The 43,447-nt window shown below is 61.2% G+C and carries 39 protein-coding genes; 22 read left to right on the top strand and 17 right to left on the bottom strand.

All coding sequences use genetic code 11. From position 1 onward, the window contains the following. Positions 1-124: 124 nt before the first annotated feature. The 15 genes from HX793_RS17890 to HX793_RS17820 all read left to right on the top strand — a co-directional run bounded on the left by HX793_RS17890 (position 125) and on the right by HX793_RS17820 (position 16,764). Entirely contained in the window at positions 125-2,047 is a 1,923-nt protein-coding gene (locus HX793_RS17890) for a putative nucleotidyltransferase substrate binding domain-containing protein (protein WP_177052748.1), read from the top strand. Next, positions 2,044-2,751 carry a 3'-5' exonuclease gene (locus tag HX793_RS17885; RefSeq protein WP_177094353.1) on the top strand — a complete coding sequence of 236 codons (708 nt, stop codon included), beginning with the start codon at positions 2,044-2,046 and terminating at the stop codon, positions 2,749-2,751. The genes HX793_RS17890 and HX793_RS17885 overlap by 4 nt, the downstream gene beginning before the upstream one ends. 100 nt (positions 2,752-2,851) lie before the next feature. After that, positions 2,852-3,370, top strand: a complete 519-nt coding sequence (locus HX793_RS17880; RefSeq protein WP_016977831.1) for an RNA polymerase sigma factor — start codon at positions 2,852-2,854, stop codon at positions 3,368-3,370. Beyond that, positions 3,367-4,362, top strand: a complete 996-nt coding sequence (locus HX793_RS17875) for a FecR domain-containing protein (protein ID WP_016977830.1) — start codon at positions 3,367-3,369, stop codon at positions 4,360-4,362. Before HX793_RS17880 ends, HX793_RS17875 begins: the two co-directional genes overlap by 4 nt. Positions 4,363-4,471: 109 nt before the next feature. Next, the gene (locus tag HX793_RS17870) at positions 4,472-7,306 is read left to right on the top strand and encodes an acyltransferase domain-containing protein (protein WP_178905528.1); all 2,835 of its coding nucleotides are present in this window, start codon (positions 4,472-4,474) and stop codon (positions 7,304-7,306) included. Positions 7,307-7,452: 146 nt separating this feature from the next. Then, positions 7,453-9,882: a TonB-dependent siderophore receptor gene (locus tag HX793_RS17865; RefSeq protein ID WP_177052744.1), complete on the top strand. Its 2,430-nt coding sequence runs from the start codon at positions 7,453-7,455 to the stop codon at positions 9,880-9,882. 62 nt (positions 9,883-9,944) lie between these two features. Further along, positions 9,945-11,048, top strand: coding sequence for a PepSY-associated TM helix domain-containing protein (locus HX793_RS17860; protein ID WP_177059259.1), 1,104 nt, complete (start codon positions 9,945-9,947; stop codon positions 11,046-11,048). Further along, entirely contained in the window at positions 11,045-11,221 is a 177-nt protein-coding gene (locus HX793_RS17855; RefSeq protein WP_177059258.1) for a hypothetical protein, read from the top strand. Before HX793_RS17860 ends, HX793_RS17855 begins: the two co-directional genes overlap by 4 nt. A gap of 129 nt (positions 11,222-11,350) precedes the next feature. Continuing rightward, positions 11,351-12,316 (top strand): Rossmann-fold NAD(P)-binding domain-containing protein, encoded by a 966-nt coding sequence (locus HX793_RS17850; protein WP_177094349.1) that lies wholly within the window; start codon positions 11,351-11,353, stop codon positions 12,314-12,316. A gap of 52 nt (positions 12,317-12,368) precedes the next feature. Beyond that, complete coding sequence (locus tag HX793_RS17845; RefSeq protein ID WP_177094347.1) at positions 12,369-13,130, top strand: transporter substrate-binding domain-containing protein; 762 nt, start codon at positions 12,369-12,371, stop codon at positions 13,128-13,130. A gap of 15 nt (positions 13,131-13,145) precedes the next feature. Further along, on the top strand, positions 13,146-13,865 hold the full coding sequence (locus HX793_RS17840) for an ABC transporter permease (protein ID WP_177052740.1): 720 nt from the start codon (positions 13,146-13,148) through the stop codon (positions 13,863-13,865). Next, positions 13,862-14,572 carry an ABC transporter permease gene (locus HX793_RS17835; RefSeq protein WP_177052739.1) on the top strand — a complete coding sequence of 237 codons (711 nt, stop codon included), beginning with the start codon at positions 13,862-13,864 and terminating at the stop codon, positions 14,570-14,572. The genes HX793_RS17840 and HX793_RS17835 overlap by 4 nt, the downstream gene beginning before the upstream one ends. Before the next feature lie 42 nt (positions 14,573-14,614). Then, positions 14,615-15,403, top strand: coding sequence for an amino acid ABC transporter ATP-binding protein (locus tag HX793_RS17830; RefSeq protein WP_256348340.1), 789 nt, complete (start codon positions 14,615-14,617; stop codon positions 15,401-15,403). A 79-nt stretch (positions 15,404-15,482) separates the two neighbouring features. After that, complete coding sequence (locus HX793_RS17825; protein WP_122729501.1) at positions 15,483-16,100, top strand: helix-turn-helix transcriptional regulator; 618 nt, start codon at positions 15,483-15,485, stop codon at positions 16,098-16,100. Between the two features lie 34 nt (positions 16,101-16,134). Then, the gene (locus HX793_RS17820; protein ID WP_177052737.1) at positions 16,135-16,764 is read left to right on the top strand and encodes a glutathione S-transferase; all 630 of its coding nucleotides are present in this window, start codon (positions 16,135-16,137) and stop codon (positions 16,762-16,764) included. A 175-nt stretch (positions 16,765-16,939) separates the two neighbouring features. Here HX793_RS17820 and creD read toward each other — a convergent pair whose 3' ends face one another. Genes creD through rloA2 form a run of 4 tightly spaced genes read right to left on the bottom strand, consistent with a single transcriptional unit; the run spans position 16,940 to position 20,981 of the window. Further along, positions 16,940-18,313 (bottom strand): cell envelope integrity protein CreD, encoded by a 1,374-nt coding sequence (gene creD / locus HX793_RS17815; RefSeq protein ID WP_177094344.1) that lies wholly within the window; start codon positions 18,311-18,313, stop codon positions 16,940-16,942. Positions 18,314-18,364: 51 nt separating this feature from the next. Continuing rightward, complete coding sequence (gene creC / locus HX793_RS17810; RefSeq protein ID WP_177052735.1) at positions 18,365-19,804, bottom strand: two-component system sensor histidine kinase CreC; 1,440 nt, start codon at positions 19,802-19,804, stop codon at positions 18,365-18,367. After that, complete coding sequence (gene creB / locus HX793_RS17805) at positions 19,804-20,472, bottom strand: two-component system response regulator CreB (protein WP_016977817.1); 669 nt, start codon at positions 20,470-20,472, stop codon at positions 19,804-19,806. Before creB ends, creC begins: the two co-directional genes overlap by 1 nt. 8 nt (positions 20,473-20,480) lie before the next feature. Then, positions 20,481-20,981 (bottom strand): retropepsin-like aspartic peptidase RloA2, encoded by a 501-nt coding sequence (gene rloA2 / locus HX793_RS17800; protein ID WP_016977816.1) that lies wholly within the window; start codon positions 20,979-20,981, stop codon positions 20,481-20,483. Positions 20,982-21,154: 173 nt separating this feature from the next. On the opposite strand from rloA2, the gene yihG reads away from it, so the two are divergent. Then, positions 21,155-22,042 (top strand): 1-acylglycerol-3-phosphate O-acyltransferase, YihG family, encoded by an 888-nt coding sequence (yihG, locus tag HX793_RS17795; protein ID WP_177094343.1) that lies wholly within the window; start codon positions 21,155-21,157, stop codon positions 22,040-22,042. Here yihG and HX793_RS17790 read toward each other — a convergent pair. Continuing rightward, positions 22,039-22,611: a DUF2780 domain-containing protein gene (locus HX793_RS17790; RefSeq protein ID WP_177094340.1), complete on the bottom strand. Its 573-nt coding sequence runs from the start codon at positions 22,609-22,611 to the stop codon at positions 22,039-22,041. The genes yihG and HX793_RS17790 overlap by 4 nt on opposite strands. Before the next feature lie 152 nt (positions 22,612-22,763). On the opposite strand from HX793_RS17790, the gene HX793_RS17785 reads away from it, so the two are divergent. From HX793_RS17785 to HX793_RS17775, 3 genes are all read left to right on the top strand, one after another. Beyond that, positions 22,764-23,390 carry an RNA polymerase sigma factor gene (locus HX793_RS17785; protein ID WP_256354373.1) on the top strand — a complete coding sequence of 209 codons (627 nt, stop codon included), beginning with the start codon at positions 22,764-22,766 and terminating at the stop codon, positions 23,388-23,390. Next, positions 23,387-24,064, top strand: coding sequence for an anti-sigma factor (locus HX793_RS17780; RefSeq protein ID WP_177094338.1), 678 nt, complete (start codon positions 23,387-23,389; stop codon positions 24,062-24,064). The genes HX793_RS17785 and HX793_RS17780 overlap by 4 nt, the downstream gene beginning before the upstream one ends. A gap of 76 nt (positions 24,065-24,140) precedes the next feature. Next, a complete protein-coding gene (locus HX793_RS17775; protein WP_177052731.1) occupies positions 24,141-24,599 on the top strand; it encodes an anti-sigma factor domain-containing protein in 459 nt (152 codons plus the stop codon). Positions 24,600-24,726: 127 nt separating this feature from the next. Here the strand turns inward: HX793_RS17775 and fdhA are convergent, their stop codons facing one another. The 8 genes from fdhA to HX793_RS17735 all read right to left on the bottom strand — a co-directional run bounded on the left by fdhA (position 24,727) and on the right by HX793_RS17735 (position 34,462). After that, positions 24,727-25,926 (bottom strand): formaldehyde dehydrogenase, glutathione-independent, encoded by a 1,200-nt coding sequence (gene fdhA / locus HX793_RS17770; protein ID WP_016977809.1) that lies wholly within the window; start codon positions 25,924-25,926, stop codon positions 24,727-24,729. Between the two features lie 186 nt (positions 25,927-26,112). After that, positions 26,113-26,970 (bottom strand): formyltetrahydrofolate deformylase, encoded by an 858-nt coding sequence (gene purU / locus HX793_RS17765; protein WP_016977808.1) that lies wholly within the window; start codon positions 26,968-26,970, stop codon positions 26,113-26,115. A 10-nt stretch (positions 26,971-26,980) separates the two neighbouring features. Beyond that, positions 26,981-27,613, bottom strand: coding sequence for a sarcosine oxidase subunit gamma (locus HX793_RS17760; protein ID WP_105697819.1), 633 nt, complete (start codon positions 27,611-27,613; stop codon positions 26,981-26,983). 124 nt (positions 27,614-27,737) lie between these two features. Continuing rightward, positions 27,738-30,755, bottom strand: coding sequence for a sarcosine oxidase subunit alpha (locus HX793_RS17755; protein WP_177094336.1), 3,018 nt, complete (start codon positions 30,753-30,755; stop codon positions 27,738-27,740). Then, on the bottom strand, positions 30,752-31,054 hold the full coding sequence (locus tag HX793_RS17750) for a sarcosine oxidase subunit delta (protein WP_010207083.1): 303 nt from the start codon (positions 31,052-31,054) through the stop codon (positions 30,752-30,754). Before HX793_RS17750 ends, HX793_RS17755 begins: the two co-directional genes overlap by 4 nt. A gap of 15 nt (positions 31,055-31,069) precedes the next feature. Beyond that, on the bottom strand, positions 31,070-32,320 hold the full coding sequence (locus HX793_RS17745) for a sarcosine oxidase subunit beta (protein WP_010207084.1): 1,251 nt from the start codon (positions 32,318-32,320) through the stop codon (positions 31,070-31,072). A 22-nt stretch (positions 32,321-32,342) separates the two neighbouring features. Beyond that, positions 32,343-33,596 (bottom strand): serine hydroxymethyltransferase, encoded by a 1,254-nt coding sequence (gene glyA / locus HX793_RS17740; protein ID WP_010207085.1) that lies wholly within the window; start codon positions 33,594-33,596, stop codon positions 32,343-32,345. Between the two features lie 137 nt (positions 33,597-33,733). Beyond that, the gene (locus tag HX793_RS17735; RefSeq protein ID WP_177094334.1) at positions 33,734-34,462 is read right to left on the bottom strand and encodes a TraX family protein; all 729 of its coding nucleotides are present in this window, start codon (positions 34,460-34,462) and stop codon (positions 33,734-33,736) included. A 90-nt stretch (positions 34,463-34,552) separates the two neighbouring features. Between HX793_RS17735 and HX793_RS17730 the strand changes: the two genes are divergently transcribed. Both HX793_RS17730 and HX793_RS17725 read left to right on the top strand, forming a co-directional pair. After that, positions 34,553-35,593 (top strand): threonine aldolase family protein, encoded by a 1,041-nt coding sequence (locus tag HX793_RS17730; protein WP_016977803.1) that lies wholly within the window; start codon positions 34,553-34,555, stop codon positions 35,591-35,593. 176 nt (positions 35,594-35,769) lie between these two features. Further along, positions 35,770-35,967, top strand: a complete 198-nt coding sequence (locus HX793_RS17725; protein WP_177094332.1) for a hypothetical protein — start codon at positions 35,770-35,772, stop codon at positions 35,965-35,967. Positions 35,968-36,056: 89 nt separating this feature from the next. Here HX793_RS17725 and gbcB read toward each other — a convergent pair whose 3' ends face one another. Next, on the bottom strand, positions 36,057-37,157 hold the full coding sequence (gbcB, locus tag HX793_RS17720) for a glycine betaine monooxygenase reductase subunit (protein ID WP_028618224.1): 1,101 nt from the start codon (positions 37,155-37,157) through the stop codon (positions 36,057-36,059). 282 nt (positions 37,158-37,439) lie between these two features. On the opposite strand from gbcB, the gene gbca reads away from it, so the two are divergent. After that, positions 37,440-38,735, top strand: coding sequence for a glycine betaine monooxygenase oxygenase subunit (gene gbca, locus HX793_RS17715; protein ID WP_038848868.1), 1,296 nt, complete (start codon positions 37,440-37,442; stop codon positions 38,733-38,735). 752 nt (positions 38,736-39,487) lie between these two features. Here the strand turns inward: gbca and etfB are convergent. From etfB to dgcB, 3 genes are read right to left on the bottom strand one after another with little or no spacing between them, the layout of a single operon-like run. Continuing rightward, positions 39,488-40,258 (bottom strand): electron transfer flavoprotein subunit beta, encoded by a 771-nt coding sequence (gene etfB / locus HX793_RS17710; protein ID WP_177094330.1) that lies wholly within the window; start codon positions 40,256-40,258, stop codon positions 39,488-39,490. A 10-nt stretch (positions 40,259-40,268) separates the two neighbouring features. Then, positions 40,269-41,489, bottom strand: a complete 1,221-nt coding sequence (etfA, locus tag HX793_RS17705) for an electron transfer flavoprotein subunit alpha (protein ID WP_177094328.1) — start codon at positions 41,487-41,489, stop codon at positions 40,269-40,271. Beyond that, complete coding sequence (dgcB, locus tag HX793_RS17700) at positions 41,489-43,432, bottom strand: dimethylglycine demethylation protein DgcB (RefSeq protein ID WP_177094325.1); 1,944 nt, start codon at positions 43,430-43,432, stop codon at positions 41,489-41,491. Before dgcB ends, etfA begins: the two co-directional genes overlap by 1 nt. Between the last annotated feature and the right edge of the window lie 15 nt (positions 43,433-43,447).

Here is a 43,447-nt window from a genome sequence, read left to right as displayed (position 1 = left end):
TCTTTTTCAGAGTTTCCCTAGGTGTGTGCCGTTTGTATCGACCTAGACTTACGTCCAATGGGCACCCGCTGCGCAGGAGTCGACCATGAGGGACGATAACGACAAAAAATCTGCGGTCATTGTTATGAGTAAAGCTGATGCCTTCGCCCAGGCGGGGAAAACTGCTGTGTTGCAGAACATCCACGGCACCCTGCAATTCCTGCAACGCTTCCCGCCGTTCAACCAGATGGAAAACGCCCACTTGGCGTTTTTGGTGGAGCAGTGCCAGTTACGCTTCTACGGGCCCGGCGACAGCATCCTCAAACCGTCGGGCGGGCCGGTCGAGCACTTTTATATCGTCAAGCAGGGCCGGGTGGTCGGCGAACGGCCGGACAGCGCCGAAACCACGTTTGAAATCACCACAGGCGAATGCTTCCCCCTCGCCGCGTTATTGGGCGAACGGGCGACGCGCACCGAGCACAAGGCCGCCGAAGACACTTTCTGCCTGCAATTGAACAAACCGGCGTTCATCAAGCTGTTTGCACTCTCCAGCCCGTTTCGCGATTTTGCCCTGCGCGGCGTCAGCAGCCTGTTGGACCAGGTGAATCAGCAGGTTCAGCAAAAAGCGGTGGAAACCCTCGGCACTCAATACTCCCTGAACACCCGGCTCGGCGAGTTGGCCATGCGCCATCCTGTTACGTGCAGCCCCGCCACGCCGCTGCGCGAAGCCGTCACGCTGATGCATGAGCAACAGGTCGGCAGCATCGTGATCGTGGATGAACACAAAGCGCCTCTGGGGATTTTCACCCTGCGCGACCTGCGCCAGGTGGTGGCCGATGGCACAAGCGACTTCAACCAGGGCATCGAAAGTCATATGACCCAGGCGCCCTTCTTCCTGACCCCGGACCACAGCGCCTTCGACGCGGCAATCGCCATGACCGAGCGGCATATCGCCCACGTCTGCCTGGTCAAGGACCAACGCCTGTGCGGCGTGGTGTCCGAGCGCGACCTGTTTTCCCTGCAACGTGTTGACCTGGTGCACCTGGCGCGCACCATCCGCAATGCACCGCGTGTGGACAACCTGGTGGCGATTCGCGGCGAGATCGGCCAGTTGGTGGAGCGCATGCTGGCCCATGGCGCGTCGTCGACCCAGATCACCCACATTATTACGCTGCTCAACGATCACACTGTTTGCCGGGTGATCGAGTTGACGCTCGCTGAAAAAGGCGACCCCGGCGTGCCCTTCAGTTGGTTGTGCTTTGGCAGCGAAGGCCGCCGCGAGCAGACGCTGTACACCGACCAGGACAACGGCATCCTGTTTGACGCCAAGGACGCGGCCGAAGCCGCGGCGATCCGAGGCCGGTTGTTGCCGCTGGCGCAGCAGATCAACCAGAGCCTGGCGCTGTGTGGGTTCAGCCTGTGCAAAGGCAACATCATGGCTGGCAACCCGGAGCTGTGCCTGTCACGGGCGGAATGGGCGCGGCGGTTTGCGGCGTTTATCCGCGAAGCGACGCCAGAGAATCTGTTGGGCTCCAGCATCTATTTCGACCTGCGGGTGGTGTGGGGCGATGAACGTGGCTGCGAGCAGTTGCGCCAAGGCATTCTCGACCAGGTGGCGGACAACCGGTTGTTCCAACGCATGCTGGCCGAAAACGCGTTGCGCCAGCGGCCACCCGTAGGACGTTTCCGCGAATTTGTACTCACGCGTAAAGGCGGCGAAAAAGCCACACTCGACCTCAAGGTGCAGGGCCTGACGCCCTTTGTCGACGGCGCGCGCCTGTTGGCCCTGGCCAATGGTATTCACGCCAACAACACCTTGGAGCGCCTGCGCCAACTGGTGGTCAAGGAGGTGATTGAGCCCCTGGACGGCGCGGCGTATGAGGAGGCCTATCACTTTATCCAGCAGACCCGCATGCAACAGCACCAACTGCAAACCCGCGAGAATCAGCCGTATTCCAACCGTGTCGACCCGGACAGCCTCAACCATCTGGACCGGCGCATCCTGCGCGAATCCCTGCGCCAGGCCCAGCGCCTGCAAAGCAGCCTGACATTGCGGTATCAGCTGTGAGCTTGTTCAACTGGCTGCGTAAGAAAACGCCGGGGCTCGACAGCGCGCAACAGCAGCGCCTGGCGCAACTGCGCAAACCCACGCCGCTGGGCGACGACACCCTGCGCAGCCAGCGCTGGGTGGTGGTGGACCTGGAAACCAGCGGCCTCAACCTCAACCGTGACCAGGTGCTGTCCATCGGTGCTGTGGTGATTGAGGATGGCGCGGTGGATTTCTCGCAACTGTTCGAACGCACCTTGCAACGGGCTGAAACCAAACTCAGCCCCAGCGTGTTGATCCACGGCCTCGGCCCCAGTGCGATTGCCGCTGGCAGCGATCCGGTAGACGCGTTATTGGACTTCATGGACTTTGTAGGCGATAGCCCATTGCTCGCGTTTCATGCGCCATTCGATCAACACATGCTGTGCCGGGCGCTCAAGGACAGCCTGGGTTATCGCCTGGCCCATACGTTTCTGGACGTGGCCGACATCGCCCCGATGGTGTGCCCGGATGCGCACATCCGCGAAGCCGGACTGGACGATTGGATCAACCACTTCCATCTGCACGTGGGCGAGCGCCATCACGCCAGCGCCGATGCCCTGGCCACGGCGGAGCTGATGCTGATCCTGTTCAGCCGCGCGCGCCAGCAGCACATCGACACGCCTCAGGGGCTGCAAGAGCGTTTGAGCCAATGGAAACGGCGTCAACACGCGCCATCGTTTTAATGTCATCTCCCGACAGACGCCAATTGCGCCCACTCCACGGCTCTGACACAATCGCGAATAATTCTCGTTAGTTTAAACATCGCGTTTACCAGGTGATGCCTTGTCGTCGATCCAGAACCCACACAGTGAGCTTGTTGGCGCGTTGTATCGCGACCATCGTGGCTGGCTGCTGGCCTGGCTTCGACGCAACGTGGCCTGCCCGAGCCGCGCCGAAGACCTGAGCCAGGACACCTTCATGCGCCTGCTCGGCCGTGATGAGCTGCGCGAACCCCGCGAACCCCGTGCGTTCCTGGTAGCGATTGCCAAGGGCTTGTTGTTCGATTACTTCCGTCGCGCCGCCCTGGAACAGGCCTACCTCACCGAACTGATGCTGATCCCGGAAAGCGAACACCCTTCGCCGGAAGAACAGCAACTGATTCTCGAAGACCTCAAGGCCATCGACCGCCTGCTCGGCAAGCTGTCGAGCAAGGCCCGCGCCGCCTTCCTCTATAACCGCCTCGACGGCATGGGCCATGCCGAAATCGCCCAGCGCCTCGGCGTGTCGGTGCCTCGCGTGCGCCAGTACCTAGCCCAGGGAATTCGCCAGTGCTACATCGCGCTGTATGGCGAGCCGCTGTGACGGTGATCAGTTCAAAACCAGTGTCAGCACGCGTACTGGATGCGGCGATTGCCTGGCAACTGTCCCTTGATTCGGGTGACGGCAGCGCAATTGAGCGTGAAGAATTCAATAAATGGCTGGCCGGCGACGAAGAACACGCCCGCGCCTGGCGCCAGTTGGGCATGCTCGACCAGCGTTTCAGCGTGGCCTCGGGCCCGGCGCGGGCGGCGTTGCTGCAATCGCGTGAAGGCATTCGCCAACGTGTGCGCAAGCTGGGCAGTGGCCTTGCAAGCATCGCGCTGGTCATCGGCCTGGCGCTGTTTGCCGGTGAGCGCTATGTGCCGATCCACTATTGGCTGGCCGACCAACGCACCGCCACCGGCGAGCAGCGCACGCTGAAACTCGCGGACGGCACGTTGATCAACCTCAATACCCACAGCGCCATCGACGTGCGTTTCGATGAAAAGCGCCGGCTGATCGTGTTGCAGGAAGGCGAAATCCTGGTCGAGACCGGCCACAACGACGCGCGCCCATTCTATGTGCAAACCCGCGACGGCAGCCTGCGGGCGCTGGGCACGCGGTTTATCGTCAAGCGCGAAGACGACGCCACGCGCTTGAGCGTGCTGCAATCGGCCGTGGCCGCCCAGCCCGAGGCGCTGCAGCAGGAACAGATCTTCAAGGAAGGCCAGCAAGTGCTGATGCGCAGCGATGGCCTTGGCCCTGCGCTTGCCGTCACCCCCACCACCGACGCCTGGACCCGCGGCATGCTGGTAGTTGACAACGCCCGCCTGGGCGATGTGGTCGAGGAACTGAGCCGTTACCGCACCGGTTACCTGGGTGTGGACAAAAACGTGGCCGACCTGCGCATCACCGGCAGCTTCCCGTTGCACGACACCACGCTGGCGCTCAATGCGCTGCTCCCCACACTGCCGGTGCAGATCGAGCAGCACACGCCGTGGTGGGTCACGGTGAGCGCCAAGGCGAAAAACACCGAATCACTTAGTGGGAAATGAATAGACCGTCATTTCGAACGTGTCTAAAAAACTGTAATCCCTCACAGGTTTCATCCGTACCGTAACGTCCTTCAATAGACATCCCTAGTTGTTCTATGAGGATGAAACCATGTCGACGCTCCCACACATCACCCGGCACACTTTTGCCTTCTGCTTCCCCGGCCAAGGCAACGACCCCTGCGGTGCCTTGGCTGACCTGCACCAACACGCCGAGGAATTGCGTACCTCGATAGATGCCATACTGGCGCTCATCGAACACGAAGCGGCGCAGCACGAACCCGGCCTGCAGCCCGGCTTGGTCACCCAAGTGTTACTGACCCATCAGCATGCCTTGCCGCTGCCTTCCGGGGTCACGCAACTAGCCCTGTATGCCGCGGCGGTCGTGCTCAACCAGTTGCTGCACGACGCAGGCGTGCGACCGGCACTGATTGTCGCACAGAGTTTTGGTGAGATTGCTGCGCGAGTGTGCGCCGGTGTACTGAGCATTGAGCAGGGCGTGCGTGCGGTCTGCGCCCTCAATGCGGCCTACCGTAGTGAAGAAGGCCGCGGCGGCATGTTGCTGGTCAACTTGTCGCCGGAGATGACGCAAGCGCTGCTCGACAGGTGGCCTGAACTGAAGCTGGAGTTGGGATCGGTCAATGCACCTGAGCAGTGCATCATCAGCGGCGAAATGGACGCATTGCACGCTCTGCTTGAGCGTTACGGCGACAGCACCCCGCCGTTGCGCTGGGTGTCGATCGCCTACGCTTCCCATTACTCGGCGCATCGGCATGTCGCAGAACTCATGAACGCACTGCTGCAACCCCTGGAGCAACAGCCGTTCAGGACCCCCATCTATTCGACCGTTTTGGAGGGCTGTTACCAGCAAGGGGATGACCTGCACAAGCTGTTCACCTTGGGCGTGACCGACCGCACCGACCTGCCCAAGACACTGGCCGCGTTGCCACCCGACAAATGCCGCGTGTTTATCGACATGGGCGTGAACAAAGGCATGTCGATGTGCATCCTCAAAAGCCTGCGCGATGCCAAGACCTACACGCCCCTCGCCGCCCCACCTAGTGAACTTCGCCAACTACTGGCCGACTCACACACCCTCGATACCCTGCGTGATCTGGTCAACGGGCCCGTCACCGCCCAGACCCATGCGCATATGGCTCAGACCCATGCGCATATGGCTCAGATATGCAGCGACCCTGAACTGCATCCCAAATCCAACCTGACCTTCCACGACGGCCACCGCCATACCTATTGGCGCCTGCAGCATCTGCTCAAACGACTGCCCGACGGAATTCATGGGTTCAAACAACCGGAGTGGTTGATGGCCCTGGCCGCTCACGTGGCGATCAATGATCCGTCACTGTTCATGGGGTGCGTGATTCAGCAGGGTTTGTGCATCGGTACACTCCTGGCGTTCGAACAGGACCACCCGCATGCCGCCAGGTGGCGGCGCGAGCTGGAGACGGGCGAAAGTCTGGGGGTCTACGCGCTGACTGAAATCGGCCGCAGCAACTCACACATGGGGCCCTGTCTGGAGGCGGTATTCGACACCGACACGCGTACGTTTGTGTTGAACACACCCAACAACGCTGCGCTGAAATTCGCCAATGTCGGCATCAATAACCTGAATAAGTTAGGCGTGGTGTTTGCCGAATTAAAGGTTCAGGACCAACGCTGCGGTGTCTTCGCCTTTGTCCTGCCATTAAGCGACACACAGGGTCCATGCCCTGGCATTGAAATGTCGTCACCTGCAGAAATTCGCGCCGTGCCGTTGGATTACGGCTTGTTGCGTTTTAATCAGGTCCGCGTCTCTTTTGACGCTTGGCTGTGTGATGGGGCGAGCATTGATCAGTCCAACCGCTTTCACGACCCTCTGGGCAGCACCGACCGCCGACTGATCCGCTCACTGTTCGCCCCCAAGAATGTGTGGGCGATGGTCGGCACCGGCTTGAGCTCCGTCATGCTGGCCTGTGCAACCCTGGCCCTGACTCACGCCAACCGGCGCACCACCCAGGCGAGAATCGGCAACGGCATAGGCTTGCTGGATTTTCGCACCCAGCGCCGTGCACTGTTCGGCTGCCTGGCGACAGCGTACGTCATGAAATGCTTTGCCAATGATTCCGCCCGCCTATGGATCGAAGGCACCGCCAGCCAGGCCTCCCTGCAAACAACCGGCACCGGCGATGTGACATGGACACCCTGGGCCGCCATCAGCCAGACCCTGGCGCTGACCAAAGCCCTGTGCGCGCCCGCCGCTGAGGCCGTGTCCACCGAATGCCGATTGCGCTGCGGCGTGGCTGGGGCACTCAACATCAATCGTTTCGCCGACTATGAAGGCATGGCCAAGATCTACCAGGACGCCGGAGGCAATAACCGTATGATCCTGCTGGATGCCGCCAAGGTGCTGGCCGGCCAACCCTTGAACAAACCCACGCCACCAGACCCGCAGGTTGGGCTGGACGATCCCGAGTACGGGCTGAGCATGGTCCGCACCCTGGAGTACCGTTTGCTCAAGGAGGTGGCCGACCATGTCGCCGCACACCGAGCGCTGGGTGAGGACGACATGCAGGTCTGGAACTCAAAACTGATGGTGGTTGCACGCGCTGGCGAGGCGCATGCCCAGCGCCTCGCCATCGAGAGTGCGGTAAAGGCCGGCAGCTCACTGCCGCCGGGGCTTGCGAAGGATCTGGTGAACGCGTTGTGCAACCTGTACGTACTCGGTTACCTGAACCAACACGCGGCCTGGTACATGAGCGAAGGCCTCATGGACAGCACGCGCTACCGTGCGCTGGAGGAACACCTCAATCAACTGAGCGACTTCCTGGCCGCCCACGTCACGCTGTTGATCGAGGCCTTCGGCCAGGGTGATGCGACACGTGCGGCAATCGCCAGTGCAGAGCCTTACCCGGACGCTTTGGCCGCTAAACTGCAATGGGCGCAGGGCTGAACCTCACAACACACCTGAACCTTCAGGGCCATGCAGTGCGAAGAGTTGTGAACACTCACAGATTTATTTTCATTTGGCCCTATCACTTTTCGATTCTCGTCCGGCACCTAGGCAATTGAGAAATATTTCCATTCAGGAGCCGCCCCATGTCCCGCACGCTAGACACCTTGTTGCGCCCCAGCCTGTTAGCCGTGGCCATTGCCCTCAGTGCCCCGCTGGCCAGCACTACGCTGATCGCCGCGGAGCAGGCATCCAGCGTGCGCACCTACAACCTGCCGGCGGCACCACTGGCAACTACCCTGAACCAGATCGCCAGCCAGGGCGGCCTGGCGCTGACCCTCAGCCCGGCATTGGCGTCGGGCAAGACCTCAGCGCCGGTGAAGGGTCAATTCGATGCGCCGGGTGCGCTGCGTGAGGCGTTGCGGGGGACAGGGCTGCAGCTTGAGCAGAGCACGGCGGGGACTTACACCCTGGTGGCGATTCCAGAAGGCGTCGTGGCGTTGCCGACCACCAATATCACCGGCCAGGACAGCTATGAAAGCGCCTGGGGCCCGGTCGACGGCTACCTGGCCAAACGCACCGCCGCAGGCACCAAGACCGACACCGCACTGGTCGAGGCGCCGCGTTCGATCTCGGTCGCCACCCGCGAGCAGATGCAAGACCGCAACGTGCAGAACCTGGATGACGCGGTGAAATACATGCCGGGCATCGTGTCCGCCAGCTACGGCAGCGACACCCGCTACGACTGGATGCGGGTACGTGGCTTCGAACCCACCCAGTTCCTCGACGGCCTGCCGCTACCACGTGGCGTCTACGCCAACCCGAAGGCCGAGACCTGGAACCTCGACCGCCTCGCCCTGCTGCGCGGCCCGGCCTCCTCGGTGTACGGCCAGACCCCACCGGGCGGCTTGCTGGATATGGTCAGCCGCCGTCCCAGCGAGGAGTCGAGCAACGCTGTCCAGGTGCAATACGGCAGCGATAATTATCGTCAGATCAACTTTGCCAGCACCGGCAAGATCGACGACGACGGCCAGTTTCTCTACGGCCTCAGCGGCGTGGTGCGCGACGCCGGCACCCAGGTCGACCACATCGACAACAAGCGCTACAACCTTGCGCCAAGCCTGACGTGGAACATTGACCCGGATACCAAGCTGACCTTCTTGTCGCAGTTCACACGTGACGATACGGGCACGACCAGCCAGTTCATGCCGATCCAGGGCACCAAGATCAAGTCGCCGCTGGGTGACGTTTCCCACCACAAAAACCTGGGTGACCCGGACTACGAGTTCTACGACCGCACCTACTACGCGCTGGGCTATGCGTTCGAACACCGTTTCAACGACACCTGGCAGTTCAAGCAGAACCTGCGCTACACCAAGTCGGAACTGGACTTCCGGCAGTTGACCGTGGGCTCTTATGCATTTTCCCCGGCAAATGCCGCGGGCGATATCAGCCGCTCGACCACCAACGTCAACGAAAGCATTGGCCAGTTCGCGGTGGATAACAATTTCCAGGCGGATTTCGCCACGGGCGACGTTATCCACACCCTGCTGCTGGGCCTGGATCACCAACGTACCGACACGTCCTACCGTGCGATTTACGGGACCGCATCAAACATCAACATCTTCAACCCGATCAACACCACGCCGACGCTGCGCCCAACCGGCGTGCGGCCTTTCTACGACTACAACCAGAAAACCGTGCAAACCGGCCTCTACGTGCAGGACCAGATGGCCTTGGACAAATGGCGCCTGACCCTGGGCGGGCGTGAAGACTGGGTGCATCAGGGCACCACGTACTTCAACGATAACGACGCGACCAACACCGACCGCATCAAGCATTTCAGCGGCAACGCGGCGCTGAGCTACGTGTTCGACTCGGGCTTCGTACCGTACTTGTCCTACGCCGAGTCCTTCCAGCCGGCGAGCAACGCCGATACCAATGCCACCAAGACCTTCAAACCTACGGAAGGCAAGCAGTGGGAAATGGGCGTCAAGTATCAGCCGCCCGGCTCCAACACTTTGCTGAGCGCAGCGGTGTACGACCTGACCCAGAAAAACGTGCAGGTCACGACGCTCGGCGCAGGGGGCCAGCAAATCAACAGCCAGACCGGCGAAGTGAAGGTCAAGGGCCTGGAACTGGAAGCTGTGTCTGACGTGACCGAAAATCTCAAGGTGATCGCCGCCTACACCTTGGCCAAGTCCGAGGTGCAAAAAGGCATCTACAAAGGCAACCGCCTGACGTTGATGCCCAACCAGCAGGCTTCGCTGTGGACTGACTACACGTGGCATACCGGCCCGCTCGATGGCTTCGGCATCGGCTTCGGCGCGCGCTACACCGGCAACACCTACGGCGACCAGGCCAACACCTGGCTCGGCAAGGCCAACGCCTATACCGTGTTCGACGGTTCGGTGCATTACGACCTGGGCCGCCTGGACAACAGCCTCAAAGGTGCATCGGTCAAGTTGAATGCCACCAACCTGTTCAATAAGGACTACCTGTCGACCTGCGATGGCAACTACTGTTACTTCGGCGACCAACGCAGCGTCGTCGCCAGCGCCACCTACCAGTGGTAATCGGTTGAGTTAACAACCGGGCCGCCCCTGTGGGCGGCCTTGGCATGTCTGAAGGCTGGAAAATGAAAAGCAAAACCATCCGCCGCTGGTCCTTCATCCACACCTGGACCAGCCTGATCTGCACGGTATTCCTGCTGCTGCTCGCCCTCACCGGCCTGCCGTTGGTGTTTCACCATGAGATCGACCATTTGCTGGGCAACGAGCCGGAACTGGCGCAAATGCCTGCCGACACGCCGCAGCTCAACCTGGAGCAACTGGTGGCTAAGGCGCAGGCCCATCGCCCTGGCGAAGCCATGCAGTACCTGGCCTGGGACGAAGATGACAAGAACGGCGTGATCGCGATCATGGCCGCCACCGCCGGCACCGAACCCAACTCATCCCATACCTTCATGCTCGATGCGCGTACCGGTGAAGCGGTGGAAACCCCGGCGGCCAACGGTGGATTCACCTTGTTCCTGCTACGCCTGCACGTGGACATGTTCGCCGGCTTGCCGGGCAAGTTGCTGCTGGCGTTCATGGGTATTCTGTTTGTCGTGGCGATCATCTCGGGCACGGTGCTGTACCTGCCGTTCATGCGTCGCTTAAAGTTCGCCACCGTGCGCCAGGACAAATCCACGCGCCTGCGCTGGCTCGACCTGCATAACCTGATCGGCGTGGTCACCTTGACCTGGGCCTTGGTGGTGGGCGTGACCGGCGTGATCAGCGCCTGCGCCGACCTGATCATCGCTGCCTGGCGCCAGGACAGCCTCAGCGCCATGATCGAACCCTACAAAAATGCCCCTCCGCTGACCCAGCGCGCACCGGCTACCGAGCTGCTAACGATCGCCGCCAAGGCCGCGCCGGGCATGGAGCCGGACTTCATCGCCTTCCCCGGCACACGCTTTTCCAGTGAGCACCATTACGCCGTGTTCATGAAGGGCAGCACCCACCTGGCCTCGCACCTGCTCACGCCGGTGCTGATCGACGCCAGCACCCTGGCCGTCACCGCCATCGCCGAACGGCCGTGGTACATGGACGCCATGGGCATGTCCCAGCCGCTGCACTTCGGCGACTACGGCGGCATGCCGATGAAGGTCCTGTGGGCGGTGCTGGATGTGCTGACCATCATCGTGCTGGTGAGTGGAATTTACTTATGGATCGTGCGGCGCAAGGCGGGCAAGGCATGAAGCCGCGTCAGTCGAACTTCTGGAAAGTGTTTGGGGTTCCGCTGGGGATCGGCTTGCTCAGCGCGGCCGGGTTATTTGCGGCGTTGCTGGGGGATGGGCTATGGGATTCGCTCAGTTGGGTCGGGTTGGGGGTGCCGGCAGTCATTGCGCTATGGGGACTGCTGCACCGCTGAGGCGGGCGCAAGAGATAACCCCACTGCAATAATTAGACATTAATAACAATTTATACACTTTGTTTAAACTCGATTAATCTCTGCCCCAGTCCACACATCCAGTGTCGTCAGCCTACGGGGCAACACCCAATGACGTTTCCCATCTATAGCCTTCCCGATCTGCGCGCAGTGCTAAAGCGCAGTGACATGCTGCGTGTGACACGCGACGCCTGTATTCAACATTCCCAAAACAACATCGTCAGTACCATGCCCGGCGAATTGCTGTTTCAGGCGCCTCCCGGGGATTGCCATGTCAGGCTCGGCTATCTGCGAGGCGGGGAGACCTTCGTGGTCAAACTGGCCATGGGGTTTTACGAGAACCCATCCAGGGGGCTGGAAACCAATAACGGGCTGATGCTGGTCTTCAGCTCACACACCGGCAAGCTCGTCGCCATCCTCAATGACGAGGGCTGGTTGACCAGTTGGAGGACAGCCGCAGCCGGGGCCTTGGCGGCCAAGGCTGGCGCACCCTCACAGGTCACCGCGCTGGGTATTCTCGGTACCGGCCATCAGGCCGAACAACAGGCTCACTGGGCTGCACAGCTCCTCGGGACCCCGCGTGTATTCATCTGGGGGCGGGACCCGAACAAAGCCATCCGCCTGGTTGAGAAGCTGGCGCATCAGGGCTTGACCGCCCAAACGGCCGCAACGGTGGAAGACGTATTCGCACACTGCAATGTCGTGATTACCTGCACACCGTCGACTCAGGCAATCGTTCCAGTGTCCGCTGTAAAACCCGGAACCCATATCGTCGCCATGGGCGCAGACAGCCAGGGAAAACAGGAGCTTGACCCTCAAATACTCGCGTTGGCCCAGGTCATCATGACCGACGACCACCAGCAATGTGCCGAACGCGGAGAACTCGCCCACGCCCTTCGCGCCGGGTTGATCACCCACACCGCCGACATTTCGCTGGGGCACGTACTCGCCGGCAACCTCCCGGGGCGCACAAGCGCTGACGACGTGACCGTCGCGGACTTGACCGGCCTTGCCGCCCAGGACATTGCGATCGCCAGCCTCGCGCTTGGTCTGATCCAGGCCACGCCGTCTCCCTGACCCTCACCCATATGACACCTGAACCAACAATAACAATAAGGTAGGTATTCACATGAAAAAGCTGATGAGCACGATGACCGCAGCCACCGCCTGGCTGCTCTGCACCGCCGCGGGTGTTGCACAGGCAGAAACACTACGCATTGCCAGTGAAGGGGCTTATCCACCGTTCAACTACGTGGACTCAACCAACACACTGCATGGCTTCGATATCGACATTGCCAACGCGTTGTGTGAGCGAATGAAGGTGCAGTGCACCTTTGTCACCCAGGACTGGGAGGGCATGATTCCCGGCCTGTTGGCGAAAAAATACGATGCGATCGTTGCCTCGATGAATGTCACCGAGGAGCGCAAAAAGACGGTCGCCTTCACCGACCGTTATTACCGCACACCGCTGTCGATCGCCGTGCCCAAAGACTCGGACATCAGCAACGCTCAGTCCAATTTCAAAGGCCTGACGGTGGGCACCCAGTCGTATTCGACACAAGGCATCTACGCCGAAGAACACTATGCCGTCGCCGGGGCCACCGTGAAGCTCTACCCCTCCCAGGACGAAGCCGCCAGCGACCTTGCAGCCGGGCGCCTGGACGCTGTCATCGCCGACAAATACCCGCTGCTGGCCTGGATAGAAGGCGCGGGCAAAGCGTGCTGCCGGTTCCTCGGAGACGTCGACGGTACCAATACCGACGCTGCCATCGTGGTACGCCAGGGCGATGTGGCACTGCGTGAGCGACTGAACAATGCGTTGGACGAAATCGTCACCGATGGCACCTATAAAAAGATTTCCAGCCGTTACTTCGCCTTCGATATCTATTGATCTGCGGGGGCTCGCATGCTCGAACAATTGTCACTGTTATCGTTCGCCAGCGGCGGCTGGGGCTGGGCGCTGCTCGCCGGTGCCTTGGTCACCCTCGCGCTGGCCCTCGCCTGCGTGCCGCTCGGCTTACCCTTGGGCCTCGGAGTGGCCTTGGCGGCGCGCTCCAAACGACGCTGGTTGCGTGCGCTAGCCACGGTATTTTCCACGGTATTCCGTGGGCTGCCCGAGCTATTGACACTGCTGCTCATTTATTACGGCTGCCAAATAGCTGCACAACACTTACTCGCCGCCGTGGGCTATCAAGGCGAGGTGATGATAAACACCTTCGTCGCGGCCATGATTGCCTTCAGCCTGGTGTTTGCCGCGTTTTCCAGCGAGATCTGGTTGAGCGCTTTCAAGACCGTGGACAGGGGTCAATTCGAGGCCGCAGCGGTGTTGGGCCTATCCACAGCCACGACCTTTCGCACCGTGGTCCTGCCACAACTGACGCGCACCGCCTTGCCCGGTCTGTCGAACAACTGGCTGTCCCTGCTCAAGGACACTTCGCTGGTGTCGACCATCTCCCTGGTCGACCTGATGCGCCAGACCAGCCTGGCGGTCAGCGTGACCAAAGAGCCCATGCTGTTCTACACGGTGGCCTGCTTGGCATATCTGCTTTTTTCGGCGCTGTCCGGCCGCGTGTTCCATGTTCTGGAGCGACATTTCAACCGCCATCAGCGGAGTACTCTGTCATGACCATAGAGCATTGGCTGAGCAGGCTTCTCAACCTGGAACTGCTTGAGCGTTACGCCCCCCGCTTTCTCGACGGCCTGCTGGTAACCGCAAAACTGGTGGCGATTTCTTTCAGTCTCGGCGCACTGCTGGGCCTGCTGATTGCCTTGGGCCGCTTGTCGAGCCATCGTTGGCTGCGCGGCTTCACGGGCGTCTATGTGTATTGCTTTCGCGGCTCTCCGCTGCTCGCCCAGTTATTCCTGCTGTATTACGGCCTGGGGTCATTCAAGCACTTCTGGCAAGACGTCGGCCTCTGGTGGTTCTTCCGGGACGCCTGGCTGTGCACCCTGCTGGCCTTCACCCTGAACACCGCCGCCTATCAAGCCGAAATCATGCGCGGGGCCCTGACCGCAGTCGCACCGGGCCAGCGCGAAGCCGCGCAAACCCTGGGCCTGTCGCGCTGGACCACCTTGAGAAAAGTCATCCTGCCGCAGTCGCTGCTGGTGGCCATAGGGCCGCTGGGTAACGAATTGATCCTGATGATCAAGGCCAGCGCCATTGCCTCACTGGTCACGCTTTATGACCTGATGGGCGTGACCAAATTGGTGTTCTCACGCAGCTTTGACTTCCAGGTCTACCTGTGGGCAGCGGTGATGTACCTGGCAATCGTCGAACTGGTCAGACGAGCGCTCAAGCACCTTGAGCGGTCACTGAGCAAGCACATCGGGTAATCCGATCTCAACCCCCCAACATTGCGGTCCAGAGGGCAAGCCATGAATTCGTACACCATCGCGCCAGACGGTCTTCACCCTTCAACCAAGGCACCGCCAGAACCCGCGGTGCACATCAGCGGGTTGAACAAGTGGTATGGCAACTTCCAGGTCTTGCACGCCATTGATCTGACCGTCCGCCAGGGTGAGCGCATTGTCCTGTGCGGGCCTTCCGGCTCGGGAAAGTCGACCTTGATTCGCTGCATCAGTCGCCTTGAAGTTGCCCAAAGTGGTGTTATTCGAGCCTTGGGAGCCGACCTCGGCAAACCTACGCCAGCCAGGCATAAAACGCTGCAAGACATTGGGATGGTCTTCCAGAACTTCAACCTGTTTCCCCACATGACCGTCCTGCAGAACTGCACACTGGCCCCCATGTCGGTGCGCGGCCTGGCACGTAGGGCCGCCGAAGAACTCGCCCGGCATTACCTTGGCAAGGTCGGTATCGCCAACCAGGCGGACAAGTATCCCAGCCAACTGTCAGGCGGCCAGCAACAGCGAGTGGCGATTGCCCGGGCATTGTGCATGGAGCCGAAAATCATGCTGTTCGACGAACCCACCTCGGCACTCGACCCGGAAATGGTCAACGAAGTGCTGGAGGTCATCGTCACACTGGCCGGCACCGGCATGACGATGCTGTGCGTCACCCACGAAATGGGCTTTGCCCGCCAAGTGGCCGAGCGGGTGCTATTCCTCGACGCAGGACGTATTGTCGAAGACCTGCCCCCGGAGGAGTTTTTTAACGCCCCCAGGAGCGACAGGGCTCAAGCATTTCTGGCGCAGATCCACCACTGAGAGCCGCGCCAACGCACCTGTCAAAGGTATGGACGACTCCGTACAATCACTCCCTCCACCTACCTGTGCTTGGATCGCCATGGCCAGTATCGCCTTCATGAATGCAGCGGCAGACGGCATCGCTGCTTTGCTTTTCCCCGACCTGGAAGCGGTGGTTCACGATGTCCGCAGCGGTTTGATCGTGCACATTGCCAACGGGTTCTCCAAGCGCAAAGTCGGTGATGCATCGCTGATTTGTGATCTTCCGGACCTGGCCCCTGGGCTGGATGTGCTAGGACCGTATGAGAAGGCAGGCCCCAACAATCGCACGCTACGCTCGATTTCTATCGTTGCCCGCTCGGAGAGCGGCGATATCGTCGCGCTCCTGTGTCTGAACTTCGATGTCACGGCGTTATCGCAGGTGCAGAAGCTGTTGAGTGGTTTTGCCGTGGGCCTGCAACCCCAAGCACGCCCCGCCCCTTTGTTCAGCGCTGACTGGCGGGAAACACTCAACGACATCGTCGAAAAGATATCCGTCGAACACTGCGTGCGGCGAAGTGACTTCGGGCGTACCGAAATCATGCTCGTCCTCGCACAAGCGCAAGCCAATGGGCTGCTGGACATACGCAACTTCGTCGATTATTTCGGCGAGTACTTCGAGATCTCCCGAGCGACGGTTTACAACTACTTGAAAGCCATTGCGCAAGAAAGCAATTGAACACAGGCCCCACTGCCCTTACCGAGGAATGCCCATGTCCACACCCAGCATGACCTTGTTCCACAATCCAGCGTCGCCCTTCGTGCGTAAGGTTCGCGTGTTGCTGGCTGAAACCGGCCAACAGGACCGCGTCGCGCTGCACGGCTGCATGCCGACTCCGGTCAACCCGGATGCGCAGGTGCTGCAAGGCAACCCCGTGGGCAAGATCCCGGCCCTGCGCCTGGCCGATGGCACGGTATTGCACGACAGCCGGGTGATCCTTGATTACTTCGACCACCAGCACGTCGGCAACCCACTGATTCCCCGCGACGGCTCGGCCCGCTGGCGCCGCCTGACCCTGGCCTCGATGGCCGACGGCATCATGGATGCCGCCGTGTTGGTGCGTTACGAAACTGCCCTGCGCCCGGCGGAAAAGCACTGGGACCAGTGGCTCGATGAGCAGCGCAACAAAATCCGCCGCAGCCTCGCGGAGTTGGAGGCTGATGCGATTGCCGAACTGACCAGCCACTTCGACATCGCCGCCATCAGCGTGGCCTGCGCTTTGGGTTACCTCGACTTCCGTCATCCGGACATGCAATGGCGCCTGGATAACCCGCAGCTTGCCGCCTGGTATGCCGAGGTCAGCCAGCGGCCTTCGATGCAACAGACCCAACCCCCGATTTAACGTTCACCACCACTCCCCTGTGGGAGCGGGCTTGCTCGCGAATGCGATCTGCCAGAAAAGGGTTCATTGACTGGCCCACCGCTTTCGCGAGCAAGCCCGCTCCCACATTGCACGGCGGCGTGATTGAGGAATCTGACCAGTCTTTCCTTTACGCGCTGATCCTCCCGTAACCCGATCATTGCACCGCCTCCAGGTCAAACTCCAAAGGCTCAACCGCCTTACGCTTGCCCACACCATACCAATCCAACTTACGCGTCAGCACCATCACCGTGCCCAACAGGCCGAACAGCAGCAACGAGCCCATCAGCAACGCATAATCCTCGGCACTCAGCAGCCCGTACAACAAGCCATACAACGCCGCCAGCCCCGCTGAAAACCCCAGGCCGTGAGCGACGCTGCGCAGCACATGGCACACATAGAAGCCGATCAACAACACGCAGGCGCTGGAGGAAATGAGGTAAGCCAGCGCGAACCCAATGTGCTCGGACAACGACAGCAACAAAAGGTAGAAAAACGCCAGCGCAAACCCCACCAACGCGTACTGCACCGGATGCACCGCCAGGCTCTTGAGCACTTCGAACAGAAAGAAGCCGGCAAAGGTCAGGGCGATGAACAGCAGCGCGTATTTGATCGCACGGTCGCTCTTGAGGTACTGGTCCACCGGGTCGATGAAGTTCACGCCGAAGCTGCGGTTGTTGAAGTCTTCACAGCCCTGCTTGTCCAGACAGGTTTGCAGCGCTTGCTCAAGGTTGGTGGAGAAGAACGAGGTCTGCCAGTTGGCGGTAAAGCCTTTGTCGGTAATCTCGCGTTGTGCCGGCAGGAAATTGCCGATGAAGCTGGGATGTGGCCAGTTGGAAGCGAGTGACACCTGGCTGGTCTTGCCCACCGGCACCACTTGCAGTTGCTCGGTGCCTTGCAGGCGCAGGTCAAAAGCAAAGTCCACGACGTTGGGCTTTTTGCTGTCGTGCTCCGGCAGTGTCACGTGCACGCCTTCGCCCAGCCAGTCCACCTGGGAGCCGGGCTCGAACTCCAATTGCTGGCTGCCCAGCTCCAGCTTCAGCGCGTTTTCGATACCGCGAATATCGCTGATGCCCACCGCCAGAAACGCCGGCTCAAAGCGGTAATCGGCGAAGTCTTCGGTGATACCCAACTGCGCAGGCAATTCGAAACGCCCGCTGATGCGGTTGTCGGCATGGAACAACCGCGCCTGGTAGATGCCCCGTGCGCGCAGTTCGGTCTGCACCTTGCCGTCGAGTTCAAATCGATCCGGCAGGAAATACAGACGACCACGCTCTTCACGGGTGACCTCATAACGTTTATTGAGCTTTTCATTGAGCTTCCACTCACGCACGGTCTTGCGATAGGGCACGACCATCACCGGGCCGGTGAGGCGCTGGCTGTAGCTGGAGCTGCGGGCAATGTCATTCAACACCTGATCACGCGTGAACTGGCGGTCGGCGATGATGCCGTTGATCATCAACAACGGAATCAGCAATAACAGCATCAGCAGCGCAATCGCGCCAAGTTTGAAAAGCAGGCTGCGGTTCATGGGTCTCTCCCTGTTTTGATGGGGAGAGTCTGGGCAGCCTGTGTGGGGGATTTATGTGGGCAATGTGGAGACTGTGTGGAGATGCAGCACCACCTGCACACCGCCGTCGACATTGCCGATCTGCAACGCGCCGCCGTGCAACTTCATCACTTCCTCGACAAAGTTGAGACCCAGGCCTGTGCTTTTGCGCCCACTGGCCGGGCGTGGCAGCGAGTAGAAACGCTCACTCAGGCGCGGCAAGGCATAGTCGGGAATCGGCGAAGCCTGGTTGAACAGGCTGACTTGCACGTCGTTGTGTCGCGTCTGTGCGCTGAACTTCAACAAGCCGCCGGGCGGCGTGAAGTCCAGGGCGTTGTCCAGCAAATTGCCCAGGGCCTGACGCAACAGGAAAGGTTCGCCGTACACCTTCACATCCGCCGCAATAGTCTGCTCGACCTGCAACCCGGCGCCTTCAATCCGCGCGCACTGGGCCTTGAGCACTTCATCGACCATCGCCGCCAACGGGATATGCGCCTGCTCTTCCAGGCCCTGGCGCTGCTCGACCTGCGCCAGGTTCAGCAGGCGCTCGATCAACTGCTGCAGACGCGCGCTTTCGCTGTCGATATTGCCGACGAAGCGCTGCTGTTGTTCACGGGTCATATCACCCTGCAACAACTCCGCCGCGCCGCGAATCGCAGCCAAGGGGCTTTTCAATTCGTGGGTCAGGGTGTGTACGTAATGTTCGACGTAGGCCTTGCCTTCCAGCTGCGTGCGCATGTGCTCGACGGCGGTGGACAGTTGCTTGAGCTCACCGCCACGGTAATGGGGCAGCTCGGCACGCCGCCCCTCGCTGACGGCTTCGGCGTAGGCAGTCAGGCGGCGCAACGCGACGCTCAGCCACCACGACAGCAGCGCGCCCAGCAGCAGGCCCAGGACAACCAAGCCCGCGCCGTACCACAACAGACGGCGCTCGGTGCGGTCGACATAAGGCTGCAATGAACTGTTGGGTTTGGCCACGGTAACCACGCCAATGATCTGGCCGTTGTCACGGATCGGTGCGCCCACGTGCATCACCGACGAGGCAGGGTCATCCAGTTCGCTGCGTGTGGAGCGCGCGCCGTACTCGCCACGCAGGGTCAGGTACACGTCGTTCCACTTGGAATAGTCTTGCCCCACCGCTTCACCCGTGGAGTCGAGCAACACCGTGCCCTTGGCATCGGTCACGTAGATGCGATGATTGACCTGGTTCTTCGGCAAACCCCAGATGGTCGCCCCCGGCTGGCGGTTGCCATACGCCTTGAGCAGCTCCGGCCAGTGGCTTTGGCCGAGGGTGCCGTTCTTCACGTCATTACGCACGATCTCGGCCAGCAGGTTGGCGGTGTCCACCAGGGTTTCTTCGGTGGACTGGCGCACGCCGGGGCGGATTTCCTTCATCACGGTGCTGAGCACAAAGTAGCCGGTCAGGCCGATAAACAGCGCATACACCAGGAAGATCCGCAGCCCCAGGCGCATCAGCTGTTGCTCGGGCTGTAGCTGTAGCCGAGGCCGCGATGGGTCTGGATCGGCTCGGCATCGGCGGCCACGCTGCGCAACTTGCTGCGCAGGCTTTTGATATGGCTGTCGATATTGCGCTCGTAGCCGGCATCCGCCGCCACGCCCACCGCGTCCAACAGTTGCTCGCGGCTGAACACGCGCTCGGGTTGTTCCAGCAGGCTTTGCAGCAGGCGGAACTCGTGTCGTGTGAGGCTCAACGGTTGGCCGCGATAGCTGATCTGCATACGCTCCAGATCAACCTGGAACACCGCGGGCGCAACACCTGGACCAATGCGTTTCAGGATCGCCCGGACCCGCGCCGTCACTTCGCGTGGGCTGAAGGGCTTGACCACATAATCGTCGGCGCCGATCTCCAGGCCGACCACACGGTCGATCTCGCCATCCCGCGCGCTGAGGAACATCACCGGCACTTCACTGAACCGGCGCAGTTGCTTGCAGGTTTCAAAGCCGGTGATATCCGGCAGGCCGATGTCGAGGATGATCAGGTCGGCCGGCGTCTGGCGCTGATGCTCCAGCGCCGCCTGGCCGAGGGTCAGCCAGGTGGTGGTGAAGCCCTCGCCTTGCAGGGCGAAAATCAGCGTGTCGGCAATCGCCGCTTCGTCTTCGACAATCAGGATATGCGCCATGTGGTCCGTCAGCAGTCGGGTTTGTCGGCAGTGTAACGACGGGCCGGGTTTACCGCAGCGCCGAATTCACGCAGGGCCTTGGCGCCGATCAACAGCGGGTAGTTGAAGCTGCTGCGGTCGGTGAGGTTGACCTCGACGGTGCGCTTGACGTCGCCCAGGCACATTTCCAGGTCGATCACCGGGCGCTTGGCCACGGTGGCTTCGTCCTTGTCGTCGTCTTCGTCGGCGCGGCTCTTGATCTTGCTGATGCGCGAGACTTTGTGTTCGTAGACTTTGTTGGAGGCGTCTTTGCCGCCAAGGCGGAAGCGCACCCAATCGTCGCCGTCACGGGTGAAGGTCTGGATGTCGCGGGCCGACAGCGAGGCGGTCAGCGCACCCGTGTCCATCTTGGCCTTGAAGGTTTCGCCGATTTCCGGCAACTGGATGTATTCGTAGCGACCGTAGAGGGTCGGTTCGGCGGCCATGACTGGCAGGGCAACCAAGGCGAGCGAGGCAAATAGCAGTTTCACGAAGTGATTTCCTCGAAAAGAAGTAGGCGGATTCTAGACCGCAAAGGCAGCACTTAGTTAGCTCGCCCCAGCATAGCGGGCACATTGTGAAACATTCGTCCGGCGAATTGGGATTTGGCCTCTAGACTCAAGCTGCTTATCATGGCCCGCCCACAGGATTTCAAGAGTTACTTATGCGCCGCCTGCTCACCGGCTGTTTTGTCTCATTGCTACTGCTGCTCAACACCCTGATCCTGATCGGGCCGTTGATGGTGTTTGCCCTGCTCAAGCTGGTGGCCCCTGGGCGCTCGCGTGACTACATGTCGTGGGCGGTAATGTGGATCGCCGAGACTTGGGCCGAGATCGACAAGTTGATCTTCGCGCTGTGCATCCCGACCCAATGGGATATTCGCGGCGGTGAAGACCTGCGGGGCGATACGTCCTACCTGGTGATCAGCAACCATCAGTCCTGGGTGGATATCCCGGCGCTGATCCAGGCGCTGAACCGCCGCACGCCGTTCTTCAAATTCTTCCTGAAAAAAGAGCTGATCTGGGTACCCTTCCTCGGCCTGGCCTGGTGGGCGCTGGATTACCCCTTCATGAAGCGCTACACCAAGGCCTTCCTGGCCAAGCACCCGGAACTGGCGGGGCAGGATTTAAAAATCACCAAGGAAGCCTGTGAGTTGTTCAAGCGCCAGCCGGTGACGGTGGTCAATTACTTGGAAGGCACGCGCTTCAATGAAACCAAGCGCAAGCAGCAGGATTCGCCCTTCACTCGCTTGCTCAAGCCCAAGGCGGGCGGCGTGGCGTTCGTATTGGCGGCGATGGGTGAACAACTGGATGCCGTGCTCGATGTGACCGTGGTCTATCCGCAGCAGAAGATTCCGGGGTTCTGGGACTTGATCAGCGGCGCGGTGCCCAAGGTGATCATTGATATCCGCACCCGCGAACTGGACCCGGCGTTGTGCCAAGGGGATTACGAGAATGATCCGGCGTTTCGCCAGACCGTCCAGAACTGGGTGAACCAGCTCTGGATGGAGAAGGACGCGCGCATCGAGCAACTGCGCGCGGAGAATCGTTAGCCGCCAGTGCCCCAAGCCGAAGCCAGTTTGCTCAGCACAGACTCATTGGCGCCCTGGCCGCCCAGGTATTTCAGGATCACCGGGGCAAACTGGCCGATCATGCCGCTGTCCATGCCCAGCGCACTGAAGGCAGTGTTCAGGTCGCTGGTGTTCTTGATGTTACCCAGCACGCCGTCCAGGCCACTGGTCTTGCTCCCGCCCGTCTGGCCGAGCATCCCGCTCAAGGCGCCGAGGCTGCCCAAGGCATTATTGCCCGACAACTGGTCGAGGCCCGGCACGCTGTTGCCCAGTTGCGAATAATCGTTGCCGCTCAGTTTGTTCTTGGCCAGGCCCAGCATGGCGCCCGTGCCGCCAACCGCTTGTTCGGGGGTGATGTTCAGTTGCGAGGTCAGAGCGCTTAACAGGCCGGCCGTCTCGGAAGACGGTGCGGCAGCGGCGGCCTTGTTGTTGCCACCCTGCATGCCGGAAATCGCATTGGCTGCGTCGCCAAGGCTGAAGCCTGCGGCGAATACCGGGCCGGCTGCCAGGGTCATCAGGCAGGAAAGGGCGAAACCGCGTGAAATCTTCATCGAAACAACCTCTGGGGTGTAAGAGCTAAAAGCAGGCGTTTGACTGACAGTCCGGAACGATTGTTCCCACACCAAGGTTAGTTCAGATTTTTCTGCATCCGAATGGCCTCGGCCCGCGTATAGCCTGCATTCGCCACTCGGAGTTGGATGGAATGAATGCTCAGGCTGAACTACCCTCCGCTTACCGCGTGCAGTCCCGTCACCCTCGAACGAGGGTCTGGAGAAGCCCTATTACCGCCGAAGATGCTGACCCATTGCGCCCCTTGCTGGCCCAATGTGCCCTAGGTAACCGCCAGGCGTTCGAAACCCTCTACCGCAGCGTTTCGCCGCGCCTGCACGGCGTGGCCCTACGGTTCATGGGCCGCCCGGATCTGGCCGAAGAAGTGCTGCAGGAAGCCTTCGTGCGTATCTGGTACAACGCGTCGCGCTACGAGGCGCATCTGTCTGCGCCGATGACCTGGATGGTCAACATCACCCGCAACCTGGCCATCGACCAGTTGCGCAAACGCCGTGAGCAGCCGCTGGCCGACGGTCAGCAGGACGCCTTGATCGATGACGCCCCCAACGCCCACGACCAACTCGACCATGAACGCCAAGCCCACGCCCTGAACCGCTGCCTGGACACCCTGGATGGCATGCAACGCCGGTCGATCAGCGTGGCGTACTTCCAGGGCCTGTCGTGCTCGGAGCTGGCCACACAGTTGGCAGCGCCCCTCGGTTCGGTCAAATCCTGGATCCGCCGCGGCATGGAACGCCTGCGCAGGTGCCTCGAATCATGAACTACCAGACCACCGCCCTGCGCCGCGCCCTGGCCGCCGACTACGCCATCGGGCTGATGCCCGCCACGGCGCGTCGACGTTTTGATGCGCTGTTGCTGGAGGATGCCGCGCTGCGCGTGGAGCTCGGCCATTGGCAGGATGCGCTCGCCAGCCTCACCGGCACGTTGCCCGAGCGGCCGGTGCCTGCTCACGTATGGAAAGGCATCAAGGCACGTATCGAGCCGCAGGTATTGCATGTGCCGGCGAAGCAACCGTTCTGGAAGAATATCCGCGTACTGGCCGCCGCCTGCGCGATGCTCGTCGCCATTACCGTCGGCGTGCTGTACCAACGTGACACGGGGGCGCAATACAACGCCACCCTGGTCAACGCCAGCCAACAGCCAGCCTTGCAGATCAAGGCGTTTACCGACCATCTGCAAGTGGACCCGGTGACACTGGCCGCGATAGAACCGACGCTGAGCCTGGAATTGTGGGCGATTGAGCCAGGTGGCAAACCGATTTCACTGGGCCTGCTGCCCGCCGCAGGCAAAGGCCGGATTCAACTGAGCGACGCACAGCGAGCCTTGCTCACCGCACCGCTGACCCTGGCCGTAAGCCTGGAGCCGCACGGCGGTTCGCCGACCGGCCAACCCACTGGACCGGTGTTGTACCAGGGCCAATTGGCATCACTTTGAGCTGAACCGAGGCCAGGAACCCATCGCGCATACCAGGGTCCATGGCAGGACTGAAAGCCTTGCCAGGAATAACCCCATGAGCGCAACCCGCCCCAAAGTGATTGAGCCCAAGCCCCCATTCTGGAGCCGTCCACGTGTGTTTATCGGTGTCTGCGTGGCCATCGTCGCCGGCCTCGGCGGCGCGCTCTACACCCAGGACAACGTCAAGTCAGCCGCCACGCTGGTGACCACCGCCCAGCAGCCGGCCGCGCAAATCATGGCGCACAAGGACTACATTGAAGTCGAACCGATCGCCACGGCGGCGCCTGAACCGGACCGCAGCCTGGAGCTTTGGGCGATGCCCGAGGGTAAAGCACCCGTCTCACTGGGGCTGTTGCCGGAAGATGGCAAAGGCATCATTGGCCTCAACCCGCGTCAGCAGAAAAGCATTCGCAAACCGGTGGAGTTGATGGTGAGTTCGGAGACCAAGGGTGGGTCGTTGAGCAAGCAGCCCACGGGGCCGACGGTCTACCAAGGCGCTCTCGCCAACCGCTGACACCACAAAAACCAAGTGGGAGCGGGCTTGCTCGCGAATGCGATAGGTCAGTCAAAGATGCTTTAACTTAACCACCGCTTTCGCGAGCAAGCCCGCTCCCACAGTTGGATCGCTGTATGCCTGCGGTTTAGGCCGCGCTGAACAGCTTGTGCGGATCAATCACAAATTTCTTCGGCACGCCCGCATCGAACTCGCCATACCCACGTGGCGCATCATCCAGGCTGATCACCTGCACACCGACGATCTCGGCAATGTTGATACGGTCCCACATGATCGCCTGCATCAGCGCGCGGTTGTACTTCATCACCGGGGTCTGGCCGGTGTGGAAGCTGTGGGACTTGGCCCAGCCGAGGCCGAAGCGAATGCTCAGGCTGCCCATCTTGGCAGCGGCATCCACCGCACCTGGATCTTCGGTGACGTACAGGCCAGGAATACCGATCTTGCCGGCCACGCGCACCACGCCCATCAGCGAGTTGAGCACGGTGGCCGGGGCTTCGGCTTTCACGCCTTCATGGCCGTGGCCACGGGCTTCGAAACCAACGGCGTCGACGGCGCAATCCACTTCCGGCTCGCCCAGCAGCGCAGCGATCTGTTCGTGCAGCGGGGTATCGGTGGACAGGTCGGCCACTTCAAAGCCCTGGGCCTTGGCGTGGGCCAGGCGGATCGGATTGACGTCGCCGATGATCACCACCGCCGCGCCCAACAAGCGTGCAGAAGCGGCAGCGGCCAGGCCGACCGGGCCAGCGCCCGCGATGTACACGGTGCTGCCTGGGCCAACGCCAGCCGTGACGGCGCCGTGGTAGCCCGTCGGGAGAATGTCGGAGAGACACGTCAGGTCGCGGATTTTCTCCATGGCCTTGTCGCGGTCCGGCAGTTTCAGCAGGTTGAAGTCGGCATACGGCACCAGCACGTATTCAGCCTGGCCGCCGGTCCAGTCGCCCATGTCGACATAGCCGTAGGCACCGCCGGCACGGGCCGGGTTGACGGTCAGGCAGACGCCGGTGTGTTGCTCTTTGCAGGAACGGCAGCGGCCGCAGGCCACGTTGAACGGCACGGAAACCAGGTCGCCGATCTTCAGGTTCTCGACGTCGCTGCCCTTCTCGATCACTTCACCGGTAATTTCATGACCGAGCACCAGGCCGGTCTGGGCAGTGGTGCGGCCGCGCACCATGTGTTGGTCGGAGCCGCAGATGTTGGTGGAGACCACGCGCAGGATGACGCCGTGCTCAATCTTCCTGCCACGGGGGTCCTGCATTTTGGGATAGTCGATTTTCTGTACTTCGACCTTGCCGTTGCCGAGATACACGACACCACGATTACCAGACATGCTTTCACCTCGCTGTTGTTTTTATGGAACTGCGTTGCCCGTTGGGTGGGCAGCGCGTTTAAGTGCTCGGGTACAGATGCTGTTTTTGCGTTGTTTGTTAGGGCCTCATCGGGGGCAAGCCCCCTCCCACATTTGACTGCATTCACCCATCAAAGGTGGGAGGGGGCTTGCCCCCGATGGCGTCAGTCAAAGCACCACAGTTCTATTGGCGTTCAAAAACACCCGCCGCTCAATGTGATACCCCACCGCCCGGGCCAATGTCAGCCCTTCAATATCCCGCCCCTTGGCAATCAAATCCTCGGGATAGTGGCTGTGATCCACCACCTCCACGCCCTGGGCAATGATCGGGCCTTCATCCAGATCGTTGTTGATGTAATGCGCCGTGGCCCCCACCAACTTCACGCCTTTGTTGTAAGCCTGGTGATACGGCTTGGCGCCCTTGAACCCCGGCAACAACGAGTGGTGAATGTTGATGGCCTTGCCATCCAGCTTGCGACACAGCTCCGGCGACAGCACTTGCATGTAGCGCGCAAGGATCACCAATTCCGCGCCGGTGTCTTCCACCACCTGCCACACCTGACGCTCCTGGGACGGTTTGTCGTTGGGGTCGAGGGGGAAATGGTAGTAGGGAATCTGGTGCCAGTCGGCCAAAGGCTTCAAATCAGGGTGGTTGGACACCACCGCGACCACGTCCATCGACAGTTGGCCGATGCGCTGGCGATACAGCAGATCGTTCAGGCAGTGATCGGCCTTGGAGACCATGATCACCACTTTTGGCCGATAGTTCGGCGCCGTCAGTTCGAAGATCATGCCGAAGGCTTCGCCGCGCGTGGCCAGGCCATCGCGGAAACCTTGTTCGTCAAAACCGTCGGGCTGGCGGAACTCCACGCGAATAAAGAACCGGCCCGAAAGCCGGTCATCGAACGAGTGGTGCTCGGTAACGTAGCAACCCTGCTCGAACAGGTAGCGGGTGACCGCGTCCACCGTGCCGAGCACGCTGGGGCAGTCGGCGGTCAAAATCCATGTATCGGGTGCGCGGCTCATGGGGTATTCCTCAGGCTTGGACGCTCAGGCCAAATTCGGCGGATGCATCCTGTAACCACAACCACCAGTAATCCGAGAAGCTGCGGCGAATCAGCAGTTCCCAAGTGTCTTCAGCCGTGTGACGGATCACCAGCTGCGACTTGGCGAACACCGTGCCCACCGCCTTGCCCACCGGGAAGTTGTTGGGGTGCACGTCGTAGCTGGTGGACTTCATCAGCACATCGCGCACGTTCGGGCCGCTCAGTTCAAGGATCTGCTGGCCGCCGCTGACGTTGACGACCTGGATGTGCAAATCACCCAGGGCGGCACGCAGGTTTTGCTCTGCGGCGAACTCTTCACCGCTTGGCACGATCAGCAGCCACTCATCCGGGCCGAGCCATTGCAGGCTGGTTTCGCCCTTGATGATCACTTGCAGGGCGCCAGGCAACTCGATGCCCAGGGCCTTGTGCACGCCGGCGGCGAAAGCTGCGTCATGGCCGTCGCCACGAATAGTCAGGTGGCCCAGGAGTTTCTTTTCACGCACGGTCACGCCGGCGTTCTTGCGACCCTTGCCGACCAGGCTGGCGAGGTCGGCATGGTGCAGCGACGACTCGGCCTTGGCCCCGGTGGTTGGGCGTTGTTGGTACACATTGGCTGCTGTCATAAAGCACCTGTTCTGAATGCTGTGGTGTCTGTTCTGGCCTCATCGCGGGCAAGCCCGGCTCCCACAGGGGAATGCATTCCAAATGTGGGAGCTGGCTCGCCTGCGATGCAGGCGACGCGGTCTATCAGATGTTCTGGCGATCGCCTTTCGGGTCAAAGAACACCGAAGACACAATCTCCGCCTCGATCACGCTGCCATCCGCCTGCGGTGAAAACACCCGCTCGCCGATGCGCTTCAAGCCGCCCTTCACCACCGCCATCGCAAACGAATAACCCAGGGAGTTATGCGCATAGCTCGATGTCACGTGACCGACCATCTTCATCGGAATCGTCTGCTTCGGATCGAACACCAATTGCGCGCCTTCCGGCAGCCATACATTCGGATCGATCGGCTTCAAGCCCACCAGTTGCTTACGCTCTTCGCGCACGCAGTCTTCACGGTTCATGCCGCGCCAGCCGATCCACGAGAACGGCTTGGTGCGACCCACGCACCAGCCCATGTTCAGGTCGTCCGGGGTCATCGAGCCGTCAGTGTCCTGGCCGACGATGATGAAGCCCTTCTCGGCCCGCAGCACGTGCATGGTTTCGGTGCCGTACGGGGTCAGGTTGTACTTCTTGCCGGCGTCGACGATTTTTTCCAGCACGCCCATGGCGTAGTCGGCTTGCACGTTGACTTCGTACGACAGTTCACCGGTAAACGAGATCCGGAACACCCGCGCCGGAACGCCGCCGACCAAGCCTTCCTTCCAGGTCATGAACGGGAAACCGTCCTTGTCCAGGTCGATGTCGGTGACTTCGGCCAGCAGCTTGCGGCTGTTGGGGCCGGACAAGGTCATGGTGGCCCAGTGGTCGGTGACCGAGGTGAAGTACACCTTGAGGTCTGGCCACTCGGTCTGTTGGTAGATTTCCAGCCACTGCAGTACGCGGGCGGCGCCGCCGGTGGTGGTGGTCATCAGGAAGTGGTTGTCAGCGAGACAGGCAGTCACGCCGTCATCGAAGACCATGCCGTCTTCCTTGCACATCAGGCCGTAGCGCGCCTTGCCCACGTCGAGCTTGGTCCAGGCGTTGGAGTAGATACGGTTGAGGAATTCGCGCGCGTCCGGGCCCTGGATGTCGATCTTGCCGAGGGTGGACGCATCCAGCAGGCCGACGCTGTCGCGCACGGCCAGGCATTCGCGCTTCACCGCAGCGTGCAGGTCTTCACCGTTGCGTGGGAAGTACCACGGGCGTTTCCACTGGCCGACGTCTTCAAACTCGGCGCCGTTCTTCACGTGCCAGGCCTGCAGCGCGGTGTAGCGAACCGGTTCGAAGATGTGCCCGCAGTGACGGCCCGCCACCGCGCCGAAAGTCACCGGCGTGTAGTTCGGGCGGAACATGGTGGTGCCCATCTGCGGGATGGTCACGTTCAGCGAACGGGCGGCGATGGCCAGGCCGTTAACGTTGCCCAGCTTGCCCTGGTCGGTGCCGAAGCCCAGCGCGGTGTAGCGTTTGACGTGCTCTACCGACTCGAAACCTTCGCGGGTCGCCAGTTCGATGGCGGCGGCGGTCACGTCGTTTTGCAGGTCGACGAATTGCTTCGGCGCCCGTGCGGTTGGCTTGTCGTGCGGCACCTGGTAGATCGCCAGCGTCGGCTCTTCCAGGCGGCTCAGGGCTTTCGGCAAGGTGCCTTCGACTGGGGCAAAACCGGCTTCACTGGCCGCGCGCACGCCGCCTTCAAAACCGTCAGCCAGGGAATCGCCAAGGCCGTAGACACCGTTGATGCCACCCACGCACACACGTTTCTGCGGTGCTTCGCCCGGCACAAAACCGAGGATGTCTTCTCGCCAGGTCGGCTTGCCGCCCAGGTGCGAAGCCAAGTGGACCACCGGGCTGTAGCCGCCAGAGCTGGCCACCAGGTCGCAGTCCAGCCATTCGCCTGGGCTGGTGACTTTATGCGCTTTCACATCAATCGCAGCCACGCGGGCAGCAGTCACGTGCTTGCTGCCACGGGCCTCGATCACGGCGCTGCCGGTGAGGATACGAATACCTTTGGCACGGGCTTCTTCAACCAGTGCGCCGCGTGGGTTGTGGCGCACATCGGCCACGGCCACCACTTGCAGGCCGGCGTCGAGCCAGTCCAGCGCAACGCGGTAGGCGTGATCGTTGTTGGTCGACAGCACCAGTTTCTTGCCCGGTGCCACGCCGTAGCGACGAACGTAAGTAGAAACCGCACCGGCCAGCATGTTGCCCGGCACGTCGTTGTTGCCGTAAACCAGCGGACGCTCGCACGCACCGGTCGCCAGCACCACACGCTTGGCGCGCACACGGTGAATACGCTGGCGCACCACGCCAATCGGCGCACGGTCACCCAGGTGGTCGGTGAGGCGTTCGTGAATGGTCAGGAAGTTATGGTCGTGGTAGCCGTTGACGGTAGCGCGGGGCAGCAGCACCACGTCCGGCAGGGCTTTCAATTCAGCAATAACGCTGGCAACCCATTCAGCGGCTGGTTTGCCGTCGAGGCTTTCGCGCGAGTCCAGCAGCGAACCACCGAACTCTTCCTGCTCATCGGCGATGATCACGCGGGCACCGCTGCGTGCAGCCGCCAGTGCAGCGGCCAGACCCGCAGGGCCCGCGCCGACGATCAGCACATCGCAGTGACGGTTGAAGTTGTCGTAGGTGTCCGGATCGTTCTCGGTTGGCGAGCGGCCAAGGCCAGCGGCCTTACGAATGTACTTCTCGTACGTCATCCAGAACGATTGCGGGTACATGAAGGTTTTGTAGTAGAAACCTGGCGGCATCAGCTTGCCGCCGACCTTGCCCAGAATACCCATCACGTCAGTGTTGACGTTCGGCCAGCCGTTAGTGCTGGTGGCGACCAGGCCTTGGTACAGCGCCTGTTGGGTGGCGCGCACGTTGGGGATCTGGGTGGCTTCGGTGGCACCGATCTGCAACACGGCGTTCGGTTCTTCGGCGCCAGCGGCAAAGATGCCGCGAGGACGCGAATACTTGAAGCTGCGGCCGATGATGTCGACGCCGTTGGCCAGCAGGGCTGCGGCCAATGTGTCACCTTCAAAGCCCTTGTAGCTCTGGCCGTTGAAGGTAAACGTCAGGACTTTATTACGGTCGATCCGGCCACCGTTGGACAGGCGATTGGTCTGGCTCATACCTTCTCTCCAGAGGCCTTGGCGGTGAATTGTGGCTTCTCACCGATCTTGTAGGTTTCAAGAATTTCGTAGGTCAGGGTGTCGCGGGTCGCGTTGAAGTACTGGCGGCAACCGGCGGCGTGGATCCACAGTTCGTGGTGCAGCCCGCGCGGGTTGTCGCGGAAGAACATGTAGTCGCCCCACTCTTCATCGGTGCAGGCATTCGGGTCCAGCGGGCGCGGGATGTGCGCTTGGCCGGACGCGTGGAATTCCTCTTCGGAGCGCAGTTCGCCACAGTGAGGACAGAAGATATGCAACATAGGGAATTTCTCCTGTTAGTGGGCGACGGCCGCAGCGCCGTGTTCGTCGATCAACGCACCGTTGTGGAAACGGTCGATGGAGAAAGGTGCGGCCAACGGGTGCATTTCACCCTTGGCGAGGCTGGCGGCAAACACGTTGCCTGAGCCCGGCGTAGCCTTGAAGCCACCGGTGCCCCAACCGCAGTTGAAAAACATGTTCGGCACTGGGGTCTTGGAAATGATCGGGCAGGCATCCGGCGTGGTATCGACGATGCCGCCCCACTGGCGGTTCATGCGCACGCGCGAGAGCACCGGGAACATCTCGACGATGGCCTGGATGGTATGTTCGATCACCGGGTACGAGCCGCGCTGGCCGTAGCCGTTGTAGCCGTCGATACCGGCGCCGATCACCAGGTCGCCCTTGTCGGACTGGCTGATGTAACCGTGTACGGCGTTGGACATGATCACGCTGTCGATAATCGGCTTGATCGGCTCCGACACCAACGCTTGCAGCGGGTGGGATTCGATCGGCAGGCGGAAGCCAGCGAGTGAAGCCATGTGCCCGGAGTTACCGGCCGTGACCACACCGACGCGCTTGGCGCCGATGAAGCCCTTGTTGGTTTCCACGCCGATACACACGCCGTTTTCCTTGCGGAAGCCGATCACTTCGGTCTGCTGGATCAAATCCACACCGAGGGCGTCGGCGGCACGGGCAAAACCCCAGGCCACGGCATCGTGACGGGCCACGCCACCGCGACGTTGTACGGTGGCGCCGAGGACCGGGTAGCGGGTGTTCTTGGAGCAATCGAGGTACGGGATCTCGTCGGCCACTTGCTTGGCGTTGAGCAGTTCGCCGTCCACGCCATTGAGGCGGTTGGCGCTGACGCGACGCTCGGAATCACGGATGTCTTGCAGGGTGTGGCACAGGTTGTACACGCCACGCTGGGAGAACATCACGTTGTAGTTCAGGTCCTGGGACAGGCCTTCCCACAGTTTCATCGCGTGTTCGTACAGGTGCGCCGACTCGTCCCACAGGTAGTTGGAACGCACGATGGTGGTGTTGCGCGCGGTGTTACCGCCGCCCAGCCAGCCTTTCTCGACCACGGCCACGTTGGTGATGCCGTGCTCCTTGGCCAGGTAGTAGGCGGTCGCCAGACCATGCCCGCCGCCGCCGACGATGACCACGTCGTAGACCTTTTTAGGGGTCGGCGTGCGCCACATTTTCTGCCAGTTTTCGTGGTGGCTGAGTGAGTGCTTGAAGAGGCCGAAGCCCGAGTAGCGTTGCATAGTCATTACTCCAAAACCGCGCTCAGCGATAAACCGGGAAATCAGCGCACAGGGCAGAAACGTGCTTGGCCACGTTGGCCTCGACATCGGCGTCGCCGAGGTTGTCGAGGATGTCGCAGATCCAGCCAGCCAGCTCGATGCATTGCGGCACCTTGAAACCACGCGTGGTCACCGCCGGGGTACCGATGCGCAGGCCCGAGGTCACGAACGGCGACTGCGGGTCATTCGGCACGGCGTTCTTGTTGACGGTGATGTGGGCGCGACCCAGGGCGGCGTCCGCCTCTTTGCCGGTGAGGCCCTGACGGATCAGGCTGACCAGGAACAGGTGGTTGTCCGTGCCGCCGGACACCACGTCATAGCCGCGCTTGATAAACACATCGGCCATGGCCTGGGCGTTGTCGATCACTTGCTGCTGGTAAGCCTTGAAGCCTGGCTCCAGCGCTTCCTTGAAGCACACGGCCTTGCCGGCGATGACGTGCATCAGCGGGCCGCCCTGGGCGCCGGGGAATACGGCGGCGTTGAGTTTCTTTTCGATTTCTTCGTTGGACTTGGCCAGGATCAAGCCACCACGCGGACCGCGCAGGGTCTTGTGGGTGGTGGTGGTGACCACGTCGGCATACGGCAGTGGGTTCGGGTACAGGCCGGCGGCAACCAGGCCAGCAACGTGGGCCATGTCGACGAACAGCAGTGCGCCCACCTTGTCGGCGATCTGACGGAAACGTGGGAAATCCAGAGTCTTGGAGTAGGCAGAGAAACCGGCCACGACCATTTTCGGCTTGTGCTCGACGGCCAGGCGCTCGACTTCGTCGTAGTCGATCAGGCCGGTGTCGGTGTTGATGCCGTATTGCACCGCGTTGTACAGCTTGCCCGAGGACGACACTTTGGCCCCGTGGGTCAGGTGGCCGCCGTGGGCCAGGCTCATGCCCAGGATAGTGTCGCCGGCTTGCAGCAGGGCCAGGTACACCGCGCTGTTGGCGGACGAACCGGAGTGTGGCTGCACGTTGGCGTAATCGGCACCGAACAATTGCTTGGCGCGTTCGATGGCCAGGGCTTCAACTTTGTCCACGTGCTCGCAGCCACCGTAGTAGCGCTTGCCTGGGTAGCCTTCGGCGTATTTGTTGGTGAGGCCGCTGCCTTGGGCTTCCATCACGCGTTTGCTGGTGTAGTTCTCTGACGCGATCAGCTCGATATGATCTTCCTGGCGCTGCTCCTCGGCATTCATGGCCGCCAGCAGTGCGTCGTCATATCCCTGGATCTGGTCTTGTTTGCTGAACATCGCGTCTCTCCCAGCCTTTCGTATTGTTGAGGCCCGTGCAGGGCCCTTTGATGCGATGGTAGGGCTGGCGTCAGCAGGTCAAATGCCTACGCACGCCACGCAAAGGTGCGTTTACGACATGGAATGAATTCAGCGCCTCAGGCAAGGCTGTGGCGCAAAGCCAGCAGTAGCAGGAAATGCGCGGGATAGAGGGCATACGCCCAGCGGCGCATGGCTGGTGGCGAGGCGTTTTGAGCGTGTCGCAAGAGGACCAGGCCAAGCATTGGCGCAATCAGGCAAGCGGCGAATCCGACCAACGCTACGGGGGTGCCGCTATTGAGCAGAACCTGCCATTGATTGGCCGCCACACAGATCAAGCCCGGCAATACGCTGAAATACCAGGGGCGACGAAAGACCAGCAACATCGCCAATGGCAGTAATACGCCGAAAAAACCGAACATCAACTGTGTGGAAAACACGGCGGCAATCGTGAGGGCAATCAGCGCCAATCCTCGATCAAAAAGCGCCTTCTGCTGCCATCCTCGGGCAACCAGCAGGCCCAGCGCCAAGGTCGGCAGGACGTTCAACGTATCGGCGTCCTCGATAAACAGTCGGTACGGCACTTCGCTGATCACGCTGAACAGTAACAGCCAGCCCAGGTAGCGCCATTGGCCGGTCACGGGCGCGCTCCTGACCCGGTGCAGGTTCGCCGCAATCGCCAGGCAAAACCACGGGAACGCCAGGCGCCCCGGCACATACAGGCCGTCCAGGCTCAAACCGACATAGCGCAAGTGGTCCATCACCATGCTCAACAGCGCCAGCCACTTGAGCAAATCCAAAGCGCCATCACGGACACGTCCGACAGGAATTGTTTGAGTACCGTGCATAATTCCCCAGTGACTTTGCATTTACAGTGCGTGCGCACCCGCGACAATCTTGGTTACAGTGCGCACCAACATCGACCACAGGAATGGGCCATGACCGACAAGAGCCAACAATTCGCCAGTGACAACTATTCCGGCATCTGCCCGGAAGCCTGGGCCGCCATGGAACAAGCCAACCAGGGCCATCAGCGCGCCTACGGCGATGATGAATGGACCCACCGTGCCGCCGACGGTTTCCGCAACCTGTTCGAAACCGACTGCGAAGTGTTCTTCGCCTTCAACGGCACCGCCGCCAACTCCCTGGCGCTGTCCTCCTTGTGCCAGAGCTACCATAGCGTGATTTGCTCGGAAACCGCCCACGTCGAGACCGACGAATGCGGTGCGCCGGAGTTTTTCTCCAACGGTTCCAAGCTGCTCACCGCTCGCACCGAAAACGGCAAGCTGACCCCGGAGTCGATCCGCGAGATCGCCCTCAAGCGCCAGGACATCCACTACCCCAAGCCGCGCGTGGTCACCCTGACCCAAGCCACCGAAGTCGGCAGCGTGTACACGCCGGATGAAATCCGCGCCATCAGCGTGACCTGCAAAGAGTTGGGGCTGAACCTGCACATGGACGGCGCGCGCTTCTCCAACGCCTGCGCGTTCCTCGGCTGCTCGCCGGCCGACCTGACCTGGAAAGCCGGTGTGGACGTGCTGTGTTTTGGTGGCACCAAGAACGGCATGGCCGTGGGTGAAGCGATCCTGTTCTTCAACCACAAGCTGGCCGAAGACTTCGACTACCGCTGCAAACAGGCCGGCCAACTGGCCTCAAAAATGCGTTTCCTCTCTGCCCCCTGGGTAGGCCTGCTGGAAAACGACGCCTGGCTCAAACACGCCCGCCACGCCAACCACTGCGCGCAATTGCTGAGCAACCTGGTGGCGGATATTCCCGGAGTGGAATTGATGTTCCCGGTGCAGGCCAACGGCGTGTTCCTGCAACTCTCGGAACCGGCGATTGCCGCGTTGACCGCCAAGGGCTGGCGTTTCTATACCTTTATCGGCAAAGGCGGCGCACGCTTCATGTGTGCGTGGGATACCGAGGAAGAACGTGTAAGAGAATTGGCGGCGGATATTCGGAAAGTGATGGAAGCCTGAAACCACGGGGCTTTCAGCGCTTTTTCAGAGACTGTTTGTACGTATTTCTGACAGTATCTATCTACCCCCTGTCTTGGATAGGATCTTGTCACCCCGAACCAACGGACGCGTTACTTCGGGGCTGACTGCCTGCCGAATAGTCGGCTGGAAATGGAAATCCTATCGAGGGCAACATCATGGAAATTCAACGTTACACCACTGATTCGCAACTGCGAGACGACACCAACGCCACACTCGTCAGCGTGGACGAGCTGAGGAAGCTGGCGAATGTCGGCGACACCATCGCCGAGCCTGCCAGGTACTTCACGGTCACCGGAAAAGAGTTTGAAATGACAGCTTCCGGCGGTTATCTCATCAACCTTTTCGTCCGCTAACCCTAAGGCCCGCGCCGCAGACTCATGACCTGCGACGCGGGACTGATGCAATTGATCGTTCCCACCCTCCGCGCGGGAACGATCAGCGGTCAGAACTCAATACGCACATCGCCCTTCGGCACGCTGCAGCACGACAGGATGTAGCCTTCGGCTTCGTCTTCTTCCGTAATCCCACCGTTGTGATCCATCTCGACTTCACCCCCCAGCTTCATCACCTTGCACGTGCCGCAGATGCCCATGCCACAGGCTTTCGGGATCAACAGCCCAAGCTTGGCCGCCGCCGCATGCACGGTTTCACCAGGGGCGACGCGAATGCTTTTGCCCGACGCGATGAATTCCACCTGATGCAGATCCGCCAGGTCGATTTCTGGCGCGTCGGCCGCCTGCTCGGCTTGCTCCACCGCGTCAGCACGGGCTTCCGGCGGCGTGGCGCCGAAGGACTCTTCGTGGTAACGCGTCATGTCGAAACCCGCCACTTCCAGCAGGCGCTTCACCGCGTTCATGTACGGCGTAGGCCCGCAGCAGAACACTTCGCGCTCCAGGAAGTCGGGCACCATCAGTTCGAGCATCTTGTGGTTCAGGTAACCGCGATAGCCCGCCCAAGGCTCACCCAAACCGTGTTTCTCGCAGATCAGGTGCAGGCTGAAGTTATCGATCCGCGACGCCATGTGTTCCAGCTCGCGGTGATAGATGATGTCCTTGGGCGAACGGGCGCTGTGGATAAACGTCATGTCGACGTTGGCGTTGGTGTCGTAGAACCAGCGCGCCATGGACATGACTGGCGTTATCCCCACGCCGCCGCTGAGGTACAACACTTTCGGGCTCGGGAAGTCGATGGCGTTGAACAAACCCACCGGCCCGTGCACCGCCAACTCTTGCCCTTCATGAAGGGTGTCGTGCAACCAGTTGGACACCTTGCCGCCCGGCACACGCTTGATGGTCACCGAGAAGCTGTAGGGCACCGACGGTGAGCTGGAGATGGTGTAGGAGCGCATGATCGGCTGTCCTTCGATTTCCAGCTCCAGGGTGACGAATTGCCCCGGTTTGAAAAAGAACAGGATCGGCTGGTCGGCCATGAAACAGAAGGTGCGCACGTCCCAGGTTTCCTGGATGACTTTGACGCAACGGACAATGTGCCGACCATTGGCCCAGGTCTGGGTGGTTACCGGATTCAGGAAATTATTGGACATGTTGTTCTCCACCGCCGACATCGGCCTTATGGTGGCGATTCTGCGTAACGCCAGAACCACCCATTTACCTATCTGCGACATTCACATACTTATCGCGACCAGCCCCCAACGACCTAGGGTTGCGCGTCGGGAACAGATTGGGCCATGTCGCCCATGGATAAGGTTCGGCGCATCGGCGGCCCCACACTCGCTCCCAACACAGACGCTTTCTTTACGCCTTGCAAAGCACCAACCGTAGCCACTATTCGCCGGCCACACAGAATGGCCATGAGGACACACACGATGGACGTCACCGCAACCTTAAGCTTGGGCGATCCGCTGGAACCCGCACGCAAGGCCACCGCGCAAATGCTGCAAGAGCGCGAGCGCACTTTCTCGTTGCCGCAGCCGTTCTACTCTGATGAGCGGTTGTTTGATATCGACATGCAGGAGATCTTCCAAAAAGAGTGGTTGATCGCCGGCATGACCTGCGAAATCCCCGCCAAGGGCAACTACCTGACCCTGCAAATCGGCAAGAACCCGATCATCGTGATCCGGGGCGCCGAAGGCGTGGTGCACGCGTTCCACAACGTGTGTCGTCACCGTGGCTCGCGCTTGTGCACCAGCGACAAAGGCAAGGTCGCCAAACTGGTCTGCCACTACCACCAGTGGACGTATGAGCTTGATGGCCGCCTGCTGTTCGCCGGCACCGAGATGGGCGCCGACTTCGACATGAAGCAGTACGGCCTCAAGCCGGTAAACGTGAAGACCGCCGGCGGCTATATCTTCATCAGCCTGGCGGAGAACCCTCCGGCCATTGATGACTTCCTGTCGACGCTGAACCATTACATGGAACCGTACGACATGGAGAACACCAAGGTGGCGATTACCACCACCTTGATGGAGAAAGCCAACTGGAAGCTGGTGCTGGAAAACAACCGCGAGTGCTACCACTGCAACGCGTCACACCCGGAATTGCTGAAAACCCTGCTGGAATGGGACGACGTCACCGACCCGCGCGCCGACCAGGCGTTCAAGGACCATGTTGCCGCCTCTGCTGCTGCCTGGGATGCGGAGAAGATCCCTTACGCCCACGCCAGCTTCGGCCTGCGTAACCGCATCGTGCGCATGCCGTTGCTCAAGGGCACCGTGTCGATGACCCTGGACGGCAAGCAGGGCTGCGCCAAACTCATGGGTCGCATCAAGAACCCAGACCTGGGCTCGATGCGCATCCTGCACCTGCCGCACTCCTGGAACCACTGCATGGGCGATCACATCATTGTGTTCACCGTGTGGCCGATCAGCGCCCAGGAAACCATGGTCACCACCAAATGGCTGGTGCACAAGGACGCCGTGGAAGGTGTGGACTACGACGTCGAGCGCATGCGCCAGGTGTGGGACGCCACCAACGACCAGGACCGTCGCCTGGCCGAAGAGAACCAGCGCGGCATCAACTCCACCGCCTACCAGCCAGGTCCGTACTCCAAGACTTATGAGTTCGGCGTGGTGAACTTTGTGGACTGGTACAGCGAGCGCCTGTTGAGCAACCTGGGGGCCGCTCCGGCGCCGTACCTCAAGGGCGTTGCGGTTCACGAATAACCTGTTGATCTACGGGGGCTGGGTTGTACAAAAAACACCCAACCCCCTGATAACCCTTGATTCCCCTGCCCTCCAGCCTTTACCCAACAACTTATCCACAAAGCCACCCACAGCAATTGTGGGCAAGTACGCTTCTCTCCTGAAATTAAGTGAAGAAAATCCGTGACTTATTCAAGCCAGTCGGTTTGAAGCGGCTTTGTTCATTTATTGACCAACCCAGCACAAGCCACGACTTACGTGGCCTGTAGCGGTACGCGAACACCTTATCCACAGAAGCACCAACAGACTTTGGGGGCAACTTGGAGAGCACTGTGGAAAACCACCTCAAACCTTCACAAATCGGGGTTTCCAGGGTTTTTAGTCTGGTAAAATAACCAAATCGATCACATTTTGATCAATCCGATGAAAGCCTTGATTAATATGGGCTTCAGCCGTCAGCGAACATGTTATCCACAGAAGCACCAACAGACTATGGGGGCAAGTCGCGCCGGAGAAATGCACAGGAGCAGCGAAAAACAAAAGTAAAAACCGTCAGTTAGCTTGGTTGTTTTTCGTACAGAGGGCTGCAGGGCTTGATTCACAGGGGGTGTGGACAACCGCGAACAGGTTATCCACAGACGGGTCAACAGGGATTGTGGGTAAGCTCCCTGTAGGAGCGAGCTTGCTCGCGAAGAACCTGAGAGCGCCGCGTCAAGCCGGGCACGCTGCGTTATCGTTAACGGTCTTCGCGAGCAAGCTCGCTCCTACAAGGTTCAGCGAACCACACCTTCCTCAACCAACAGCTTGAGGATGGCTTCGGCGCCCGCTTCCGGGCTCAGGCCCTTGAGCACTTGCCCGCCACCACCACTAGCCTTGGCCGTGGCGGCCTTCATCCGGTCGGCACCACTTTTGGCCTTGATCACCTTGAGGCGCTTGGGGCGTGGCTTGGCCGGTTGCAGCACCGCACCTGTGAATAACTCGTCCTGTTCGATTTCGACTTCATGGGCCGCCAGCTCACCGCGCTGCGCCGGGCCGTAAGCACTCTGCCGAGGCTTGGGCGCGGCGTTATCCACTGTCGCCAGAAACGGCAGGCGCACCTTCAGGCGTCGCCGCTGACCGCGTGGCAAGGCTTGCAGTACATGGGCCACGCCGCCATCGATGGATTCGACCTGCGCCAGCCCGACAATCAACGGCCAGCCCAATTGCTCGGCCAGCAGGTACGGCAACATGCCCGAGCCTTCACCGGTTTCGGCCTGGCTGCCGGCAAGCACCACCTGGGCACCGGCGTCGCGCAGGTATTCGCTGAGCACGGGCAAGGCATCGCTGCCCGCCGGTTGCTCCAGTACGTGCAACTGCGGCAACCCCATGCCCAGGTAACTGCGCAGGGTCGGCTCAGCAATGTTGCCGGCGTGCAGCACCTGCAACTTATCCCCAGCCATTTGCAAGCCGAGTTCCACCGCACGCGCATCTTGTTCAGCGCGGCGCGGGCGCCCGGAGGTCGGGTGGGCGCCGATGGACACCAGGCTGATTACATTCGTCGTCATGGCCATCTCCTTAAGCCGCGTCGCGCTTGGCGCCGTTGCGGTGGGCCTCGACCGCAACGATCAAGGCTTGCAGAATCGCGGCGCTTTCGCCGATGACCGAGAGATCGGCCCGCTTGATCATGTCGCAACCAGGGTCGAGGTTGATCGCCACCACCTTGTCGCAGGCACCGATGCCTTGCAGGTGCTGGATCGCACCGGAAATACCCACAGCCACGTAAACCCGCGCCGTGACCCAGGTGCCGCTGGCGCCGACCTGGCGATCACGCGCCATGAAGCCGTCGTCCACCGCAACCCGCGACGCACCTTCCGTGGCGCCCAGAGCCGCAGCGGTCTGGTGGAACAGCGCCCAGTCCTTCACGCCGTTGCCGCCAGAGAAAATGAACTCCGCTTCGGCCATGGGAATCGCTGCCGGATCCACCGCCACCGCGCCGAGGTCTTCGATGCGCGGCAGGCTGCGTGCCAGGGCTGTGGATAACTCCACGGGCAGCACTTCATGCCGTGTCTCACTGACAGGATCGGCGCATTCAGCGGCGGCCAGAATCAGGCGTGGCAGCGGGCGGGCCAAGTCTTCCTGGCCCGCACCGGCGCGGCCGATGCACTCGTCGCCCTTGATCTGCCAAACCCGCGTAGCCGGGCGTTCCTTGAGGCTGGCAGCAAAACGTCGGCCCAGTTCGCCACCACCGCTGCGGCTGTCGGGCAGCAACCAGTGGCGCGGGTTGAACTGGTTATCCACAGCACGCAAACCCTGCACACGTTGCTCCGGTGAATAACCGTCGAATTCGTGGCCTTCTAGCACCAGCAGGCGATCGACGCCTGCGGTGGCGAACGTGCCTTCCTTGTGTTCGCCAAACACCACCGCCAGCACTGCGCCGTCGCTGCCCGCCAGTTGCCGAGCCAGGCCGAGCAAGTCGCGGTCATGGCTGCTCAAGCGGCCACCGACCATGTCCGGCACCACGTTGATGTAGAACGCAGGCGCCGCCACTTGATGCAGCGGCAACTGCACTTCCACCGCCGCCGTGCGCTTGGCAGCGCCGCCCTGTTGGGCGCCGCTGCGGTCGATACGCTTGATGCCATTGGGGCCGATGAAACCGACGCCGTGGACGTTCTTGCGGATGACGCCGTTGGGGCCCATCCAACTGTGTAGTACCGGTTGCATCGCTGCGTGCAATGGGTGCAGACGGTTGCGGGCGATCCACTCAGCGCGTGGGTCGCGCCGGATAATGTCGCTCATCAGTGCACCTCCGCAGGTTCACGCTTGATAGGGGTTTTGGCCGGTGCGGCGTCTTCCAGCAAGGCGTCGGCCACCAGTTCGGCGATGTCCTTGATCAGTGGACGCGGCTCAACCACGCCTTCGAGCATCGCCGTGCATTGCGGGCAACCCACCGCCACCAGCTCGGCACCGGTTTCGCGGATGTCTTCCATGCGCATATCCGGGATCCGTTGCTTGCCGGGAATGTCGGTGATCGGCGCACCGCCGCCGCCACCGCAGCAGCGTGAACGGAAGCCCGAGCGTTGCATCTCCTTGACCTCGATGCCCAACGCCCGCAGCACTTGGCGCGGCGCCTCGTACTCGCCGTTGTAGCGGCCCAGGTAGCAAGGGTCGTGATAGGTCACGCTGTTGCCCTTGTGCTGGCCCAGGTTCAGCGCGCCTTCGCCGATCAGCTCGGCCATAAAGGTGCTGTGATGCTGCACCAGGTAGTTGCCATTGAAGGCGCCATATTCGTTTTTCAGCACATGGAAGCTGTGCGGATCGCAGGTGACGATGCGCTTGAAGCTGTATTTGGCCAGGGTCTGGATATTGCGCGAAGCCAGCAACTGGAAGGTCGCTTCATCGCCCAGACGACGGGCCACGTCGCCGCTGTCGCGTTCTTCCAGGCCCAGCACCGCAAAGTCGACCTTGGCGGCTTTGAGCACTTTGACGAAGGCGCGCAGGGTACGTTGGTTGCGCATGTCGAAGGCACCGTCGCCGACCCAGAACAGCACGTCGGCGCTGCCTTTCTCGCTGAGCAGCGGCAGGTTCAGGTCTGCCGCCCAGTTCAGGCGACCACCCGGAGCGAAGCCGCCGGGGTTGTCGGTGGCGATCAGGTTTTCCAGGACTTCCGCGCCTTTGTTCGGCGTGGCACCTTTTTCCAGGGTGAGGTGGCGGCGCATGTCGACGATGGCGTCGACGTGCTCGATCATCATCGGACACTCTTCCACGCAAGCGCGGCAGGTGGTGCAGGACCACAGGGTCTCGGCGTCCACCAGGCCGTTGACGATGGGCTGATGCGGGTTGCCGCTGTGTTCGCCGATCGGTTTGCCTGGGTATGGGCTGCCGGCGAACTTGGCATCGGTGCCGCCGGCCAGGCCGACCACCATGTCCTGGATCAGCTTTTTCGGGTTCAGCGGCTGGCCGGCGGCGAAGGCTGGGCACGCAGCTTCGCACTTGCCGCACTGGACGCACGCGTCGAAGCCGAGCAGTTGGTTCCAGGTGAAGTCCTTGGGTTTCTCCACGCCCAGCGGCGCGGTTTTATCGCTGAGGTCCAGCGGCTTCAACCCGGTGGAACGGCCGCCGCCGAAGCGCTCGGCGCGACGGTGCCAGGCCAGGTGCAAGGCACCGGCGAAAGCGTGTTTCATCGGGCCGCCCCAGGTCATGCCGAAGAACATCTCGGACACGCCCCACAGCACGCCCACGCTGAGCAACGCGGCGAGCAACCAGCCGCCGAAGTCCGCTGGCAGAATCCCGGCCACCGGCAGGGTCACCAGGAAGAAGCTGACCGAAAACGCCATCAGGCTTTTCGGCAAGCGCATCCATGGGCCTTTCGAAAGACGTGCAGGCGGATTGCGGCGACGCAGGTAGACGAAGGTGGCGCCGACAAACATCAGCACCGACGCCAGCAGCAAGGCGTAACCGAGGATGCGATTCTGCAGGCCGAAGCCATGGACCAGAATGGCGAGCAACGCCGACAGCACAAAACCCAGCGCGGTGGCGACGTGGGTGTTGGCGATGTATTTGTCGCGGGCGACCACGTGGTGCAGGTCGACCATGTAGCGTTTGGGCATGGCGAGCAAGCCGCCCAAAAGGTCGACCTTGGATGCGCGGCCACGGCGCCACATGTTCACCCGGCGCAGGGCGCCGAGGACGGCTAGGCCCAGGGCGGCGAACAAGAGAATAGGCAGCAAGGTGTTCAACATGGTGAAGCTCCCACA

The organism is Pseudomonas reactans (genome assembly GCF_013387025.1).
Lineage (GTDB): Bacteria > Pseudomonadota > Gammaproteobacteria > Pseudomonadales > Pseudomonadaceae > Aquipseudomonas > Aquipseudomonas reactans.
The sequence above is the reverse complement of the archived record's forward strand: the minus strand, read 5'-3'. Positions and strand labels throughout refer to the sequence as shown.

Coding starts and splice junctions, on each gene's coding strand:
- HX793_RS17725 (WP_177094332.1), top strand. CDS start 35,770: ATGGAAATTCAACGTTACACCACTGATTCGCAACTGCGAGACGACACC.
- glyA (WP_010207085.1), bottom strand. CDS start 33,596: ATGTTCAGCAAACAAGACCAGATCCAGGGATATGACGACGCACTGCTG.
- fdhA (WP_016977809.1), bottom strand. CDS start 25,926: ATGTCTGGTAATCGTGGTGTCGTGTATCTCGGCAACGGCAAGGTCGAA.
- purU (WP_016977808.1), bottom strand. CDS start 26,970: ATGAGCCGCGCACCCGATACATGGATTTTGACCGCCGACTGCCCCAGC.
- creC (WP_177052735.1), bottom strand. CDS start 19,804: ATGCGCCTGGGGCTGCGGATCTTCCTGGTGTATGCGCTGTTTATCGGC.
- HX793_RS17860 (WP_177059259.1), top strand. CDS start 9,945: ATGAAAAGCAAAACCATCCGCCGCTGGTCCTTCATCCACACCTGGACC.
- HX793_RS17775 (WP_177052731.1), top strand. CDS start 24,141: ATGAGCGCAACCCGCCCCAAAGTGATTGAGCCCAAGCCCCCATTCTGG.
- HX793_RS17755 (WP_177094336.1), bottom strand. CDS start 30,755: ATGAGCCAGACCAATCGCCTGTCCAACGGTGGCCGGATCGACCGTAAT.
- dgcB (WP_177094325.1), bottom strand. CDS start 43,432: ATGTTGAACACCTTGCTGCCTATTCTCTTGTTCGCCGCCCTGGGCCTA.
- HX793_RS17730 (WP_016977803.1), top strand. CDS start 34,553: ATGACCGACAAGAGCCAACAATTCGCCAGTGACAACTATTCCGGCATC.
- HX793_RS17750 (WP_010207083.1), bottom strand. CDS start 31,054: ATGTTGCATATCTTCTGTCCTCACTGTGGCGAACTGCGCTCCGAAGAG.
- HX793_RS17835 (WP_177052739.1), top strand. CDS start 13,862: ATGACCATAGAGCATTGGCTGAGCAGGCTTCTCAACCTGGAACTGCTT.
- HX793_RS17845 (WP_177094347.1), top strand. CDS start 12,369: ATGAAAAAGCTGATGAGCACGATGACCGCAGCCACCGCCTGGCTGCTC.
- HX793_RS17745 (WP_010207084.1), bottom strand. CDS start 32,320: ATGCAACGCTACTCGGGCTTCGGCCTCTTCAAGCACTCACTCAGCCAC.
- creD (WP_177094344.1), bottom strand. CDS start 18,313: ATGAACCGCAGCCTGCTTTTCAAACTTGGCGCGATTGCGCTGCTGATG.
- HX793_RS17785 (WP_256354373.1), top strand. CDS start 22,764: ATGAATGCTCAGGCTGAACTACCCTCCGCTTACCGCGTGCAGTCCCGT.
- HX793_RS17865 (WP_177052744.1), top strand. CDS start 7,453: ATGTCCCGCACGCTAGACACCTTGTTGCGCCCCAGCCTGTTAGCCGTG.
- etfB (WP_177094330.1), bottom strand. CDS start 40,258: ATGACGACGAATGTAATCAGCCTGGTGTCCATCGGCGCCCACCCGACC.
- HX793_RS17780 (WP_177094338.1), top strand. CDS start 23,387: ATGAACTACCAGACCACCGCCCTGCGCCGCGCCCTGGCCGCCGACTAC.
- HX793_RS17820 (WP_177052737.1), top strand. CDS start 16,135: ATGTCCACACCCAGCATGACCTTGTTCCACAATCCAGCGTCGCCCTTC.
- etfA (WP_177094328.1), bottom strand. CDS start 41,489: ATGAGCGACATTATCCGGCGCGACCCACGCGCTGAGTGGATCGCCCGC.
- HX793_RS17825 (WP_122729501.1), top strand. CDS start 15,483: ATGGCCAGTATCGCCTTCATGAATGCAGCGGCAGACGGCATCGCTGCT.
- HX793_RS17890 (WP_177052748.1), top strand. CDS start 125: ATGAGTAAAGCTGATGCCTTCGCCCAGGCGGGGAAAACTGCTGTGTTG.
- HX793_RS17790 (WP_177094340.1), bottom strand. CDS start 22,611: ATGAAGATTTCACGCGGTTTCGCCCTTTCCTGCCTGATGACCCTGGCA.
- gbcB (WP_028618224.1), bottom strand. CDS start 37,157: ATGTCCAATAATTTCCTGAATCCGGTAACCACCCAGACCTGGGCCAAT.
- creB (WP_016977817.1), bottom strand. CDS start 20,472: ATGGCGCATATCCTGATTGTCGAAGACGAAGCGGCGATTGCCGACACG.
- HX793_RS17870 (WP_178905528.1), top strand. CDS start 4,472: ATGTCGACGCTCCCACACATCACCCGGCACACTTTTGCCTTCTGCTTC.
- yihG (WP_177094343.1), top strand. CDS start 21,155: ATGCGCCGCCTGCTCACCGGCTGTTTTGTCTCATTGCTACTGCTGCTC.
- HX793_RS17855 (WP_177059258.1), top strand. CDS start 11,045: ATGAAGCCGCGTCAGTCGAACTTCTGGAAAGTGTTTGGGGTTCCGCTG.
- HX793_RS17830 (WP_256348340.1), top strand. CDS start 14,615: ATGAATTCGTACACCATCGCGCCAGACGGTCTTCACCCTTCAACCAAG.
- HX793_RS17850 (WP_177094349.1), top strand. CDS start 11,351: ATGACGTTTCCCATCTATAGCCTTCCCGATCTGCGCGCAGTGCTAAAG.
- HX793_RS17840 (WP_177052740.1), top strand. CDS start 13,146: ATGCTCGAACAATTGTCACTGTTATCGTTCGCCAGCGGCGGCTGGGGC.
- HX793_RS17760 (WP_105697819.1), bottom strand. CDS start 27,613: ATGACAGCAGCCAATGTGTACCAACAACGCCCAACCACCGGGGCCAAG.
- HX793_RS17735 (WP_177094334.1), bottom strand. CDS start 34,462: ATGCACGGTACTCAAACAATTCCTGTCGGACGTGTCCGTGATGGCGCT.
- gbca (WP_038848868.1), top strand. CDS start 37,440: ATGGACGTCACCGCAACCTTAAGCTTGGGCGATCCGCTGGAACCCGCA.